Raw genomic sequence first — 57,671 nt, 5'->3', positions numbered from 1 at the left:
GCCCTCGTAGGTCAGGAGCACGCCGCTGCGGCCGAGCTGCCGGGCCACCGAGACCGCCCACGGGTAGCCGGTGGCGGGGTCGTGCAACGCGTTGGACACCAGGATCGGCGGGGCACCGTGTGCGTCCAGGCGCTGCTGCGGGTTGGCGGTCGGCGCGCCCAGACACGCCGCTGTCATGTGGATCGGCAGCAGATAGGGCAGGTCAGGCGCGGTCGTTTTCATCATGGCGACGAGCGAGGCGTACTCCTGGTAGCCGCGCACTGGCAGATGCCAGTCCGAGCAGAAGACCGGGGCAGCCGGAGGCAGCGGCGCTGTCGAGGTGGGCGACGCGGGCACCGGCCTACTCGCGTCCATCCCCGCGATCCCCGTGGCCAGGCCCGCGTAGTCGACCTTGTAGAACTTCCGGAACGCGATGTTGTTGACCAGGTCCGAAGACGCCAGCGAGGTGCCCGGCTTCGCCGGGTCCTCCAGCTCGCCGCGCCCGGCCCGCGCCAACAGGCCCTGCCAGACGGCGCGGATGTCGCGGCCGTGCAGCGCGCAGTCCGCGGCGCCGTCGCACCACTTCACGAACTCCTGGAATGAATCCTCCGCCGTGACCGCTTCGGCCCGCAGGAAGTCACGGGCGGCCGGGACGCTGTGGTCCATGACGCTCTCCAGCACCATCGCGCGCACGCGGCGCGGGTAGGTCTCGGCGTACTGTGCCCCGAGCAGCGTGCCGTACGAGCTGCCGTGGAAGGTCAGCTTCCGCTCGCCGAGGGCGGCCCGGAGGGTATCCAGGTCCCGGACGGTCTGGGCAGTGTCGAGGTGGTCGAACACCGGGCCGGTACGGGCCCGGCAGTCGGCACGGAGCCGCCTGTTGTACGCCATGGTGGCGTCGAAGTCCGCCTGGCTCTTCAGCTCCGGTGACGGCCGCTCGGCAAGCAGGTCGCCGGAGCAGGTCACCGGGTTGCTGCCGCCCACGCCGCGCGGGTCGAAGCTGACGATGTCGAACCTGCGACGGACCTCGGGGCTGAACCGGCTGATACGGCCCACCACCATCTCCACACCCGAGTCGCCCGGCCCGCCGGGGCCGAACACCATCGAGCCGACGCGTGCGCTGGGATCGGTGGCCTTGCGGCGGGCCACAGCCAGGTCGAGTCTCGGCCCGTCCGGATGGGCCCAGTCGACCGGCACCGAAAGGCTGGCGCACTCGGCTCCCGGCTTCTCCGGGTCGTCACACGGTGCCCACCGCAGGGCCCCTGTGGCAGACGGCGACGCGTGGACCGCAGGAGCGGCGGCGAGGCCGGTGACGACGGCCATGGCGGCTCCGACGACGGTGGCCGTGCCCCGTACGCCGATGCGCCGTAGTGCGGATCTGCCCCTTGACGGCATGGATCCTCCTCGTGAAGAGAACGGTTGTGTCAGGCGTGCGGACCCGGCCGGGGCACCGTCGTCACGTTAGGTGCACTGTCGCCCATGTGGGGCCCCTGTCAGGGGCTTTTCCGGGTCGGGTCGGGGACCGGTCAGGGGCGATGTCCGGTAGCGGCCGTTTGCCGCCCGCCGAACACAGGGCGGCCCCGGGCTGCGGAACGCAAGCTGCCCGGGGCCGCCCTGTGCACCTGCTCGCTCAGTACCGCAGCCGGGACAGATAGGTGTAGCTCGCGAGCGCCGAGGCGAACGGATCAGCCGGCGCGTCGTGCTCCACCAACCACTGCTTCACACCGCCCCGCCGCGCCGTGTCGAACATCGCCGGGAAGTCCAGCACCCCCGAACCGACGTCCGCGAAGTCCCCGTTCGGCGCCATGTCCTTCACGTGCAGCGCCGGGAAGCGTCGCGGATGCCGTACGAAGAGCTCCCCGGGTGCCGAGGCGCCTCCGTTGGCCGCCCAGTACAGATCCAGCTCGAAACCGACCAGGTCCGGGTCGGTCTCGGTGAGCAGGATGTCGTACAGGGCGACGCCGTCCACCACCTGATGGTCCGTCCCGTGATTGTGGTACAGCAACTTCAGACCCGACTCGCGCGCGGCGAGCCCGATCCGGTTGAACTCCCTGGCCACTTCCCGGTATCCGGCCGGGCTGTGCAGCGAACCCGGCAGGCTGGGCACGACAATCCACTTGCCGCCCAGGGTGTGGATGTCCTCCAGAGCCTGGGGGAGTCCGGCCCCCTTCAGGATGTCGTAGCCGACATGTTCCAGGACGGCCCGCAGCCGGGTCTCGTCGAGCATCCGCCGGATCTCGGCCGCGCTGTGACCGTGTCGGCCGCTCACCCCGACCGTGGCGTAGCCGATCCGTGCCAGCCGTTCGAGGGTGCCTTTGAAGTCCGTCGCCAGCGGCGTACGCATGGTGTAGAGATGCATGCCGATCGCGGACGGCGGGATGCGGCGGCGGCGGCCGTTCGCGGCGGCGGTGCCGGTGCCGAGCCCTGTGGCCGCGGCGATGCCGACGGCCGAACCGAGGAACGTGCGTCGTGTGCGGTTCATGCGGGTCTCCCCTCTCAGCTCACATCGATGCGTACGGAACCGGTGCTGGTGTCGCCTCTGTCGTCGGTCACCGTCAGATGTGCCGTGTACGCGCCCTTCCGGCCGTAGCTGTGGGTGGTCGTCGGCCCCTCCGCTGTGGAGTTGTCGCCGAAGTCCCAGTGGTAGGAGGCGATCGTGCGCCCGGCCACCGGCTTGACCACGCCGCTCAGTGACACGGAGAGCGGTGCGGAGCCCGTTGCCGTGTCAGCCTTCACCACGACCTTCGTGCCGGGGTGCTTCTCGACCCCGGGACCGTTGAACCGGAGCCAGTCGACGGCGAACAGATCGGCCTGGTCGCTGCTCCACCCAGGATTGCTGAACACCACGTACAGCTTCGTGCTGCCACCCGGATTCACCAGTGCCGTCGTCGGTGAGACGACGTTGCCCCAGCCACCCGTGTTCGGCACGGTCACGCTGCCGAGCAGCGGGCCCGTCGGCGACCCGGCCCGGAATTCGACACTGCCGCCGATCCCGCCGGAGGCCGCACCGACGGTCACCGAGTCGATCCTCTTCAGATTCACCGGATCGAAGCTGACCCAGTCACCGTCCTCGATCTCGGTCAGCCGCTTTCCGCCCGAGGCATCGGCCCTGCTCGCGGCCACCACGCCGCCGTGCGTGCCACCGGTCGCCGTGAAGTGCTCGGCCTCGCGGAAGGAGGTACGCAGCGTGAGCGAGGTGGAACCGGTCAGCGCGGGCGCGCCAGGCGCCCCCTTGTCCTCGTACTGAGCGGTGATCCCGTAGTACAGGTTCTGTCCCGGACCGTGACTGTCCCCGGCATCCGTGACGATCTCACCCGTGCAGCCGGTGTAGTTGTCCAGCGGGTGCAGATGGGTGTCGTGGCCGAGCTGCGACTGCACGACCACCCGTGCGCAGTCGATCGGCCCGGCTCTGCCGTCCTCCTTGTCCTTGACCTTGACGGTGAAGGGGATGGTGTCGCCGAAGCTGAACATCCCGCCGTTCGGCGGTTGTTGGATGGACACCTCGGGACGGGTGTTGCCGACGGTGATGTCCTGCACCGCCTGTGCCGTGAGGCCACCGGGCCCGGTGACCGTGAGCCGTGCGGTGACCAGCCCCTTCGCGCGGTAGGTGTACGAGGGGTTCGCGTCCGTCGAGTCGGTGGTGCCGTCTCCGTCGAAGTCCCAGGCATACGAGACCTGTTGACCGTCGGGAAGTCCGGATCCGGCACTGGAGAAGTCGACGGTCAGCGGCGTGGGGCCGTTGTCACGGCTCGCGGTGATCTTCGCATCCGGCAGCCGTCCGTCACCGACGTAGTCGATCCGGTAGATGCCCGCACCCTCGTTGCTGCCCCCACGGCCCGTACCGCTGCCGAGTCCGAAGTCGATGACGTACAGCGCCCCGTCGGGACCGAAGTCGGCATCGAAGGGCTGGTTCCACTCCATGTCCTGGAAGATGCCGTTGACGGACTGGAGTTCACCGGCCTTGACGGGAGCGAACCGCGGATCGTCGAACGTCTGGTCCTTCTGCTGGAAGGAGAACGTCTTGAACCACCGCCGGGTCAGTTCGTAGGTGAACCACTTCCCCTCGAAGTACTCCGGGAACTTCGTGCGGTAGGTGTTGTCCGGGTCGTAGTCGTAGACGGGACCGCTCATCGGTCCGCCGCCCCCGGTGCCGAGCTCCGGGAATTCGGCGGACGCGGAGTAGGCGTACCAGACGGTGGCGGGCTGGGCGGGCGGCAGTTCCCGCAGCCCGGTGTTGTTCGGCGAGTCATTGACGAGCGCCGCACAGTCGAACTTCGGACCCGACTTCTTCGCCGTGAAGTCGTAGTCGTTGAACGGGGTGTTGTCGCCGATGCAGTACGGCCAGCCGAAGTTCCCCGCCTTGGTGATACGGGTGTACTCGACGGTCCCCTCGGGTCCGCGGTCGGCGACCTCCGCCTTGGCGTCCGGACCGTAGTCGCCGACCAGCAGTGCGCCGCTCAGCGGATCGGTGGTGATCCGGAAGGGATTGCGCATCCCCATCGCGTAGATCTCCGGACGGGTCTTCTCCGTACCGGGCGCGAAGAGATTCCCCTCGGGGACGGTGTACGTACCGTCGTCCTGCGGCGTGATGCGCAGAACCTTGCCGCGCAGATCGTTCGTATTGCCCGCGGTGCCCTGCGCGTCCCAGGCGCGTCGGCCCTCGCCCTCGTCGATCGGTGCGAAGCCGTCCGAGGCGAACGGATCGGTGTTGTCCCCGGTCGCCGCGTACAGATGGCCGGCCTTGTCGAAGGTCAGCGAGCCGGCCATGTGGGAATTGGCCCGGCCCTCGCCGCGCCACGTCGGAATGGTCAGCAGCCGTTTCTCCGACGCGGGATCGATCGTGTTGCCGGTGACCGTGAACCGGGAGAGGTCGAGCTGCTTCTCGGTCTTGTCGGAGTGCAGCAGATACAGCCAGTTGTTGTCCGCGAAGCCGGGGTCGAGTGCGAGGCCGAGCAGTCCGTCGGACTGGCTGGTCATCTCCGGCGTGTACGCGAAGTCCAGCGCGGTCGACACCTTCATCGTCTGCTGGTCGATGACCTTCACCTTCCCGGTGCGCTGGGCGAAGAACACCCTCCGGTCGGGGGCGACGGCCAGTTCGAACGGGTCGGCGAGATCGCTCGTCGCCAGCGCGGTCCGCTGGAACGAACCGGTCCGCGTCGCTGTGCAGTCGCCCGGCTTCGCGCCCGCGGCCCACTCGATGCCGCCGAGGAGGTGCCGGACGAAACCCTCCTCCTGGAAGGCCGAGGACGCGTGGCCGCCCGCGGTGAACCAGGACCGGCCGCCGTCGTAGTTCTGGCACCAGGACCATGGGTGGTCCACGCCTTCGTCGAGCCCCGTGACGCCGTCACGCACCTTGATCTGCGCGAGGGTGTGGACCGCGGAGGTGGGATTGGTGCGCCAGTTGTACCACTCCTCGGTGCGCTCCCAGAGATCGGGGAGGCCCTTGGTGGAGGGGTGCGCGTGGTCCAGGACCTTGATCCGGCCGGTCTGTACGGCCGGGTGCTGGTCGAAGACGGCACCGACGAGCCCCTCGTACCAGTCCCAGTCGCGCTCACTGGCGGACGCGGCGTGCAGACCGACCCAGCCGCCTCCCGCCCGGACATACTTCTGCAGGGCCGCCCGCTCATCGGCGTTCAGCAAGTCACCTTTCTCCGGTGTGGAGTTGGTGTTGTTGAACACGATGGCCTGGAAGCGGGCGAGATCGGAGTCGTTGAAGACGGCGGAGTCGTCGGTCGCCTCGACCTCGAACCCGTTCTCGGCGCCGAGCTTCTTGATCGCTTCGATTCCCGCGGGTATCGAGTCGTGCCTGAAGTTGGTGACCTCGGAGTAGACCAGGACCCGGAAGGAAGCCGCGTGGGCGCGGGGCGGCGAGGCCACCAGGAAGCCGAGGGCCAGCGCCAGGAGTGCGGTGACGGCGATCAGTGGTTGGGGAAAGCGGTGTCTGCGTAAGAGGGTGCCGGACCACGGATGCATGGACGACGGACGATGACTCATGGGCGCTCCCTGTGCGGTAGATGCCGACTGCGGGATTTAGAAAGCGCTTTCTGAAGTGCATCGCTCAGATTAGGTTCAGGACCTGAGGGGGTCAATGGGCGGGGAGCGATGTCTGTGGCTTCGCTGTGGCCGGCCCTCCCGATGCCCGTGCGGGGGCGGTGAGCCTCGGCCGGCGGCCGGTCCTGTGCGGCCTGCCGTGTCACATTCCGGAGGGCTGTGCCGTCGTACTGCTGAAACCGAACACACCGTCCGGCGAGCAGGAGCCCCAGGGACGCCCGCCGATCACGCCGTGCCGGCAGCCGGGCCGCGCGCTGCGGGTCACCGCCGGGGTGGGGAGCCTGCGTCCCGGGCGGGCCCGGTGATGTTCGTGCACCGGGTTACAGGCGACAAGGAGCAGACCGATGAATGACTTGATGAAGGACTTCCAGGCCATCGCAGATCGCGTCGAGATCGAGGCGCTGCGCGGTGAGTTCACCGACGCGGCGATGATGCGCGACTACGATCGTCTCGCTCTGCTGTTCCTGCCGGACGGCGCGCTGCGGATGCCCAACATCCCCGCTGAGCTCGACGGCCGGGAGGCGATCCGTGCCTGGGGCAGGCGGGTGCCGGAGTTCGTGGACTTCCTCGTGCAGAACACACACCCGGGCGTGATCCGGCTCGATGGGGACACCGCGTCCGGCCGTGCGTACATGTCGGAGATCGGGCGTGCCCGCGATGGCCGCGGTGGGCTGAACTACGCGATCTACCACGACCGTTACCAGCGCACCGGCGACGGCTGGAAGTTCGTCGAGCGCGTCTACGAAGTCCGCTACGAGGACTCCTCGCCGCTGGCCGGCTCGCCGCCCCGCCGGGCCGAGGACGCGTGACCGGCCCCCTGTGAAGGCCAGGTCGCCCGAGCACACCGGTCATCGGTCCTCTCGCGCGACCTGGCACCGCGGCAGATCAGGGGAAGCGCATCCTGCCGGATGCGCTTCGCCGGGACAGCGGTGGGCGGCGGCGCCGGGCCCCGCAGGCGGAACCCTCCCGTCATCGTTGGAGGAACCCTCCCGTCATCGTTGGAGGAACGCGCCGATTCGTTCCCGCAGGCCGCGCGCATCCAGACTGTGCGCGGTGAGGTGCTCCTCCATCTCCCCGTACTTGCGCAGCTCGGCCCGCCCCACCCCGAGGCCCAGCACGCGGTGCGGCAGCTCGGCGAGTGCGTCATTGGCCGCGGCCGTGGAGGTGCCCGCCAGGTACGGCTCGACGATCACCACGTCGGCGGCGTTGCGATCGCCCACCGCCCGCCGCAGTCCGGGCCCGTCGAACGGGCGCACCGTCGTCGCGTACAGCACGGTCGCATCGAGGCCGTCGGTCGCCGCGAGGACCTGGTCGAGCATCGGCCCGACCGCGATCACCACCCCGCTCGTCCCTTGCCGTACAGCGGTGAACCCGGTTCCCGCGCCGACCGGTCGTGCCCGCTCGTTCGACTGCAGCGACAGCCGTACGTAGACCCGGCCGTCCCCGGCGGCGGCCTCCCGCAGCAGCTTCTCGGCCTCATCGGGGTGGCCCGGGACATGAACCGTCCAGCCGTCGAGGGTGTCCAGGAGCGCCACATCGCCCGGTGACATATGCGTGAAGCCGCCGGCCGGCCAGTCGTACGACGCTCCGGCGCTCACCAGCACGCCACTCACTCCCTGATGGCCGAAGTCCAGCTTGACCTGCTCGAACGGCCGTTCCACCAGAAAGCTGGCGAAAGTGTGCACGATCGGCCGCAGGCCGGTGAGCGCCATCCCGGCGCCTGCCCCGATCAGCAGCTGCTCCCTGATCCCCACATTGATGACGCGGTCCGGATGGGCCCGCGCGGCCCGGTCGAAGCCGTCGCGGCTGATCTCGGCCAGCACCAGTGCGAGACGGGGGTCCTCGTCCAGCAACTGCGACGTGGTCGCGATGAAGCGGTCACGCATCGTGTCCATGGGAAGTGTTCCTCTCCGGTTCCGTTGCGTCGGCGTCGGCATTGGTGCCGGTGTCGGCGTCCGTGTCGGCCTCCGCTTCCGCATCGGCGTCTGTTTCTTCTTCGCTTCGAGCCGGGGCGTTCAGTTCTTCGGGGCGGTGCGCGCGATCACGGCCCGCGGCTGCCCGGGGTGCGGCGCGGTGAAGGCCGCGTGCAACGCCTCGTGGTCCCGTCCGTCGACGGTGCCGACCGACCAGCCGGCGGCTTCGAACCGGGCCGCGATTCCGCCGGGCCGGGCGTGCGAAGCGGACGCGTTGTCGATCACCACGGTGTGCAACTGCTCCAGTCCGGCCGGGCCCGCGTAGGCGAGGGCCTCGTGGTTGCTGCCCTCGTCCAGCTCGGCGTCCCCGATCAGCACCCATACGCTCGGGCCGGTCAGCCCCTGCGCCCGCAGACCGAGCGCGCTCCCCACGGCCAGGGGCAGCCCGTGGCCCAGCGACCCGCTGCCGATCTCGACACCCGGCACCAGCGTCCGGTCCGGGTGGTGCCCGAGCGGCGAGTCGTAGGCGCCGAATCCGGACAGCAGCTCCTCGCGGATGAAGCCGTGCGCCGCCAGAACCGCGTAGTACGCCATCGGGCCGTGCCCCTTCGACAGCAGGAAGCGGTCGCGGCCGGGTGCGTCGACGGTGTCGGGCGTCACCCGCAGTACCCGGTGGTACAGCACCCACAGGGCGTCCAGCGTGGAGGTGGCGGCGGGGCCGTGCTTCTCGTCCCCCGTCATCAGGCTCATCAGCCTGTTCATGTCGCGGTAGTCAGCGGTAGGCGCAGAGGTCGCGTTCGTCATGTCTTCAGCGTTGAACATCAAGTCCGGTTGAGGTCAAGCGTGAAAGGCGTTCGTGACCACCCGTCGAAGTGCGGTATTGTTCTCATGCGCGTTCGGCCAGGGGGAAACCCCAGGTCAGGCGGGTATCGGGACGTGGCGCAGCTTGGTAGCGCACTTGACTGGGGGTCAAGGGGTCGCAGGTTCAAATCCTGTCGTCCCGACTCGTGAGAGTCGCAGGTCAGGGCCGGTTTCGGAGAGATCCGAAACCGGCCCTTGATCATTCCCGGGGGTCACCCGGGGGCCAGGGCCCCTTGACCGTGTCAGCGGGTGAGGTCGATCGGGCTCGGCAGCGGGCCGACAGACATGGGGATGTCCCGCATCCGGCCCCTGGACCGCACTGTACGGTCGGTCAGTCGCGCATCGCGTCCAGGGCCATCAGGGCCACCGACAAAGAGGTGCACACGTCGTCGGAGTCCAGGTCCACGCCGAGGATGCCGCTGATGCGGGCGAGGCGCTCGTACATCCAGGCTCGGGAGACGTGGGCGGCCTCGGCGGCGGCCGTCTTGTTGCGGCCGGAGTCCAGATAGGTACGAAGCAACCGGACCAGGTTCGTTCCGTGCTTCTCGTCATGCAGGAGCAGCGGGCGTAGTTCGCGCTCCGCGAAGGTCTGGAGCCGGGCGTCGTCGCGCATCAACTGAAGCAGGCCACGCAGGCGAAGGTCGGGGAGCCGGTAGTAGAGGCGGCGCTCGCCCAGCCGGGCAGCGGCGTCGGCCACCTGTATGGTGCCGACCAGCACGCCGCGCACTTCGCTGACCGACGACAGGACGTCGCCGACCGCCATGACGTACCCGCTCTCCGGGGCATCGCGGTGAATGCGGTGGGCCAGGCGCTCCACCGCGGCGTGCGGATCCTCGCCGAGCCCGAAGGACAGCAGGATTCCGATCACCGCGTCCTCGACCGGGCCGACCAGCGCGAGCAGTCCGGTGTCGCGGACCGCGTCGTTGGCCACACCCGCCGCGGCGCGCAGGACCGCCTGCCGGTCCAGGGCGTTGTCCGGCAGTGTCTCGGTCATGGACAGCACCACGGGCACGAGCCGGCGTCCGTCCAGCGGCACGCCGATGGCGCGGGCCTCCGAGGCGATCTCGGCGCTGGTCTGCTTGGGCGACAGCAGTCCGGACAGCAGGGTGCGGTGGGTGTGCAGAGAGAGGGTTTCCTCGTCGCGGGCCAGCAGCCGTCCGAGCGCCAGGGTGGAGGCGGCCCGCTCGACCAGCATCGTCAGCCGCGGCGAGGGAGCGGGCACCGACACCAGGACCAGCCGCCCCCAGTCCTGGCCCCGTGCGCCCACGGTGCTCATCAGCCAGCCGCTGCGTTCGTCGTACGCGGTGCGGGTTGCGGCCTGCACGGAACGGGAACGGGCCTCCCACTGTGCGAGCACCGTGTCGGCTGCCTGTCCGGCCGTGTCGTAGACGAGCACCTGGTGGGCCAGGTTCTCCAGGACGGCGGGCGTCCGTGACATGCGGACGACCTGGTGGAGCACGTCGGTCGGCTCCGCGCCCTCCACGGTCAGCTCGTTGAAGATCTGGTGGATCTCCTCGGAGGCGCGCAGTTCGTCGATGCGGTTCTCCAGGATCCGCCAGTGCACGTCCTCGGTGACCTCGACGAACCGGGTGGTGCGCAACAGCGCGACGAGCGGCAGCCCGTGCCGTTCCGCCGCGGCCCGCATGGCCTGCGGGACCGAGTCGCGAAACCGCGGCCCGAGGCCGACGACGATCCCGGCCGCGCCGACACCGGCGAGTTCGGTGACGAAGCGGACCAGGGAGGCGTCGTCGGAGGGCAGAGCGATGCCGGTGGTGAGGATCAGCTCGCCACCGCTCAGCATCGGCGCGATGGTCGGCAGCTCGCTCACATGCACCCAGCGCACCGGCCCGCCCAGGCCGGCGGCGCCGGCCACGACCTTCGGGCGGCCCTCGCTCAGCGAGGGGAACTTCAGGACCTCGGCGACGGTCGGCAGGCTCTCCACGACGGGGAAGGCCGCGCGGGGACCGGCGGGGCCGGTGCGGCGTGGGGGTCCGTCGAGGCTGCCGTCCATCCGTGTCACGCCTTTCCTGGGCAATTCCTCATATCGCGGTGTCTTGCCAATTGTTCACCAACGTCCAGAGCATCCGGGCACCGAGGTCCAGGTCGGCGAGCGGCACGTACTCGTCAGCGGTGTGCGCCTGGTCGGTCGCGCCGGGGCCGAAGACCGTGCAGGAGGTGCTTCCGGTGAGCGCGGCGACCATCGAGGCGTCGGTGTACGCCTCGTGTCCGTCGGCTCCGCCGACCGGCACGGCGCGCCCCGTGTGCTCCTGGTGGGCGGCGCGCAGGGCCCGGACGATCGGGGAGTCGTCGGCCGCGCGGACCGGGGGCCGCTCCGCGCCGAGCGGTTCGATCAGGTACTCGGCGCCCGGGTGCTCGGCGACCACGGCGGCGGCCACCCGCTCGACCAGCGCCTGGGCGTGTGCGGGGGTCATCGGGGGGACGATCCGCACGTCCAGGCCCGCTTCCGACGAGGGCGGGACGACGTTGGTGGCGACACCGCCGTGGAAGGTGCCGCAGGTGAAGCGTGGCCGGCCGAGCACCTCGTCCTCGTACGGCAGCGCCGCGAACACGGTCTTGAGCCGGTCCACGATCTTGGCCATCAGGTGGTTGGCGTCGATGCCGAGGTGGGCCCGGCCCGCGTGCGCCATGCGGCCACGGACCCGCAGGGTGAGCCAGCGCAGGCCCATCTGGGCGATCCGCAGCCGCATTCCGGTGGGCTCCAGTGCGAGGACCTGGTCGTCGGGGCGCAGCAGTCCGCTGTCGACGAGGCGGTGCGCGCCGGCCATGTCCGGGGCCTCCTCGTCGACCGTGGCGACCAGGAGCACGTCACCGGCGGGCGGGCGCCCGTCGGCGGTGAGCGCGTCGAGCAGGTTGATCGACAGGGCGAGGCCCGCCTTCATGTCGCAGGCGCCGCGTCCGTACAGCCGGCCGTCCGCGATGGCGCCGCCGAACGGCGGGAAGGTCCAGCCCTCGCCGACCGGGACCGTGTCCATGTGGCTGAGCAGCACCAGACGGGGGGCGGTGCCCGCGCCGGGCACCCGGGCCACGATGTTGTCCCGGCCCTCGGCGACCGGCATCCGTTCGACGGCCAGGCCCGCGTCGGTGAGACGGTTGCCGACCCACTCTGCGCACGCGCCCTCCTGCGGGCCGGGATTCTGGCTGTCGATGCCGATCAGGGCGCGGGTGTCGCCGATGACGCGGTCCAGGGAGATCATGCTGTTCCTCGGGTTCGGCGGGCGACGGTCCACCGGAACATGTCCGACGGACCGCCACCCGGTAGGTGGTGGGGCCGGCCGGGCGCGCGGCACCGGCCGGATGGGGAGGACGGGGTCAGCCCGCCGGGGGCGGACCGTCGACGACAAGGTTCTGGCCGCTGATGCCGGAGGACTCGGCCGACACCAGCCAGGCGCAGACGCGGCCCACCTCGCCGGGATCGATCAGCCGTCGGAACGCGGAGGCGTCCGCGAAGCGGGCCAGGACCTCCTCGGCCGGGGCGCTCTCGCGCTCGGCAACCTGGGCGGCCAACCGCCGCAGCATGGGGCTGTCCACGTTGCCGGGGCAGACCGCGTTGGCCCGGCCGCCGTACCCGGCGATCTCCGCGGCGAAGGACTGCACGAAGCCGATCAGTCCGAACTTCGAGGCGCTGTAGGCGGCGCCGCCGGCCTCGCCGCGCAGCCCCGCCGTCGAGGACAGGAACACCGACCCGAAGGGCCGTGCGTCGGTCGCGAGCATCCGCGCCAGGGCCTGCCCGGTACGGAACGCGCCGTTCAGGTTGACGTCCATCAGCCGTTCGTAGCCCGGCCAGTCGAGGTCGGCCACCGGACCGGTCACGTTCACGCCGGGGGCGTACACCAGTCCGTCCAGCCGCGCGTCGGGGCCCTCCCACGCCGTTCGCAGCAGTTCGTCGACGGACGTCTGCTCGGTGACGTCCACCCGGACCGCGTGGTGCCCGCCGCCGGGCAGCCCGGCCAGGGCCGGCGACGGGTCGGCGGCGTCCGCGGCCCACACCGCGTGACCGCGCGCGGCGAGCGCCGCGCAGGCGGCCCGGCCCAGCGCACCCGCCGCGCCGACCACGACCACCCGGGAGCCGTGCCGCGCGCTCATGCCGCACCGCCCATGGCGCGGACGGCCTGCGCGATCGACGCCCGGCGCGGCACGACGGCCTCCTCCAGGCTGCGGGCCGCAGGCACGGGCACGTCGGGTGTGCCGTGCCGCGCGACGTGCCGCAGCGCCTGCGGCCCCAGGCGCTCGATCACCCCTGTGACGATCTCGCCGCTGAGACCGAACCCGAGGTAGTCCTCGTCCACGACCATCAGCCGGCCGGTCCTCGCGACCGAGGCACAGACCGTGTCGAGGTCGAGGGGTACGACGCTGCGCAGGTCGATCACTTCGACGTCGACGCCCTCGGCCGCCAGGTCCTGGGCGGCGAGCAGGCTCTCGCCGACGGTCGCACTCAGGGTCACCAGCGTCAGGTCGGATCCCGGCCGTACGACGGCGGCCTGGCCGAGCGGCACGGTGTAGGCCTCGCGCGGCACCTCGGCGCCGTGGGTGAACGTCCCGGCCTTCTGCAGGAGCAGGCCCTTGTGCTCGATGAACACCACCGGGTCGTCGCTGCGGACCGCCGCCGCCATCAGGCCCTTGCTGTCGTACGGCGAGGACGGCGCGACGACGCGCAGGCCGGGCAGGTGGGCGAAGGTGCCCCACAGGCACTGGGAGTGCTGGGCGGCGGAGCCGATGCAGCCGCCCGCCGTCTTGATCACCATGGGCATGCCGACCCGGCCGCCGGTCATGTAACGGATCTTCGCGGCGGCGTTGTAGACCTGCTCCAGGCACACACCGATGAAGTCGACGAACATCACCTCGACGACCGGCCGGTAGCCCTCCATGGCCAGGCCGACCGCCGCGCCGGTGAAGGCCATCTCGGAGATCGGCGTGTCCCGCACCCGGTCGCGGCCGAACGCCTTCTGCAGACCGCGGGTGCTGCCGAAGACGCCGCCCTGGAGACCGACGTCCTCGCCGAGCACGAGGACGCGCTCGTCACGTTCCATCTCCAGTCGCAGGGACTCCGCGACGCATTGCGAGACGTTGACGTTGCGGACGGCCGTACGGGCTGCGGCCGGGGTGGTGACGCTCATGCGCTGGGGCCTTTCGCGAAGACGTGGTCACGGGCGGTGGCGGGATCGGGCATCGGATCGGCGCGTACCTCGGCCAGGACGGCCGCGATCTCGGCGGCCACCGCGGCCTCCTCCGCGTCGAGCCGGGCCTCGGTCGCGATCCCCCGGGCGAGGATCCGGGCCCGGGTCAGGGGCAGCGGGTCGCGTTCCTGGCGGTGGTGTTCCTTCTCGGCGGCGGGCCGGTAGAGGTCCAGGTCGCCCTCGAAGTGACCGCGGAACCGGTAGCAGGTGGCCTCCAGCACGGCGGGACCGCCACCGCCGCGGGCGTGCGCGACCGCCTCGGCGAACGCCTCGTCGACGGCCTCGACGTCCAGTCCGTCCACCCGCCGGCCCCAGGCGCCGTACGCGGCCGCCCGTTCGGCCAGGGTCGGGGTGGCCGTGGAGTCGGTGAAGGGGACCGAGATGGCCCACTCGTTGTTCTCGATGAGGACCACGAGCGGCAGCTTCCAGGCACCGGCCATGTTGAGGCTCTCGTGGAAGCCGCCGGTGTTCGCGCCGCCGTCGCCGGTGAAGCCGACCGCCACCGAGTCGCGGCCCTCCAGCCGGGCGGCCCAGGCGTGCCCGAGCGCGACCGGCAGGGTGGCGCCGACGATGCCGGTGGTCGAGAACCGTCGCTCCTGGTCGAAGAGGTGCATGTGGCCGCCGAAGCCGCCGCACAGCCCGGTCTCGCGTTCGTAGATCTCCGCGAGCAGCGGCCGGACCTCGACCCCCTTTGCCAGCGCGTGCAGATGGCTGCGATGCGTGCTGACCATGGCGTCGTCCGGACGCAGCGCGCCCATCAGGCCGGCGGCGACGGCCTCCTGGCCGATTCCGGTGTGCAGTTCGCCGTGGATCTCGCGGGTGGGCACGCCTTCCAGGCACGCCTCCTCGAAGCGGCGCATGCGCACCATGTCCAGGTAGCGCTGTACGAGAGTGGGTCCGTCCATGGGTTCTGCTCCTCGCCTCCGGGCTCGTGGCACGGGTGTCGCTCGCTGTCGTGGCTGTGGTCCGTGGTGGTGTCAGTGGTGGTCAGGGCCGGGGCACGGCTGCTCCTCCAGTTCCACGACGGTGCGGGAGGGGGTGAGGCAGTACGCGGCCCTGCCCTCGGCGAACTCGGTGGGCCGGCCGATCAGCGACCCGCCCGCGGCGGTCAGTTCGGCCAGTGCGGCGTCGAGGTCGTCCACCAGGTGGGCGGTGTGGCTGTCGCCCGGCCGGACGGGCAGCCAGGGGGCGGCGTCGTCGGGGACACCCGTGAAGGCGAGCAGTTCCAGCCGCTGCCCGGTCACCGGGGACACGCACTGCACGAGGTCGCAGCCCAGCCCCGGGACACCGAGCAGGTCCGCGACGAGGCCGGTCATGCCGTGCGCCTCGAAGGCCACCTCGAAGCCGAGTACCCGGCGGTGGAAGTCGACCGCCGCGCCCAGGGCGGGGACGACGATCCCGCTGTGGTGCCAGGACCACGTAGCGGCCGTGCCGGCGTGGGCGGGCGCCGGGCGCGCGGCGGTGTAGGCCCGCCAGCCGCCGTAGGCGGAGATGTCGAGGTGCCGGCCCTCGGCCAGGTCTCTCGGGTAGAGGATGCCGTCCAGGGTGCGGCCGTCGGACAGGTCGACCGGCCCTCGGTACAGCCCCGGTGGCTCGCCCTCCTCGACCGCGCGCAGTACGTCGGCCGGCATCCGGTAGATCTCACCCGGCACCGAGATGCCGTGCCGTGCGGCCTCGCCGGGCCCGAGCCGGTACATGCCCGGGTGGACGTCGCCGATCGAGTGGAGCCGGTACTCCGGGACCGTGTGGGCCTCTCCGAGGTACTCGGCGCCCGCCAGGTTGGCGTGCAGCGCCAGTCCGCGCATGAGCGTGCCGTTCACGAACAGGTCGATCGCGGGCGGGGTTTCGGGGGTTTCGGATCGCATGGAACCCATCTCCTCAGGACGGTCGTGTGGGTGAGGCACGGACGCAGGACCTAGCGGGCCATCGCGTAGGCGCTGCGCCGCGGGTCGGCCCCGGCTGTGAGGACGCGTCGGCCGTCCGGGGCCGGTGGGGTCAGATCCCCGACCGTCTGGACGGAGCCCGCGTCGAACTCGTAGGCGGGCCAGGTCCGCACGCGGTGGCCGCGCGCGGCGAGAGCTTCGCGGACGGCGGCCGGCACGCGGTCCTCGACCAGCAGCAGGCCGCCGCCGCTGGGGTGCGGGTGGAAGCCGCCGGGGTAGCTGGAGCCGAAGACCCGGGGCGCCTCGACGGCCTGCTGCGCGGTCATGCCGAAGACGGCATCGTTGAGGAACGACTGGAGCATGGCCTGCACGATGACGTCGCCGCCCGGACAGGCCATGGCGCCGACCGCCGGCCCGCCGCCGTCGGCCGCGTCGCGCAGCGTGATCATCGCGGCCGGTGTGACACACGGCCGTTTGCCCGGCGCCATGACGTTGGGGTGCCCGGCGACCAGCCTGCTCTGTACGCCGCGCGGCGAGCAGAGGATGCCGAGCCCGGGAATGAGCGGGGCGCCGTCGGCGGTGTCGCTGGGCGAGGAGGCGAACGCGTTGCCGTGGGCGTCCATGACGACGATCGCGGTGGTGCTGCCGATCCTGGGCCTGCCGTCGTCCGGAGCCGGCAGCTCGGGCAGCGCCCGGTGCCCGATGCGGGCGCGCAGCGCGTCCAGGCGGGCGCCGGACAGCAGCACGGCCGGATCGGCAAAGGTGTGGGCGGGGTCGCCGTAGTGGCGCTCGCGTTCGGCGAAGGCCAGCTTCAGCGCCTCGGTGACGAGGTGAAGGTACGCCTCGCTGTTGTGGCCGACCGCCGCCAGGTCGTAGCCGTCGAGCACGCCCAGTGCCTGGGCGACGATCAGGCCCTGGCTCCAGGCCGGGGTGACGTGCACCGTGCGGTCCTTGAAGCGTACGGCGGGTGCCTCGGCGACCTCGGCGGCGAAGGACGCGAGGTCGGCGGTTTCCAGGAATCCTCCGGCCTCGGTGACGAACTCGGCGATGCGCCGGGCGGGTTCGCCTCGGTAGAACGCGTCGTGGGCCGCCCGCAGACCGCCCTCGCGGTCCGCGCCCGCGGCCTTGGCGGCGGCCTCGGCGGCGGCCAGGGACTGCAGCAGGGCGCCGAGTTCGGGCTGGACCAGGCGTTCACCGGCCTGTGGTGCCCGGCCCTCGGGCCAGTACACCGCGCGGCTGGACTCCCAGCGCGAGAAGCCGCGGCCCATGACGGCCAGGGTGTTCGCCGTGCGCAGGTCCAGCGGGAAGCCCTGCTCGGCGAGCGCGATGGCGGGCTGTGCCACCTCGGCGAAGCTCAGCGTGCCGAACTCGCGCAGCGCGGTGATCCAGCCGGAGGGGGCGCCGGGGACGATGGACGGGGCCCCGCCCAGCGGCAGCGTGCCGCCGTGGCGGGCGAGCATGGAGTCGAGGGTGGCCGTACGTCCCCATCTGCCGACGCCCGCGACGCTGTGCACGGTGTCCGAACCGGCGGCGCGTACGAGGACGGGGGCGATGCCGCCGAAGTTCGCCATGTCGGCCTGGACGACATTGGAGGCGAGCCCGGCCGCGACCCCGGCGTCCACGGCGTTGCCGCCGCGCCCCAGCACCTCGGCGGCGATCTGGCTGACCAGCGGATGCCCGGCGACGACCGCCCAGCGCTCGCCGAGCAGCGTGGGGCGCATCGACTCGGCCCCCGGGAAGACCCCGGGCACCACGCCGCCGCCCATGCCCGCTCCCTTGCGCGGACCGGGTTCCTCGGCCCGCTCGAATCCCTGCGCGATAGTCATCGCTTCTCCGTCCTCGGTGTATCCGTCAACTCGTCCGGCGGCCCGCCGCCGCCCCGACTCAGCCCGCGTACCGAGGCACGGGGAGGCCGGGCACCCCGACGTCGGCGGCGAACACGGCGCCCGCGTCGGGTTCGGCGGCCAACTGCCGCCCGTGCATCGCGACCCGGCCCGTGGTGGCGTAGAGCCGACTCAGGCCCGGCCCGCCGAAGGCGCAGCTGGTCACCTGGCGAACCGGCAGCGGAAGGGTCGTGTCGTGCCGTCCGTCGGGCGCGTACCGGCGGATCTGGCCGCCGCGCCACAGCGCGACCCACACCCCTCCCTCGGCGTCGACGGCGAGTCCGTCCGGCACCCCTGCCTCGTCCTCGACAGTCGCCCAGGGGCGCCGGCCGGTGGCGGCGCCGGTGGCCGGGTCGTAGTCGAGGACGTCGATCCGCCGGGTGGCGCTGTCGACGAAGTACATGCGGGTGCCGTCCGGGGACCAGCCGATCCCGTTGGCGACGCTGGTGGCCTCCAGCACCCGGCACGGCCGCCGGTCGCCGGGATCGAGCCGGTACAGGGCCCCGCGGCCCGGCAGCATCTCGGTGTCGAGGGTGCCGAACCACAGTCGCCCGGCGGGATCCACCCCGGCGTCGCCGAGACGGTTGCCGGCCGGTTCGCCCGGTACGGCGACGGTCTCCTCCGTCCGGCCCTCCGGGTCGAGGAGCAGGATCCCGTGCCGGGCCGCGACGGCCAGCCCGCCGCCGGTGCGCGGCAGGACCGCGCTCACCTCGTACGCGAACGCGCGGTACGACGTCGCGCCGGTCACCGGGTCGCAGCGGTGCAGCCGGCCCAACGGGATGTCCACCCAGTGCAGTTCGCCGGTGGCATCGTCCCAGGCGGGGCCCTCGCCCAGTTCGCAGCCGGCCGCCAGGACCACCTCGGCGGGTTCGCGCAGCGCCGGCATCATCCCTCCCCTCCGTCCAGCAGGCCGCGCAGCGACGCCTCGCGCGCGGCGACGGCGGTCATCCGTTCCGCCCTGGCATCCCGGTCGGCCGCGAGCGCGGCCCGCAGCCGGCCCCGGGCCGCGTCCGCGTCGGCCCGCCGTGCCGTCACACCGGCGCTCACCAGCGTGCGGCCGCCGCACAGGACGTCGCTGACATCGCGGTACGTCGCCTCCTGCACGACCCGCTCGACGGGGTCGGGGCCGGGAGGTGCCGTGACACACACCAGGTCCGCGCGGTAGCCGGGCGCCAGACGGCCGAGCCGGCCGGTGTGACCGGTCGCGGCGGCCCCGCCCTCGGTGGCCATGGCCAACACCTGTCGCGGGGTCAGCGGGCCGCCGACCCGTTCGGCGGTGGTCAGCGCGGCCCGCATCTCGGCGAACATGTCCGGCGGTCCCTGGTGCTGGCTGTCCATCCCCAGGGCCACGGTCACCCCGGCGTCGAGCCACGAACGCACTCGCGCGTCGCCGGAGCCCAGTCGCAGGTTGGAGGTCGGACAGTGCACCAGAGCCGTTCCGCGGGCCGCCAGCAGGGCGGCTTCGGCCTCGGTCAGCCAGACCCCGTGCGCGGCCGAGGCGTCGGGGCCCAGCAGTCCGTGCCGGTCCAGCCGGGTCACCGGGTCCTCTCCGCCGAGCCAGCCCCGCTGGCGCCGACTCTCCAGAAGATGCGTGTGCAGGCGCACTCCGGCCGCCGTGCACCGCCGCAGCACACTCAGCGCGTCCTCGGAGCACCACTGCGGTGCCACCGGCGCCACCGCGATCCGTACCCCGGCCGGCCGGTCGGCCGACCGGAACAATCCGGCCAGCATCGGCGGCAGTTGGGCGGGGCCGACCCCGCGTCGCGGCGGATCGGTGAGGGCCGGGGCGGCGGGCGGCCGGGTGGCCGGGGCAGGGCTGTCGCGGGGTGGGACGGGCCTCGGTTCGGGCAGGAACTCCGCCTGGTCGGTGAGGCCGACCGCGAGTTCCGCGCGCAGCCCGGCCAGGGCCAGCGCCTCGGCGACCGCCGCCACCGTGGCGGCGTACTCCCGCGGACCGGCGAACGTGTGGTGGATGGCCTGCACGGTGGTCACCCCGGTGGCCGCCAGGCCGTCGGCCGCCGCGAGCGCGTCGTCGCCGGGGTCGAGCGCCGTGGTGCCGGTCAGCCGCACCACCCAGGTCTCCAGGTCGGCGTCCGCGACGCCCTGTTCGGACAACGGCAGCGCCCGCAGGTGGCTGTGCGCGTCGGTGAAGGCCGGCAGGACCACACCGTCGAGTTCGTCGGTACGGGCCCGGGGCACAAGGTCCGCCAGCTCGGTGAAGGGCGCCACCCGCACCACCGTGCCCCCGTCCACCAGCACTCCTGCGTCGGCCAGCGGCCGGGACGCGGCGTCGGCGACCAGAGTGCGGCAGCGCAGCAGCCGGGTGCCCTCGGTCAGCGAACGGTTCACCGTCGCACCGCCCAGGGCAGCAGCCGCCGTTCGGCGAGCGTGACAGCGGCGTACACCACTCCCGCCACCAGGGAGGAGGCGAGGATCGCGCCCCACATGGTGGCGGTGTCCTGGGAGAGTGCCGTGCTGATCACCAGCTTGCCCAGGCCGTCGCCGCCGATCAGCCACTCCGCGGTCATCACGCCGAGCACCGCGGACGGCGCCGCGATCCGCAGCGAGTCGAAGAACGCCGGCAGCGCGGCGGGCAGCCGCACCCGCCAGTAGACCGTCGCCGTACCGCAGTTGAGCACGTGCATCAGTTCCAGTGCCTCGCGCTCCACCGAGCGCAGCCCGAGCAGCACGTTCACCAGGGTCGGGAAGAACACGATCAGGGCCGCGACGACGACGGTGGGTGCGGAACCGCGACCGGCCACGAGGGTGATGAAGGGGGCGAGTGCCACCACCGGGACGGCCCGCACCGTGAGCGCCAGGGGGTAGAGCACGGCGGCCAGCAGGGGGGACGCGGAGATCAGCAGGGCCAGGAGCAGCCCGGCCGCGTTGCCCACGACGAATCCCCACAGCACCGAACCAATGGTGTCCCGGGCCGCGGACAGCACCCCCGTCCAGTCGGCGGTCGAGGCGATCAGGCTGGGCGCGGGCAGCGCGTAGTCGGGCGTGCCGCTGATCCGTACGGCGGCCTCCCACACCAGGATCGCGAGGACGAACACCGATGCGGAGACCAGCGGTTCGCGGAGTCGGCGCAGAGCCCGGGGCAGCCCGCCGCCGGTGGCCGTCGCGCTGCGGGATCCGGAGTTCACGACGGTCACAGTCGCTCTCCCGTCGGGCCCACCGAGGCGTGCCAGGGTGTGGCGATCCTGGCGAGAGCGCCGAACAGCGCGGCCAGCAGACCGGTGACGGCGGTGGACAGCGCCAACGCGGCCCACATCTGGGGAATTTGGTAGCCGAACATCGCGTACAGCAGGGCAAGTCCGAGTCCCTGGTCGGCGCCCACCCACTCGGCGATCATCGCCCCGATGAACGCCGCGGGGGCGGCGATCTTCAACGACGCCACGAACGCGGGCAGCGCGTACGGCAGCCGCAGGTACCGCAGTTCCCTCGGGCTGCCGAGGCCCAGCACCATGCCCAGTTCCCGCACCCGCGGATCGGTGGAGCGCAGCGCGCCGACGAGGTTGACCAGGACGGGGAAGAAGGCGGCGAGCAGGGCCACGACCGCTTTGGAGGTGAATCCCAGCCCGAGCCAGGCGACGAGCGCGGGCGCGAGCCCGATCACCGGGATGCTGTAGAGCATCAGGGCGAGGCGGTGCAGCCCGTCGCCGACCGCCCGGAACCGGTCCATGAAGACCGCCAGCAGCACGGCGAGGAGCACTCCCGCGGCGAAGCCCGCCGCAGCCTCCCCCACAGTGGCCCAGGTGTTGCGGGCATAGGCCGCCCGGTCGTCCCAGAGCACCCCCAGGATCCTGGAGGGCGGCGGCAGTACACCTCCCGGGTGGTACATGCCGCGTCCGTAGATCTCCCAGGCCACCAGCAGTACGGCGTAGACGGCCACCCCGACCAGCGCCGTGGTGCGGCGGCTCAGCGCCGGCCGGCCGAGTGCACCGGATCCGGCGGCACGCCGCGGGCTCACAGTTCGGCTCCGTCGTAGGCGTCGGTCAGCAGGGCGGTCAGCTCACGCTCGTACTCCACGAACCCTGGCAGCACCATGCTCTCGGCGGTGCGCGGGCGCGGCAGGTCTATCTCCAGCTCCGCGATGATCCGCCCCGGGCCACGGCCCATGACGAGCACCTGGTCGGAGAGGAACACCGCCTCGGAGACGTTGTGGGTGACCAGGACCGCGGTGGTGCCGGTCTGTGTCCAGATCCGTTGCAACTCGTCGTTCATCTGACGGCGCCGGATCTCGTCCAGGCCGTTGAACGGCTCGTCGAGGAAGAGCAGCCGGGGGCTGAGGATCAGCGCGCGGGCGATCGCCACCCGGCGGGCCATGCCGCCGGAGAGCTTCGCCGGGAGCGCCTTCTCGAAGCCCTGGAGTCCCACCAGCCGCAGCAGGTCGGCGGCACGTTCACGGCGCTCGGCCTTCGGCACGCCGGCGACCTGCAGGGGCAGTTCCACGTTGGCCAGGGCGCTGCGCCACGGCAGCAGTACCGGGTCCTGGAAGACGAAGCCGAACTCGTTCGCGCGGCGGGCCTCGTCGGGGCTGCGGCCGAATATCCCGACCGTGCCCGAGGTCGGCTGTACGACGTCCGCGAGGATCCGCAGCAGGGTGGACTTGCCGCAGCCGGACGGGCCGATGAGGGTGCAGAAGCTGCCCTCCCGGATGGTGAGGTCGATGCCGTCGAGCGCGGTGAAGGGGGTGCCGCCCACGTCGAACCGTTTGCCGATACCGGAGGCCCGCACCAGGGCGCCTGCGCTGTCGGCCGGGGCCGTGGCTTCGCCGCCGACAGGGGAGTCGGTCGCGGGCGCGGGTACGCCGCGCTCCGTGGCCCTCATGCCCGGCCCGTTTCCGCGGCGGAGGCCGGGGTGATCACGGGCCGCTCGGTCAGGCCCAGTATCCGGGCGAGGTTGCCGCCCTCCACCAGGGCCCGGTCGGCCTCGTCCGGGATGGCCCTGGCGATCTTCGCGCGCTCCAGATCGAAGTGGCTTCCGGGCCAGTCGGTGCCCATGACCAGCCGACCGGCGCCCAGTCGCCGGTAGGCCATCTGCACCTCGATGAGCTGGGTGCCCGAGGTCTCCAGGTAGATGTGCTCGTTGCGTTCGGCCACCAGGATCGCCTCGTTGACGTTCCAGATGGTGCCCATGTGCGCGATCAACAGCGGTACTTCGGGGAACGACCGGGAGATCTCCTCGATCGACAGCGGCGCGCAGAACGGGTCGTCCAGGGCGTTCACCAGGATCATCAGCCCGGTGTCCCGGCACGCCTCGAAGATCGGGTCGAGCAGGCCGTGGTCGGCGAAGTGGTAGCCGTGCATGGTGGGATGAAGTTTCAATCCGCGCAGGCCGTACCGGCTCGCGCAGGCCGTGACCGTCTCGACCGCGTCCGGTCGGCGCGGGTCGACCTGACCGAAACCGATGATCCGGTCCGGGTGCTCCGCGACCGTACGGGAGATGAACTCGTTGTCGATCATCTGGCCGAGCGAGCAGCCCACCGCCATGTCGACCCCGGCCGCGTCCATCGACGCGATCATGTTCTCCGGGGTGTAGGACTCGGCGGTCAGGTAGTCCGAGGTCCCTCCGGCCTGCCAGACGTTGTTGTACGCGTCGATGATCACGGTTGCTCCGCTTCGTTCGGTGGTCGGGCCGGCTCAGGACAACAGCGAGGTGCGCGAGCCGTAGGCGGCGTCCAGGACGGAGGTGGTCACGACATCGGCGGCCTTCAGCCTCTTCGGCAACGTGCCGACCGACACGAGGTCGTCGATGATCGTCTGCATCTTGTCCGGGTCGACCCGGAGCACGCCCTTGGGCGAGGCGATCAGGTCCTTCTGGAACTTGGCGGTGGCCATCTCCTCGGCGGCCTTGAGTCCGCTGGTGTTCCACTCGGTCGCCACGAGCTTCCCGATCTCCTCGGGGTGGGCGTTCATGTACTCGTGGCCCTTGATGGTGGCGCTCAGGAAGCGGACCAGTTCGTCGTGGTGCGCGTCCAGGTGCTCCTTCGTGGTCACCAGGACGTTGCCGTAGCTCTTGACGCCGAGGTCCTCCAGGTAGAGCACGTGCACGGGCACGCCCTGCCTCTCCAGCGCCACCGCCTGCGAGGTCGCGTAGCCGGAGTAGCCCGAGGCCTGCCCGGTGGTGAGCTGGGTCGGATCGGTGCCGGCCGGGATGAAACTGACGTTCTTCACCCCGGCCTTCTTGACCAAGGACTCGAACTGCGCGCGCGACGCCTCCGTGACGGCGATGGTGCGGCCCGCGAAATCCTCGATGCCGGTGATCGGATCGCTCTTCTTGCTGATGATCGCGAACGGCGACGTCTGGAAGATCGCGCCGTAGATCACCAGCGGTCTCCCCTTGGCCGCGGCGACCAGCACGTTGGTGTTGTCGTCGTCACCGGTCATGGCCCGCCCCGAGGCGATCTGCTGCCAGGCAAGGATGTTGGGGCCGCCCGCGGTGAACGTGGTCGAGATCTTCTCCGCGGCGTAGTAGCCCTTCTTCTCGGCGGCGTAGAACCCGCCGTACTGGGTCAGCTTCAGCCAGCCCAGCTGGTCCTTGACGGTGAGCGTGCCGTCCGGGGAGGTTCCCGCCGAGGAGCTGCCTCCGCAGGCCGACAGCAGTCCGCCGGCGGCCATCACCCCCGCGCCCGCTCCGAGCAGCCTGATGACATCGCGCCGCCTGTACATACCGCCGCGAACCTCGTGGGCTGTGTCCATATGAATCCTCCAGCGGCGTGCCCCTGCGGGGAGGGGAAGACGGGATGAGTACAGGCCAGACAGGCTCTGTGAGGTCGTGCCTCAACCCTCGCAACGCGGCGGCACCGCCCGCAATGAGCGATTCATCGGTGGATGAGCCGGAAGCGTTGACAAAGCGTCCACACCGAAACACCCGACGAAACGACCAGAAACAACAGGGCAACACCACTCGGCGCATCGGGGCGGCGCTGAGCCCTCGCCGCGCCGGTCGGTCCTGAGCCGGGCGGCGACCTCCGCGACGGCCCCGCCCGTCGGGCGGGGCCGTCGCCGGTGTCACCGGGCCGGTGTCCCGTGGGGCACCGTGCTCGGCGCCGGGGCGTAGCCGGCGGCCCGGGTGGTGAACGTTCCCCGGCCCTGGGTCCGGCTGCGCAACCGGGTCGCGTAGCCGAACAGCTCCGCGAGCGGCACGGTCGCGGTGATCACCGCCGTGCCGGCCCGCGAGGCCGATCCCGAGACCCGGCCGCGCCGCGCCGCCAGGTCGCCGAGGACCCCGCCCACGGCGTCATCGGGAACGGTGACCGTAACGTCCACCACCGGTTCCAGCAGTGCCATCACGCCGGTGCGCAACGCCTCCCGGAGCGCGAACCGGCCGGCGGTCCGGAACGCCATCTCCGAGGAGTCCTTGGAGTGGGTCGCCCCGTCGGTCAGTGTGACCCGCAGTCCGGTGACCGGATGTCCGCCGAGCGGCCCCTCGGCCAGGGCGTCCCGGCAGCCGGCCTCCACCGCCCGGACGTATTCCTGCGGCACCCGGCCACCGGTCACCGTCGAACGGAACACGAAGTCCACCGGGCCGTCACCGTCGTTGCCATCGGCGGCGTCCAACGGCTCCACATCGATGACGACATGAGCGAACTGTCCGGCGCCTCCGTCCTGCTTGACGTGCCGGTACACCAGCCCGGACACACCGCTGACGACCGTTTCCCGGTAGGCCACCTGCGGTCGGCCCACGCCGATCTCCAGCCCCTGAGCACGACGGATCTTCTCCACCGCGACCTCCAGATGCAGTTCCCCCATTCCCGACAGCACCGTCTGGCCGGTCTCGGGATCGGTCCGGACCACCAGCGAGGGATCCTCCTCGACCAGACGCACCAGTGCCGACACCAACCGATCGCTGTCGGTGTTCCGGCGTGCCTCCACCGCTACGGAGACGACCGGATCGGCAACGGACGGGGGTTCGAGGACCAGGGGCGCCGCGGGCGTGCACAGCGTCGCCCCGGCACGAGCCGCCTTCGGCCCGATCACCGCGACGATGTCCCCGGCCACCGCCCGGTCCACGTCGGCGTGGAGACCTGCCTGCACCCGCAGGATCCGGCCGATCCGCTCGTTGCGCCGCGCGCCGGCGTCCAGCACTGTGTCCCCCTTCCGGATCGTTCCCGCGTAGACCCGCAGGTAGGTCATCCGCCCCGTGGCGGTCGCATTCACCTTGAACACCAGCGCGGCGAACGGCGCCGCCGGGTCGGCGGGCCGCTCCTGCACCGTGCCGTCGAGGGTGCCTCGTACCGCCGGCACATCCAACGGCGAGGGCAGATAGCCCACCACGGCTTCCAGCAGCGGCTCGATCCCCCGGTTGCGGTAGGCCGAACCGCACAGCACCACGACGCCCTCCCCGGTACGGGTCAGGTCGCGCAACGCGGTGGCCAGCGTCCGCGCGGAGAGCGCCGACTCCTTACAGAACTCCTCCAACGCCACCGGATGGAGTTCCGCCACCGTCTCCTCCAGCATCCGGCGACGCCGGTACGCCTCCTCACACAGGTCGTCCGGCACCGGACCCTCCACGAACGTGCCGCCGCCGTCGGCCCAGACCAGCGACCGCATGCGCAGCAGATCCACCACTCCGGTGAACCCGTCCTCCTCGCCGATCGGCAGCTGTACCACCAGGGGGACCGTGTGCAGCCGCTCCCTCATCGACTCGACCGCCGTGTCGAGGTCGGCACCGGCACGGTCCAGCTTGTTGACGAAGGCGATCCGCGGCACCCCGTACCGATCGGCCTGCCGCCACACCGACTCGCTCTGCGGCTCCACCCCGGCGACGGCGTCGAACACCGCGATCGCGCCGTCCAGCACGCGCAGCGAGCGCTCCACCTCGTCGGAGAAGTCGACATGGCCCGGAGTGTCGATGAGATTGATCCGGTGGCCGTCCCACGCACAGCTCACCGCGGCGGCGAAGATGGTGATCCCGCGGTCGCGTTCCTGCGCGTCGAAGTCGGTGACGGTGGTCCCGTCATGGACCTCGCCCCGCTTGTGGATGGTGCCGGTGAGGTAGAGGATCCGTTCGGTGACGGTGGTCTTGCCTGCGTCGACGTGGGCGAGGATGCCCAGGTTGCGAACGCTGCTGAGCTGACCGGTGAGTTGTCGGTCGAGGTCGGTACGCACGGCCCATGGCCTTTCGGAATGATCCGGATCGGGGCGGCGCGATTCCCGGACGAACCGGCCTGTGGTCAGGCCCCGCGGAGACCCCTGATCCGGCGTACCGCGTCGGGTGCGCCGTCCGATCGGCTCAACGCCGTCGAGGCAGGGGTCAGTTGTCCGTCACGGACATCCGGTGCCGGCCGCGCAGCAGGCACCGGACACACGAAGACACCAGGATCACCTCGTACCGTGACGGGGGGACGACAACAGCGGTGCGGTCACGCACGGCCGGGCTCCCCTCACTCATCACGACGCGCGCCGCGATGGTGCGGCGGCGGGCGATTGATGGCGAGTGTAGTGATCCCGGTGCGGGAAGGTCACCGGCTTTTTTGTCGCTCCCGCACTGCCGACGGCAAGGGGACGGATATGCCGGGCCTGTCAGGAGATGGCAAGGATGTGCCGGTTCTGTCTGAAGTTCGGATCCGGCCGCTCGTTCAGCGCTCGCGCGGCGGTGTCCCGGCCCGCCGCGGGCGACGTACTCCGGGGCGCCGCCGCCTCGGAGCGACCCGCCGCCCGCGGGCGTTCAGCGGGTCCTTCCACCTGCGCAACGCGTGGCTGCCGCATCTGCGCCACTGCGTGGGCGAGAGGGGCACAGCCTGACCGCCCCGGGTGACCATCGCGTTGACCGGCGTCATCGGATCCGTCGCCATGGTCCTGGCCAGCAGCACGCCGAGCACCAAGGGGGCCAACGACACCGCCAGAGCCGAACCGGTCGTGGTGATGTGCCGCATACGGGGGCGGAGCGGTGCGTCAGGAGTCATGGTCGTCATTCGACCAGCGACGACCCGACGAGGAATCGGATGATGTACTCAGTCCGGTCGTCCTCCCGTACTCACACCGGGTGCACGACGCCCGCCCCGCCCGCGTGATCGTCCGTCACCCCGCTACGCGGTGGTGCCGGAACCGGCCCCCGTTCCCGACGCGGCCTTGATGCCCTTCGTGATGTCGTCCATGACGGACAGCTCGGGCGCCTTGGCGTTGATGTCGAAACCGGAACGGACGACGATCAGTGTGTCCTTGGAGTGGGGGGACGGGAAGGCCAGCGACTGCACGTACCCGTCGTCGCCGTTCTTCGTCACCACTTTCCAGCGCACCAGGTAGCCCTGCTCACCGGCCACCGTGACCGGACCGGACTTGAGCTCCTGGTGCGAGGTGATGCCTCCGTAGATCTTCTCGCCGTAGGACTCCGTGGCGTTGGCGGAGATGTCCTTCGTCGCCGTGGCCTTCGCCGTGGTGGTGTCGAGCTTCAGCGCCTTCGCGGGCATGGAGAACACCCCGCCGCGCACGCACGCCTGGGACGTGTCGCCGGGACAGGCGTACTCGCCCGTGGTCACACCGGCACCCGCGATCCCCGACTGGCCTGTCCAGCCGTCGGGCACCGGGAGGCTGATCCCGCTGGCCAGGTCCGTGGCATAGCCGTCCTCGGCCTGCGGCAGCTGCCCCTCGGGTGCCTGGCTCTCGCCGCCGCCTCCGGGAGCGCCCTGCCCGCGGCGGGGTTCACCGGACGGTGCGGTGGACGGGGCCGTGGCCGTGGTCCCCTTCGTGTCGCCGGAATGGTCCGACAGCACATAGAGGCCGCCGCCGACGGCGGCGAGGACGACCACACCCGCGGTGATGCCGATGCGTGTCCGGCGGCGCCGGACCGCGGCGGGCGGCACGCGGAGATGGTCGGTCCACTGGTTGCCGTCCCACCAGCGTTCATGAAGGGGGCCGGTTCCTGTATACCCGGGGTCTGGATGCCAGCCGGGCGGGCTCGTCTGGGTCACGTGACCCACCGTAAGCCGATTGCGTGAGAATCAGATGAAACCACGGGATGAGATCGATCGGATGGAATGTCGTGGACACCATCCCGGGCTCCCCGGTCGACAGGATCCTTCGCCGGGCCCTGGGCGACCCCTTGAGGAAGGTGAACGATGAGCGAGAAACCCGCGGTACGGATCGAGCGCGACGGCCCCGTCTTCACGGTGATCCTCAGCAGGCCGGGGGTCCGCAACGCCGTGGACGGCCCGACCGCGAGACAACTGGCTGACGCCTTCCGGGAGTTCGAGGGCGACCCCAATGCGGCGGTCGCTGTGCTGTGGGGTGAGGGCGGTACCTTCTGTGCCGGTGCCGACCTGAAGAGCATCGGTACGGAACGCGGCAACGAGGTCCTGGCCGGGGGCGACGGGCCGATGGGCCCGACCCGGATGCGCCTGACCAAGCCCGTCGTCGCGGCGGTCGCGGGGCATGCGGTGGCCGGAGGGCTGGAGCTGGCGGCCTGGTGCGATCTGCGGGTGGCCGAGGAGGACGCGGTGTTCGGGGTGTTCTGCCGCCGCTGGGGTGTGCCACTGGTGGACGGCGGAACCGTACGACTGCCGCGTCTGATCGGCGAGAGCAGGGCCATGGACATGATTCTCACCGGCCGGCCCGTGCCGGCCCCGGAGGCGTATGCCATGGGGCTCGCCAACCGGATCGTCCCGCCGGGCGAAGCACGCCGTGCGGCGGAGCGGCTCGCCCGGGAGATCGCGGCGTTCCCGCAGTTGTGTCTGCGTCACGACCGCCTTTCGGTGCGCGAACAGCACGGTCTGAGCGAGCCGGACGCCCTGGCCTCGGAGTACCGGCACGGGCTGGTGCCGCTGACCGCGGGGGAGACGCAGGCCGGTGCCGACCGTTTCGGGGACGGTGCGGGCCGGCACGGGTCCTTCACCGACTGAACGGCGGGCCGCCGCGGATCGACTCGCAGAGCCGTGCCGGCTGAGGATCGGCCGGAGCCGGGAGGTGCAGGGCCGGGACGCGGTGCGAGCTGGAGCAGCAGCAGTTCCACGACCTTGCCCCGCCGTCGTCCTCACCGGGACCGTCGCCACCGTGGCCGGACTGATCGTCGCCGTGCTTCCTGCCGGCCGCCCGCGCGAGCGGTGATCCGGCCGCGCTGACGGGCGGAGCGACTGAGTTGTCGGGCAGATCGACTGCGTCAAGACGTTTGGTCCGACCATATGTCATGTGTGACATAGTGGGAGACCGGACGGCAGACGTGACCGGCAACCGGACGGTTCCGGCCGAGGCAAGGGGTGACGGATGCCCGTCGAGTGGCAACCCGTACGGCAGTCCCGTACGCATGAGCTCGTGCTCCAGAGCATCGAGCAGCGGGTGTTCGCCGGAGAGCTCAGGGCCGGCGACCGGCTGCCGCCCGAGCGTGAGCTCGCGCCCGTACTCGGAGTCAGCCGCTCCGCGCTGCGGGAGGCGCTGCGGGTGTTGGAGACCATCGGTGTGCTGGTCGCCCAGCCGGGGCGGGGGCCGGATGCCGGGGCGCGGATCGTGCGCAACCCGGACGACGCCCTCGGGCGGTTGCTGCGTCTGCACTTCGCCCTGGGCAGCTACAGCCTCCATGACGTCCTGGAAGCGCGCGTCGTGCTGGAGAGGTCCAGTTTCGAGGCGGCCGCGCGGCATGCCTCGGCGCAGGATCTCGACGAGGCTGAGGCCCTGGTCGCGAGGATGGGCGAGTCGGATGTCCACGTGCCCGAGTTCAACGACCTGGACACCCGGTTCCACGTACACATCGCGCGCAGTTCGGGCAATGAACTGACCTCCACGCTCACCTCCGCCGTGCGCGAGTCGGTGCGCCCGCTGATCCTGCGGGCCCTGGAGGAGGCCGAGGACTGGTCGGCCACCGCCGCCGCGCTCAACGCCGAACACTCCGAGCTCCTGCGGCTGGTGCGTGCGGGCAAGGGCACGAAGGCCGCCGATCTGGTCGAGCGGCACATCCGCAGTCTCCACGGCACGCTGGTCGACGAGAGTTCGGGTCGGCCGTAGACCCCGCCATCGGGCTGCCCCGCAGGCGCAGGAGAGCGACGCGGCGGCGTGGTGCGAGGGAAAAGATTGTCATGGGCATGATTGAGAGCGTGTCACTCCGGTCGCGCTGCATCCTTCATGTTCCGGACCGAGGGTAGTATGGTCGGACCATAAAAGGAGAAACGATCGGAGAGACCTCATGCGCATCGGACTCTTCGCCACCTGTCTGGGAGACACGCTCTTCCCCGAGGCGGTGAAATCGACCGCGGTCCTGCTCGCTCGCCTCGGCCACGACGTGGTGTTCCCGCCCGGGCAGACCTGCTGCGGCCAGATGCACGTCAACACCGGCTACCAGCGCGAACCCGTGCCTCTGGTGCGCAACTTCGCCGAGCAGTTCGGTGACGCGTCGATCGACGCCGTCGTCATGCCGTCCGGATCGTGCGCCGGCTCGGTACGGCACCAGCACGAGATCGTCGCCGAGCGGTACGGAGACGCGGCGCTGCGCGCGGGCGTCGCCACCGTCAAGGCCAAGACGTACGAACTGTCGGAGTTCCTCGTCGACGTCCTGGACGTCACCCAGGTCGGCGCGTACTTCCCGCACCGGGTGACATACCACCCCACCTGTCACTCCCTGCGCATGCTCAGGGTCGGCGAGAAGCCGCTGAAGCTGCTCCGGGCCGTCGACTCCATCGACCTCGTCGAGCTTCCCGAGGCCGATTCCTGCTGCGGCTTCGGTGGCACCTTCGCCGTCAAGAACGCCGAGACGTCCACGGCGATGCTCCAGGACAAGATGCGCCACATCGCCTCCACCGGAGCCGAGGTCTGTACCGCCGGCGACTCGTCCTGTCTGATGCACATCGGCGGCGGACTCTCCCGTATCTCCTCGGGCACCCGCACCCTGCACCTCGCGCAGATCCTCTCCTCCACCCGCACCTCACCGTACGTACTGACGGAGGCCGTCCGATGAGCAGCACCTTCCTCGGCATGCCCGCGGCCCCGCCCCGGTCCCCGTACGGATCGGGCAATCTCCGCGGCGACCGGAAGTTCCCCGAGGCGGCCCACGACGAACTGCGCAACGAACAACTGCGCCGCAATCTCGGCCGGGCCACCCGCACGATCCGTACCAAGCGCCTCAACGTCACCGGTGAACTGCCCGACTGGGAAGAACTGCGCGACGCCGGATCGGCCATCAAGACCGACACCATGAACCGGCTCCCCGAACTCCTGGAACAACTGGAGCGCAAGGTCACCGAGCGCGGCGGCACCGTCCACTGGGCGCGCGACGGCGCCGAGGCCAACGAGATCGTCGCCCGGCTCGTCAGGGCGACGGGCAGCAGTGACGTCATCAAGGTCAAGTCCATGGCCACCCAGGAGATCGGCCTCAACGAGCACCTCGAATCGGTCGGGATCACTCCGTACGAGACCGACCTGGCCGAACTGATCGTCCAACTCGCCCACGACAAGCCGTCGCACATCCTGGTGCCCGCGATCCACCGCAACCGCGACGAGATCCGGCAGATCTTCCTCAAGGAGATCCCGGGGGTCGACCCGGGTCTCGACAACGTACCCGCGCATCTCGCCGGCGCGGCCCGCGCCTATCTGCGCGAGAAGTTCATGACGACCAAGGTGGCGGTCTCCGGTGCCAACTTCGGCATCGCCGAGACAGGCACCCTCTCGGTCGTCGAGTCCGAGGGCAACGGCCGCATGTGCCTCACACTGCCCGACACCCTGATCACCGTCATGGGCATCGAGAAGGTGCTGCCGCGCCATCAGGACCTCGAAGTCTTCCTGCAGTTGCTGCCGCGCTCCTCCACCGGCGAGCGGATGAACCCCTACACCTCGATGTGGACCGGGGTGACACCCGGCGACGGACCGCAGGACTTCCACCTGGTCCTCCTCGACAACGGACGCACCGCCGCACTCGCCGACCGGATCGGGCGCGAGGCGCTCAACTGCATCCGCTGCTCGGCCTGCCTCAACGTCTGCCCGGTGTACGAACGGGCCGGCGGCCACGCCTACGGATCGACGTACCCCGGCCCGATCGGTGCCGTCCTCACCCCGCAGCTCGCCGGGATGCACGCGGCCAAGAACGACCCCAACAGCTCGCTGCCGTACGCCTCAAGCCTCTGCGGAGCGTGCTTCGACGCCTGCCCGGTCAAGATCGACATTCCGTCGCTGCTGGTGGAGCTGCGCCACCAGCACACCGAGCAGTCCGGCACGACGGCGGAGAAGCTGGCCATGAAGGCGGCGGCCGGAGTGATGAAGAAGCCGAAGCTGTACACCGCCGCGCAGAAGGGCGCGGCGATCGGCCGCCTCGTCGCCGGCCGGGACGGGAAGATCTCGCATCTGCCGCCGCCGTTCGACGGCTGGAGCGACAGCCGCGACACCGCCGCGCCGCCCAAGCAGACCTTCCGGTCCTGGCTGGCATCGGCCGAAGGCGCCGCGACCATGCGCGCCGCCGCGGGTGAGCACGAACAGAACCAGCGGAACCAGCAGAAGGAGCAGCAGAAGGAGGAGGAGAAGTGACGACCGCTCGTGAAACCGTGCTGGGCCGGATCAAGGACGCCCTGGCCCTCGCCCCGGTCGCGGACACCACCGTCCCCCGCGCGTACCGCACCGGCCGCACGCTCCCCGACAGCGAGCGCCTGGCCCTCTTCACCGACCGGCTCGTCGACTACAAGGCGCAGGTGCACACCTGCACCGCCGACGGCACGGCACAGACTGTCGCCGAGGTCCTGCGGGAGCGCGGCGCACAGCGGATCGGAGTACCGGCCGGACTCGACGCCGCGTGGCTCGGCGCGTACGACGGTGAGATCCAGCAGGACTCCGCCGACATTCCTCCGCCCCGGCTCGACGCACTGGACGGGGTCGTCACCGCCTCGGCCGTCAGCTGCGCCGAGACGGGCACGATCTTCCTGGACGGCTCACCCGACCAGGGACGGCGGGCCCTGTCCCTCGTCCCCGATCTGCATGTGTGTGTCGTCGACCTCTCGACGGTCGAGGTCGGGGTGCCGGAGGCGGTGGCCCGCCTGGTGCCGGGGCGGCCGACGACGCTGATCAGCGGCCCCTCGGCCACGTCCGACATCGAACTGGAACGGGTCGAGGGCGTGCACGGTCCGCGCACGCTGGCCGTGGTGATCCGGACGGACGCGTAGAGGCGAGGGGGTGCCCGGCCGCCCGGCCGTGCACCCCCTCGTGGTCGGCCGCCCGGGCGGGAACCCGGGCGACCCAGGTGGTCAGCCGTGCGTGACCGTCATCGGCTCGAAGCCGATACGCGTCGTCGCGTCTTCGGCCCAGCGGACCTCCACCGTGTCCCCGTCCACCCGCACCGCGCTCACCACCGCGTCCAGCGGTGCCCCGCCGGACTCCGCGGTCAGTGAGGCGAGTGCCACCAGGACCACCGTGCCCTCGGCAGCCGCGGACAGCCGGGGCACCTCGGCCCAACGCGTGTACGCCGTGCCCTGCGGGGCCCGTACGGCGTCCCGCGCCTCCCAGCCGTGCAGACCGTGCAGTTCGGACGCCACCGCGTCGTCGCGACCGGTCGCCCAGCCCGTCTGCTCCACCCGGGCTCCGGCCGGTGCGCCGAGCACCCGGTGCACCCGCAGCTCGTACCGGCCACGGACCACGGTGACGCTCTCCACCCGCAGCCCCGGCACCATCGGCGCACCGGACGCGAACACCGGGCGGTGCCAGGAGGCGGCCCAGCCCCAGCCCTCGCCTCCGCCGGCGCCCAGCGGGCGGACGGCGCGCCGAACGCTGCGTGTTCCGGCCACGACCACGGCCAGGTGGTTGTCCGCCACGTTGCCGTTCGCCGTCGGCCCGGTCACCGTGGAGTACGACTGGCGGTTGTACAGCGGATCGGCCTGCGCAGCGAACTCGCCCTCGTGCGGGCGCACATGGTCGCTGCCGTGGTTGTGCAGCCGGACGATCCCGTCCGCCCGGGTGGACTGGACGAGGAGGCCGGGCGCGGGCAGGGCGAGCACCCGGTCGGGGCCCTCGCTCGGCGCGGGCTCCTCGGTCGCGGCCCACAGCGGATGGCCGTCCGGTGCGAGCAGAGAGACGAACGCCTTGGACGCCCAGTACGGCGACGCGGGCGCCGAGTAGTTCTGCAGCGTCGCCTCGTGCGGGCCGTGCCAGCCCAGGCTCAGCAGGCCGTCCGTACCGATCGCGCCCCGGTCCAGGAAGTAGCGCAGCGATCCGTTGATCACCCGGCGCGAGGCGCCCGGTGTGAGCGGGGTGTGCCCGGTGACGGCGCCGAGCGCGACCGACGACGCGGCCGCGAACCGGTAGGTCAGCGAGCGGCCGAAGTGGATCGGCGCACCGTCGCCGCCGAACAGCAGCGAGAAACTCTCCAGGTGCTCGCTGAGCCGGGCGCCGTAGCGCGCGGACAGTTCGGCGTCGCCCGACAGATGCGCGTCCAGGACGGGGTAGAGGTGCAGTGCCCAGCCGTTGTAGTGGTCGAAGGCGCGGCCGTCGCCGTCCGCGTACCAGCCCTGCCCGCGGTACCAGCCCTCCAGCAGGCCGAGGGCGCGTTCCTTCGCACGGGCCGTCTCCGCGTCGCCACGGCCCACGGATTCGAGGAACGCGGCCACGGTGTAGGGGAACAGGTACCAGTTGTTGGGAGCGGGGGTGTGCCGCAGTGCGTCGCGCAGCCATGCCTCGGCACGGTCCCGCACCCCGGAGTCCAGCCGGTCCCAGAGCCACGGCCGGGTCAGCCGCAGCCCGATGGCGACCGAGGCGGACTCGACCATCGGCTGCCCGAAGACGTCGTGGTCGCGGATCAGCGGCCAGGACTCGGCATCGTCCCGGCCGGGAGTGCGGGTACCGGCGGCGAGCCCGTCGGCGTACCGGTCGAGCCAGCCGTGCGGGTCCTTGCCGTCCGCGCCCGCCACGCGGAAGGCGGCGGCGAGGAACGTGCGCGCGTATCCCTCCAGACCGTCGGAGCGCACGCCGGACGCGGACGGCCGGCCCGGCAGGTCCAGCAGTGCGCCGCCCGGAGTGGCCCACTGCCAGGCGGCCTTGAGGAGTCCGTCCGCCGCCGCCTCCCAGTGTGCTCGGGTGTATCCGGTGTGCGGGCTCAATGTCCGGTCGTCGGTGGGGAGTTCGAGGGGTGAGGGGGGATGGGGTGCCGTCATGCGAGGAAGGCCAGCCTTTCGCGTCGTACGGGGTGGGCGAATCCGTCGCCCGCGGCCCAGCGGCCGGTTTCGCTCACCGCCAGATCGACCAGCCGCCGCCACTCGTTGCCCTGCGAGCCGGCGAGGTGGGGGGTGATGGTTGCGTTGGCGCACTCCCACAGGGGGTGCGCGGCGGGCAGTGTGTCGGGGTCCGTGACGTCGAGGATCGCCCGGATCCGGTCCTGCTGGAGTACGTCGACGAGCGCGTCCTGGTCGACGACGGCTCCCCGTGCGGTGTTGATGAGCACACTGTCCGGACGCATCGAGGTGAGCAGCTCATGGCTGACGAGCCCGCGGGTGGCGGGCAGCAGGGGAGTGTGCACGCTCACCACGTCGCTCTGTGCGAACAGTTCACCGAGTCCGACGGACCGCACGCCGAGCGCGGCGGCCTCCGCCTTTGAGACGTACGGGTCGTGGAGCAGCACCGGCAGGTCGTACGGCCGCAGCAGCTCGATGACGCGTCGGCCGACCAGCGAGGCGGACAGGATGCCGATGGTTCGGCCGTAGTTCCCGACCTCGGTCGCCGTGACGAGCCAGTTGTCGCGGCGTCGTTCCTTCCGGTAGTCGCGGGCCCGTTCCAGGGCCCGTTTGCCGGAGAGCAGGATCATCGCGACGGTGTACTCCGCCACCGGCAGTGCGTTGGCGGCGGCCGCCGAAGAGACCTCGATGCCGCGATCCCAGCAGGCATCGGTGATGTGTCCGCGGATGCTGCCCGCGGTGTGGGCGACGGCGCGCAGGTGCGGCGCCGCGTCCAGGACCGCCGCGTCGAGTGGCGGACACCCCCAGCCCGTGACCAGGATCTCCACGTCGGCCAGAGTGGCGCGGGCCCGGTCGGTGGTGAAGTCGTCGAGTACGGGCAACGGAGCGAGCTCGCACACCTCTGCCAGCGCGGCCAGGGACCGGGCGTCGAGGAGGGCGGCCGCGGCGTCCGGCTTCATGGCGACGGCGGCGCGTGGCCGATTCCGGTGGTGGGGGGCGGTTGCGGCGGTGCTGGTCATCTTTCTCCTGGTCCGGGTACGGGGACGGGGTGGCGGTGCGGTTACTTCACCGATCCCGCGGTGAGCCCCGACTTCCAGAACCTCTGGAGCAGGGCGAAGGCGAGGATCAGTGGCAGGACCGCGAGCAGAGAACCCATGATCACGACGGGGTAGTACTCGGGGGAGACAGTGGCCGAACTGTTCCAGGTGTAGAGCCCGAGGCTGACTGGGTAGAGATCCTGGTCGGAGAGCATCACCATGGGCAGGAAGAAGTTGTTCCAGATGGCGGTGAGCTGGAAGAGGAAGACGGTGACCAGCCCGGGCCCCAGCATCCGCAGGGAGACCCGGAAGTACGTGGTCAACTCGCCGGCGCCGTCCACCCGCGCCGCCTCCAGCACCTCGTTCGGTACGTATCCCTGACTGAATATCCGGCCGAGATAGACGCCGAACGGATTGAAGAGGACGGGGATGAAGACGGACCAGAAGGTGTTGACCAGGCCGGTGCGGGACGCCATCAGATACAGCGGCAGCGCGAGTACCGTCTGCGGCACCATCACCGCCGCCAGCACCAGGCCGAACAGCTTCTCCTTGTGTGCGAAGCGGTACTTGTCGAAGGCGTACCCGCAGGCGATGCTCAGCAGCGCGCCGAGTCCGGCGCCGAGGACCGCGTACAGCAGGCTGTTGCCGTACCACCGCCCGTATATTCCGCCGTCCATCGCGAACAGGTCCTTGAGGTTCTGTCCGAACGAGAAGTGGTCCAGCGAGAGTACGTCGCTGCCGAACAGGGCGTCGCGGTCCTTGGAGGCGGCGAGTACCAGCCACAGGACGGGCAGGAGTGTGTACAGCACCGAGATGCCGACGACGAGGTTGACGACGGAGCGGCCGAGCAGCCGGGGCCGCAGAGTGGCGGCGGTGTGGATCGTGCTCGCGCTCATCGGGCGTCCTCCTCGGAGGCGTTGGTGCGGTTGGTCCAGCGGGTGACGCCGTAGGAGAGGGCGATCGTGCAGATGAGCAGAATGACCGAGGCGGCGGCGGCGAGGCCGTAGTTGTTGCGGGTGAACGCCGCGTCGTAGATGTACATGCTGGGCGAGAACCGTGAGTTGATCATCGGTGTGGCCTGGCTGAGCAGCATCGGCTCGGTGAACAACTGCAGGGCGAAGATCAGGGTGAACATCGCGACCGTCACGATCGACGCACGCACCAGAGGGGTCTTGACCTGGAGCGCGGTACGGACCGGACCGGCGCCGTCGACCACGCTCGCTTCGATGACCTCGCGCGGTACTGCCTGCAGGGCGGCGTAGAAGACGACCATGTTGTAGCCGAGGTTGCTCCACAGCGCGATGTTCACGATCGACGGCACGACGGTGTGCACGCCGAGGAAGTCGATGGTGATGTCCGCCTTGGCGAACAGGTCGATGACCGGGCTGAGCCCCGGCGTGTACAGGTACAGCCAGATGACGGCGGCGATGATGCCGGGCACCGCGTGCGGCAGGAACAGTCCGAGCTGGGCCCAGGACCGCAGCCGTACCACTCCGGAGTCCAGCAGGAGGGCCAGCGCGAGCGAGCCGATCACCATCAGCGGGATGTAGACGAGGCAGTACAGGACGACGGTGCCGAGCGCGCCCAGGAACGTCGGGTCGGTCAGTACGGCGGTGTAGCTGCGCAGTCCGACGAAGACCCTGCGTTCCGGGCCGAAGCCGAGGCCGGGCTGGTCGTCGCTGAAGAAGCTGAGCCAGACGGCCGTCCCGACGGGGATCAGGAAGACCGTCACGAGGAGAAGGAAGAACGGAGTCATCAGGACGCCGCACGCGCCGAGTTCACGGCGTCTGGCGGACTTCCGGGGGGCGCGCGTGGACGCGGCGGCCGACGGGATGCGCGACGGGCGCGCGGCAGGACTCGGGGAGGGGGAGGGGGAAGCGGGACTGGTGAGGGGGCTGGTCATGGGTGTCACCTGCCTCTCTGCTGCTGGGAAGGGGGACGGGGGCTCGGGTCAGGTGCTGTGCTCGGTGGTGGCGAGGCCCAGTGCCTTGAGGTCCGGCATCGTGCCCCGCTGGGTCTCTCGCACGGCGTCGATCAGTGAGCCCTGGCCGCCGCCCACCCGGGCGAAGCCGTCCTGCATCACCCGCTGGGAGGCGGACATCCGCGGTCCCCAGGTCCAGCCGTCCCTGATCTTGTGCGCCTCCTGCTCGAAGAGCGCGTAGATGTCCTGGCCGCTGTAGTAGCTGCGGTCGAAGGCCGCGCGGCCCACGGCGACGAGGCCCGGTGCGGCCGGATACTGGCTGCTGGTGCCGCTGGAGAGCCGGGCGCGCAGCGCGTCGGGGTGCGACACCTGCCACTCGATGAATTCCATGGCGGCTTCCGGGTGCTTGCTGGAGGAGGTGACCGCGAAGGTGGATCCGCCGTGAGTGCCGAGCACGGCGTCGGACTCCTTCCACTGGGGCAGGGGCGCGATGGCCCATGTGCCCTTCTGCGCGGGCCGGGCGTTCATCTGCGCGCCGGCGTCCCAGGCGCCGCTGAGCCGGGCGAGGACCAGACCGTTGCCGACCTGGGCGTCGTACTGGCGGCTGTCGACCGCGTTCATGAAGACGAGGTCCTGATCGATGAGCCGCTGCCAGTACGTGGCGACGCGGCGGCTGGGTGCGTCGGCCATCGACACGTTCCAGGCGCCGGAACCGGTGTCGAACCACTGGGCGCCGGCCTGCCAGGCGAACGCGGCGAACTGCGGGAAGCCGTCGGTGGCGAAGGTGACCAATCTGCGTTCGGGGGCCTTGCGCCGCAAGGTGCGGGCCATTTCCTCGAACTCGTCCCAGGTGCGCGGGATGCCGAGCCCGAACTGCTTGAAGAGGTCCGTGCGGTAGTGCAGCACCATCGGTTCGACGTCCAGCGGAACACTGAAGACGCGCTTCTCGAAGGTGGTCAGTCCCAGTGCCTGCGGCAGGATCTTGGCGCGCAGGCTGTCACTGACCATGCCGGTGATGTCACGGGCGACACCGTCGATGGCGAAGCCGGGTATCTGGGGGTATTCGATCGTCGCGACGTCCGGGGCGTTGCCCGCCCGTGCGGCGTTGCTGAGTTTCGCGTAACCCCCCTGACTGCCCGAGGGGATCTGCTGGAAGTCGACCTGGACGGTGTCGTGGGTGCGGTTGAACGCGTCCACGACCTCCTGGCTGCCGCGCAGCGCCGACCAGAAGGTGATGTGCGTGGCCTTCTTCGTGTTCCTGCCGATGGTGCTGCTGGTCTTGCTCGTGCTGCCCGACCCTGATGATCCGCCACTGCCGCTGCAGGCGCTGAGCGCGCCTGTCAGAGGCAGGGCGGCGATCGTGGCGAGCACGGATCGACGACTCTGTCGACCGGGCATATGCGCCTCCCGCGGCTCTTGATTCGAGTCACGGGGAATCCTGATCGGCTGATCGGTAGTGGTCAATAGATCGATCAGGAGAAAATCAAAGCGGTCAAACGATCAGTCGGTGGAGAAGTTGAGTTCCTGTGCGGATCCCCGCACCTTGAGGGCCGGCAGCAGCTCCGTCCGGCGCACCGGGCCGCTGGAGCCCACAGCCCCGGACAGCCGGAGGAGCAGCAGCTCGGCGGCGGCCCGCCCGATCTCCGCCTTCGGCGGCGACACCGCCGTCAGGGGCGTGCTGCCGAGGCCCGCGACCACGTCGTCGTACGCCACCACCGAGCAGTCCCGGGGCACCTCGACTCCGCTCTCCGCCAGTCGTTGGACCAGCATCAGCGCGTCCACGTCGCCGTGCAGCACCGCCGCCGTGGCGCCCCGCTCCCGCAGCAGCGCGGCCAGGTCGAGCGCGGTGCTGCCGTCGGTCGCGTGCGGGACGGCCGCCGCGGCGGGTTCCCCGGCGGGGGAGCCGGGGCCGGGGCGGCGCACCGCCGACGGTGAACTCAGCACCACCGACCAGTCCTCCACCTCCGGACGCGCCGCGGCGATCTCCGTGAACGCGGCACGGATGCTGCGCGCGGTCGGACTGTCGTCGCGGGCGGCCAGCACGATACGGCGGTGCCCCAGCGACACCAGATGCTCCACGGCGAGATGCGTCCCGTACCAGTGATCCGAGCAAACGGAGTCCAGGGCGTGCAGCGCGCTGCCCGGCCGGGGCCGTCGCTCCATCAGCACGGTCGGCACCGCGACGTTCGCGAGCCAGCGGTAGTCCAGCTCCTCGGAGCGTGCGTCGCGCCACCTCGGCGCGATCAGCAGCCCGCGTGCGCCGTCCGCCAGCGCCCGCTCCACCAGCGGACGTTCCGCGCCGGCCGACTGGGGCGCGATGTGCAGGGCGATCCGCATCCCCGACTCCTCCAGTACGGTCCGGGCGCCGTGCAGGGTCTCGTACAGGTACGAATGCCGCTCGGGAACGACCAGGGCGACCGCCCCGCCGTCCCTGCCGGAGTCCTCGCCCCTCGGTGCCGGGACCGGTGCGGGCGGCTGTGTCTCCCGCATCGCCCGGGCCACCCCGTGGCCGCGCCGCAGCTGACCGACCCGGGTCAGCTCCTCGACGTCCCGCCGGATCGTGACCACCGAGACTTCCAGCTCGGCCGCGAGCACGCTGACCTTGACCGCGCCGCGTGACTCCACCACCGCCAGGATCCGCTGCCGCCTGAGTTCAACCGGCTCCCGCATGCTGTTGGCCCCCTCGCCGTACCGCTGCGCGTTGTTCGTTTGAACGCTTCTGGTGAGCGTGTGCGTCGCAGCATAGCGATCACGTGTCCGCCGTCCACGCGCGTGGACCGTCCCGCACGACCCACCCGGACCTGGCGCACCGGTACCGGACCTGGCGCACCCGTACCGGCACGGGGCCGCGTGCACCGGTACGGCACCTTCCGGATCGCGGAGGGGGCTAGCCTGTATTCCTGGCATGGACACTCTTACACTTGGGCAACTGGCCGCGCTCGCCGCGGCATCCGCGCTCGTCGGCTTCTCGAAGTCGGCCGTCAGCGGAGCCAATACGATCAGTCTGGCGATCTTCGCGGCCGTGCTCCCGGCCCGCGAGTCCACCGGAGTACTGCTCCCGATCCTCATCGCAGGCGACGTGCTCGCCGTTCTCCTCTACCGACGGCACGCACACTGGCCGACCCTGCTGCGGCTCTTCCCCGCCGTCGCCGTCGGTGTGGTGGCGGGGACCGTCTTCATGATGTGGGCCGACGACGCCGCCGTACGGACCTCGATCGGCGCGATCCTGCTGTTCATGGCGGGTGTCACCCTCTGGCGACGGCGGTCTGCCGCCCGGGGCGGGGAGACCTCCGAGGAGTCCGGCCCTCCCTCGGCGAGCGGCAGGCTCAAGGCCCGCTCGTACGGCGTGCTCGGCGGCTTCACCACCATGGTCGCCAACGCGGGCGGCCCCGTCATGTCGCTCTATCTGCTCTCCGCCGGCTTCCGGAAGCTCGGCTTCCTGGGGACATCGGCGTGGTTCTTCCTCATCGTCAACACGTCCAAGGTGCCGTTCAGTGTGGGCCTGGGGCTCATCGATGCGCAGTCGCTCCTGCTGGACGCCTGCATGCTGTTGTTCGTCCTTCCCGGCGCATACATCGGCCGCAGGTGTGTGGACCGCATCAACCAGAAGCTCTTCGAGCGGCTGGTGATCGGCGCGACCGTCCTCGGCGGACTCCAACTCCTGCTGCGCTGACCGCAGCCGGCGTCCCGTACCACCACCGCGCCACGCGTCTCAGCCCTCCCGGGCCGCTGTTCGCTGCGACCGGGGAGGGCTGAGGACGAGGGCAGGACCGGGTCAGACGATGCCTTCCTCGATCTCCGCCTGCTCACGGGCGTTCCCGTACGCCGACGGGGTGCTGTACGAACCGCGCGCGACGAACCACCAGACGGTGGCCAGGACCAGTACCGCGATCAGTGCGATCGACGCGTAGTTCATCGAGTCGACCGTCACCGGGGACGACTGCGGGAGCAGGAACAGCACGGTCACGATGGCGACCCACACCACGGCGATCCAGCCGATCGGCTTGCTCCACCGGCCCAGATGCCACGGCCCGCGCTCGAACCGGCTGCCGGAGCGCAGCTTGAGGAAGATGGGGATCGCGTAGGCGGGCGTGATGCCGATGACGTTGATGGCGGTCACCGCTCCGTACGCCGTGGCGGAGTAGAGCGACGGCAGCGCGAGCAGACCGGCGACGACGACCGACAGCCACACCGCGTTGACGGGCGTCTGGGTGCGCGAGCTCACCTTGTGCCACAGCGCGGAGCCGGGCAGCGCGTTGTCGCGACTGAACGCGAACACCATCCGGCTGGCGGCGGCGACCTCGGCGTTACCGCAGAACAACTGCGCCGCGATCACGATCAGGAGCATGGCCGTGGCACCGGAGGTGCCCAGCGCGTCGATCAGGATCTGCGCCGGAGGCACACCGGTCGCGCTGTTCTGGGTGCCCGCGTAGTCCTGGATCGCGAAGGTCAGCCCGGCGAGCAGGACGAAACCGGCGACCCAGGAGACCCAGATCGCGCGGACGATGCCCTTGGCGGCCGTCACCGAGGCGTTCGACGTCTCCTCCGACAGGTGGGCGGAGGCGTCGTAGCCGCAGAAGGTGTACTGGGCGAGGAGCAGACCGATCGCCGCCACGTACAACGGGTTGTGCCAGCCGGTGTCGTTGACGAACTCGGTGAAGACGAACGACGGCGACTGGTGGTGCGAGGGCACGATGGCGAGCACCGCGACGATCACCGCAACACCGATGAGATGCCACCACACGCTGATGGAGTTGAGGACGCTGACGAGACGGACACCGAAGAGGTTCAGCACGGCATGCAGCAGAAGAATGCAGGCAAATATGATCATGGTCTTGCCTGGTGTGGGGGTGAATCCCCACTGCAGGTTCATGAACGCACCGGTGAACAGCGCGGCACCGTAGTCGATGCCGGCGATGGCACCGAGCAGCCCGAGCAGATTCAGCCAGCCGGTGTACCAGCCCCACTTGCGGCCACCGAGTCGGTCGGCCATGTAGTACAACGCACCGGAGGTCGGGTAGGCGCTGGTGACCTCGGCGAGTGCCATGCCGACGCACAGCACGAAGAGGCCGACACCGGCCCAGCCCCAGAGCATCACCGCCGGGCCACCGGTCGACATGCCGAACCCGTACAGGGTCATGCAGCCGGACAGGATCGAGATGACGGAGAAGCTGATGGCGAAGTTGCCGAAGCCTCCCATGCGGCGGGCGAGCACCGGCTGATAACCGAGCTCGCGCAGCCGCTGCTCCTCGTCCTGCGGCGGGGTGGCCTCCGCGCCCGACTGGGTCGAGGTGGATAGGGACATGGGAAGAACCTCCGTGAGCGGTGAGGGAGTAGGGACGGAAAGGTGAATCGGTTCGGAAAGAGGTCGTCCGCGTCGGGGCCTGCCGGAGACGCGGCCCGGGCCGCGCGGCGTCACGGCCCCCGTGACTCAGCCGTGCGACCCCCGCCCGGGAGCTCGGGACACGGCGAGACAGCGGCTGCGGGCGCGCAGGAAGACCTCCTCGGCGCCCCCCGGGGCCTTGGGGTCACGCGTGCGGTACACCCAGGGCACCGAGGTGAAATAGGAGCCCAGCGCCCGGAACACCGGTGCGGCGTCGGCGAACTGGAGGGCTCCCCACAGCGCGTGGGCCAGATAGTTCAGGTCGAGCAGGGACTGAGAGACCGCGTCCGTACGGCGGAACCACAGATCGAGGGCCCGGACCGCGTCCCGTTCGGCGTCCTCGGTGACCCAGTGGAGATCCAGGGCCTTCTCGTGACCGTGCTCGCGACGGTAGCGCTCCACCCGCACATACAACGGCAGCACATGCAAAGCGGAGCCGTCGGGAGCGGAAGAGGCCGCCCACTGGACGAAGTTGACCGCTTCCGAGAGACTTCCGCCGGCCTTGCGCGCGTACACGAACTGGAGCATCCGATGGTACGCCTCGCGATTGCACGGATCGCGCTTGTCGGCCTCCGCCAGCAGCCCCCACGGACCGGGGAAGAGCATCGGCCCCGGCGGATGCAGCCGGTGTTCCTCAAGCTGCTGCCGCTCGTCCAACTGGGACAGGGCCAGCAGACAGACCCACGGCACCGGGTCCGCGGGCGAGGTGTGCGCCGCGGTCCGGCAGGCCGCCCAGGCCTCCTGCCACAGCTCCTGCGCCCGGTGGTGGCCATCGCGGTGCGCCCGCACGGCCCGTTCCACGAGAACTCGTGCGTGCATCACGGCAGCCGCGACGCTCCGCGGCTCCTCGGCGAGCCAGGCCTGCACCGCGTCCGAACCGGCGGCGATGGCGCCGAGCACCTGCGTGCGCTGTGTCCACAGCGTCCAGTCCGGCGTGCCCTCCAGCAGATTGCGCATGGACAACCAGCGTCCGGTGCGCAAGTCCTGTAACGCGACGCGTAATTCGTGGTCATGGCCGGCCGGGTGGTACACCGGCCGGAAGTCACTGTTGGCCATGGACGAGCCCTGCCCCCGTGCGACGGAACGAACGGAAGGGCGCGCGGCGGGTGGGGAATCTCCTCAGCACGTCACGCAACCCGGCGGCATGGAGCCCGTGCGGAGACGGAAGGCCCGGGAGCGGAGATCGGCGTGCTCGGGGCGGTGTTTCGTTCTCATCAATCCTCAAGGACGTGGGGGGCGAAGCAGCTGTTGAAAGACGAACTGCTCGAAAGCGTCCGGTTGTTGCTCGGCGGTGAGTGTAAGGCCAGTTGCGCCGAACTCCGGACCGATTTGCGGATCTTACTCAAGTCATCCGATTTGTAAGGACGTTGATCGTCACCCGGTCGTTCCGGGGGTGAACACGACAAGCCCTTGACGTACGCGGTGGTCTGCACGACTCTGGGCGTCGTAGATCATTGATCACGATTCCGTTCAAGCCGTAGAGCTTTCGCACCACTGGAGTTTCGATGACAGGCCCGGTACTCGCCGTGGACCAGGGCACGTCGGGAACCAAGGCTCTGGTGGTCTGCCCCGAGCGCGGCGTGATCGGTTCCGGTACGGCGCCGGTCCGGCCGCGGCACGGTGCCCAGGGGTCGGTCGAGGTCGACCCCGCCGAACTGCTCGCCTCGGTCGTCGACGCCGGCCGCCGTGCGCTGCACGAAGCCGGTGAGCCGGTGGCCGCCGTCGGCCTCGCCAACCAGGGCGAGACGGTGCTGGCCTGGGATCCCGACACGGGACGGCCGCTCACCGAGGCGATCGTCTGGCAGGACCGGCGATCCGCCCCGCTCTGCGCCGAACTCGCGGAACACGACGAGCGGTTGACACGGCTGACGGGGCTGCCGCTCGATCCGTACTTCGCCGCGCCCAAGATGGCCTGGATCCGGCGTGAGCTGACCCGCGAGGGCGTCGTCACCACCAGCGACTCCTGGCTCGTCCATCAGCTGACCGGCGCGTTCGTCACGGACGCGGCGACCGCCGGGCGCACCCAGCTGCTCGACCTCGACCGGGTCGGCTGGTCGTCCGCCGCACTGGACATCTTCGGCCTCGGCGACGAACGCCTCCCGGCCGTCGTCGACTCCGACGGGACAGTCGGCACGACGACCGCCTTCGGCTCCGAACTCCCCCTGACCGGACTCCTCGTCGACCAGCAGGCCGCCCTGCTCGCACAGAACGCGCTCGACCCGGGCGACGCCAAATGCACCTACGGGACCGGTGCGTTTCTGCTCGCCCAGACCGGACCGGCCCCGCGTCGTGGTTCCACCGGGCTGGTCAGCTGTGTGGCCTGGCGGCTCGGCGGACGTACGAGCTACTGCCTCGACGGACAGGTCTACACCGCCGCATCCGCCGTCAACTGGCTCACCGGTCTCGGGGTGATCTCCGGCGCGGCGGACCTCGACCCGGTCGGCGCGACCGTTCCCGACTCCGGCGGCGTCACGTTCGTACCGGCACTCGCCGGACTCGCGGCTCCGTGGTGGCGCGGCGATCTGCGGGGATCGGTGACCGGTCTCGGCCTCGACACCACGGCGGGCCACCTGGTGCGTGCCCTGTGCGAAGGCATCGCCGCGCAGGTCGTCGAACTCGCCGAAGCGGTCGCGGTCGACCTGGGCTCCCCGCTGACCTCGCTGCGTGTCGACGGCGGCCTGACCCGCTCCGCACTGCTCATGCAGACCCAGGCCGATCTGCTGCAACGCCCCGTCGAGGTGTCGGCGCTGCCCGACGTCACCGCACTCGGCGCCGGAGCCGTCGCCCGCCTCGGCCTCGACCCCCGGCTCCCGCTCCGGGAGGCGTTGCCCGAATGGAGGCCCGCCGCGGTGTACGAGCCCCGGATCGGCGCCGACGAGGCAGCCGAACGCCTCGCCGGATTCCGCGCGGCCGTCCAGACCCTGCTGGACCATGCCTGATCCGCACGCGAGCCCCATGTCGCCGCACGTCCCGTGCAGACGCTGCCGGACCCTGCCTGACACGCATGCGAGCCCCATGTCGCCGCACGTCCCGTGCAGACGCTGCCGGACCGTGCCTGACACGCATGCGAGCCCCATGCCGCCGCACGTCCCGTGCAGACGCTGCCGGACCCTGCCCGACACGCACGCGAGCCCCCCGATCACCACAGCCGGAACAGCCTCCGCTGGACCGTGCCCGATGTGTACGAGAGCCGCACGATGAACCGCACGATCACCACAGCCGGAGACCTGGCTGCCGCCGCCCCCGGAACGCCGGAGGCCGGCCCGCGCGACACCCCGCTCTACGACGTCACCGTGGTCGGGGCGGGCGTCGTCGGCGCCGCCATCGCCCGTGAACTGGCCCGCTACCGGCTGCGGACCGCCCTCGTCGAGGCCTCGGACGACATCGGCAACGGCACGTCGAAGGCCAACACCGCCATCCTGCACACGGGTTTCGACGCCGTACCCGGCTCACTGGAGGGCCGGCTCGTTCGCGAGGGGCAGCACAGACTCCGTGCCTACGCCGCCGAGAGCGGTATCCCCGTCGAACGTGTGGGTGCCCTCCTCGTCGCCTGGGACACACAGCAACTCGACGCGCTCCCCGCCCTGTTGGGGAAGGCGGAACGCAATGACTACCATGCGGCCCGCCTGCTGGACGCCGATGAACTGCGGGTCCGCGAACCCCATCTGGGCCCCGGGGCCCTCGGCGCACTCGAAATCCCCGACGAGAGCATCATCTGCCCGTGGACGACCCCGCTCGCCTACGCCACCCAGGCCGTACGGTCCGGAGTCCATCTGCACCTCAACTGCCGGGTGCGGCACATCGACAGCGGTGACGGCGGCCACACCCTCACCACCACTCGCGGGACACTGCGCACCCGGTATCTGGTCAACGCCGCCGGACTGTACGCCGACGAACTCGACCGGCAGCTCGGCCACGACGTCTTCACCGTCACCCCCCGCCGCGGCCAGCTCATCGTCTTCGACAAGCTCGCCCGCGACCTCGTCAGCCACATCCTGCTCCCCGTGCCCACCGCCGCCGGAAAGGGCGTCCTGGTCGCACCGACCGTCTTCGGCAACGTGCTGCTCGGCCCCACGGCCGAGGAACTCGACGACAAGACCGCCACCGGATCGACCGCGGACGGTCTCGCCCTCCTGCGCGACAAGGGCCGCCGCATCCTGCCCGGACTGCTCGACGAGGAGGTCACGGCCGTCTACGCCGGACTGCGCGCCGCCACCGGCCAGGAGGACTACCGCATCCAGGACTACCCGGACCAGCGCTACATCGCAGTCGGCGGTATCCGCTCCACCGGACTCACCGCCTCCCTGGCCATCGCCGGGTACGTCACCGAACTGCTCGGCGGCGCGGGTCTCGCTCTCGGCGAGCCGTCCGAGCTGCCGCCCGTCACCATGCCCAACCTCGGCGAGGCGCTTCCCCGCCCGTACGAGAACGCCGGACTGATCGCCGGGGATCCGGCCTACGGCACACTCGTCTGCCACTGCGAACGGGTCTCCGCGGGCGAGATCAGAGACGCCCTGTCCAGCACGATCCCGCCGCTCTCCCGGGACGGGCTGCGCCGCAGGACCAGAGCCGGCAACGGGCGCTGCCAGGGGTTCTACTGCGGGGCAGAGGTCCGCGCACTGATCGAGGGGGACCGGCTGTGAACCGGCGTGAGCGGACCGTGGACGTCCTGGTCATCGGAGGCGGGCCGGCCGGCCTCGGCGCCGCCGCCGAACTCGCCGCGTCCGGTGCCGGACGCGTCGAGATCCTGGAGCGCGAACAGACCGCGGGCGGCATCCCGCGCCACTGCTTCCACGGCGGTTTCGGCGGCTCCAACGGATTCGGCGTCCGTACCGCCGGGGGAGGGCTGACCGGACCCGCGTACGCCCGGAAATGCGTCGCCACGGCCGAACGCGCCGGAGCCACCCTGCGTACCGGTGTCACCGCCACCGGCTGGGCCGGACCGCTGACCCTCGACACCACCGCACCGACCGGACTGGAACGGATCACCGCCCGCGCCGTCGTCCTCGCCACCGGCGCCCGCGAACGCCCGCGCAGCGCCCGCCTCGTCCCCGGCACCCGCCCGGCCGGCGTCCACACCACCGGCGAACTGCAGCAGGCCGTCCACCTCCACCGGCAGCGGATCGGCACCCGCGCGGTCGTCATCGGCAACGAACCCGTCAGCCGCGCCGCGGTCGACACCCTGCGCGTCGCCGGACTGGAGGTCGTCGCCCTGGTCACCGACCAGCCTGCCACCCGCCTCACGGCCCCGGCCCTGCGCGGCGACCGCGTCCCGGTCCTCACCCACACCACCGTCACCGCCCTGACCGGGCGCGAGCGGCTCACCGGCGTGACGTTGCGGCACCACGACGGCCGGACCACCACTCTGCGCTGCGACACCGTCGTCTTCACCGCCGACTGGATCCCCGACCACGAACTGGCCCGGCGCGGCGCACTCACCCTGGACCCCGGCACCCGCGGCCCCGCGTACGACGCCTCGTACCGCACGACCGAGACCGGAGTCTTCGCCGTCGGCAATCTGCTGCACGGAGGGGAGAGCGCGGCCACAGCGGCCGCCGAGGGCCGGGCGGTGGCCGCCCCCGTACTGCGTCACCTGGCGGCCGGGGCCTGGCCCTCCGGCCGGCCGGCCGTCGCGGTGGGTTCCCCGTTCCAGTGGATCGCACCGAACCTCATCGGTCCGGGAGGGGACATGCCGCTCCGTGACCGCTTCACCCTGCGCACCGTCCGAAGACTGTCCTCACCACGGCTGGTCGTCCGCCAGGACGACCGCGTGCTCCACCGGCAGCGACTGCTGCTGCCCGCCCTACCGGGACGCCCGATCCATCTGCGCGCCGACTGGCTCGACCGGGTCGATCCGCACGGCTCGGCCGTACGCATCGACCCGCACTGACCGTACGTCAGGGAATCAGCAGCCAGTCCGAGCCGATCGCCGCCAGCAGACCGACGGCCAGCAGCCAACTCCCGAGCCGGGTACGGCCGTTCCTGCTGAGTTCGATCACGATCCCGCAGAGGATCAGCGCGAGGCCGTACACCCCGACGACCAGAACGGAGGACCGGCTGGCGATGCGCAGCGCGAGCACGACCGCCATCGCCACCATGCCGACCGACGAGAGAACGATGCGCAGCCGTCTCGCCTGACGCGGGGTCAATCTGCGGTCTTCGGACTCGGCGGCAGCCCCGGGACCGGAGTGCGGAGCCGTCTGCGCCTCGGCCCCTGGACCGGCCTCGGGATCGGTTTCGTCCTCGGGATCGCGATCGGGATCGGGTTCCGGGGCGGGCGACGCGTCGGCCTCGGACCCGGATTCCGTGCGGGGCCGCGCAACACGCTCGGAACCGCGTCCGGCAGCCGTGTCGGGAACGGCCTCGGAACCGGGTCCGGCTCCTGTGGCCGGGACGGTCTCGGAACCGGGTCCGGCCGCTGTGGCGGGGACGGCTTGGGAATCAGGTTCCGCGACGATCCGCGCAACAGCCCCGGAATCAGGTTCCGTGACGGTCTTGGCAGCGGCTATCGGGGCGTCCACGGCCTGGTCCTGATCAGAAGTGCTCATGGAGGCGGATCGTAATGGCTGCGGACCGCCCTGTTCACCGCTCCGGGCGTCCGGTGGCGAAAGTGACGTAGGTTCGGTGCATGTCCGGCCACATCCTGATCCTCGGTGGTACGACCGAGGCCCGGCAGCTCGCCGCCGAGCTGACCGGGCCCGGCGGCGACGCGACGGTACGCATCACCAGTTCTCTGGCCGGCCGGGTCGCCCGGCCCAGGATGCCCGTCGGCGACGTGCGCGTCGGGGGCTTCGGCGGTTCCCAGGGGCTCGCCGACTGGCTGCGTACCCACGATGTCGACACCGTCGTCGACGCCACCCACCCGTTCGCCGCCACCATCAGCGCCCACGCCGCCGAGGCCGCGAAGGCCACCGGCACCACACTGCTCGCGCTGAGACGGACCGGCTGGACGGCGGGCCCCGACGACCGCTGGTACCCGGCCGACGACCTCGCGCACGCCGCCGCGCGACTGCCCGCCCTGGGCCGAAGGATCTTCCTCACCACCGGCCGCCTGGGCCTGGCGGCCTTCGCCGCCGCCCCCGGCGCGGACGCGCTCCACTTCCTCGTACGTTCCGTCGAGCCCCCCGCACCACCGCTGCCCCGCCACACCGACGTGCTGCTCGACCGCGGCCCGTACACCGTCGACGGCGAGACGGCACTGCTGCGCGAGCGCGCCATCGACGTCCTCGTCACCAAGGACAGCGGCGGCCACGCCACCGCGGCGAAACTCACCGCGGCCCGGAACCTCGGCCTGCCCGTGGTGGTGGTCCGCCGCCCGCCACCGCCCCACGGCGCAACCGTCGTTCACGATGTGCCATCCGCGCTCCGGCTGCTGCGCCAAGAGAGCTGATCGGGAAGGCTGATCAGGATGGCCGGCCAGGAAGGCCGATCGGGACGGCCGGCCAGGAAAGCTGATCAGGATGGCTGGTCAGGGTGGCAGATTCAGCCGCGACGCAGCAGATAGGTGTCCATGATCCAGCCCTTGCGGGCACGTGCCTCGGCGCGCAGTTCCTCGATCCGGTCCGACACCTCGGCGAGGCGCCCCGACACCAGGATCTCGTCCTCGGTCCCCACGTACGCGCCCCAGTAGATGAAGAGGTCCCGGTCGAGATGGCGGGTGAAGGCCTGCCGTGCGTCGAGCATCACCACCACGTCGTCGACCCCTTCGGGCCAGCCCTCGGCCAGCCGCCGCCCCGTCGTGATCTGCACCGGCCCCGCCACCCGGTTCAGGCCCGTGCGGTGCTTGGCCAGCAGCGCGGACACACTGCTGATCCCAGGAATCACCTCGTGGTCGAAGGCGACCGAACCCCGGTCGAGGATCGCTTCGAGGATGCCGAGTGTGGAGTCGTACAGCGCGGGATCGCCCCACACCAGGAACGCCCCGCACTCGTCCTCGCCGACTTCTTCCGCGATGAACCGTTCGTACAGATCCGCGCGGCGCCTGCGCCAGTCGTCCACCGCGGGTGAGTAGTCCGATGCTCCACGGTCCCGCTCCGGATCCCGGGCCTCGACGAGGCGGTAGGAGGCGTTCTCCACATGCACGTCGAGGATGTCCCGCCGCAGCCCGGTCAGATCGGACTTCTCCGCACCCTTGTCGAGGATGAAGAACGCATCCACCCGGTTCAGCGCCTTGACGGCCTGAAGAGTCAGGTGGTCGGGGTCGCCCGCGCCGATACCGATGACATAGATCTTTCTCACCGCACCGAGTCTGCCCCATGCGTAGCCGCCCCGGACGCCCGGGTTGCCGTCCGCCGGGCCGCGGAACCGGCGCCTCCCGCGCAGCCGCCCCGGATGCCGCGGCTACCGTTCGCCGGGCCGCAGGCACGGCGCCTCTCGCGCCGCGTCGACGGGCCGGGCGCGCTCCGTGTCGACGGGCCGGTCACGCGCCGCGTCGCGGGGCTCCTTCGCCTCGACCCGCCCGGCCAGCTCCTCGGCCCAGCCGATCAGGTCGTCGATCCCGACCCCGTACGGCCGGGAGCCGCCGGACTCCGCGAGTGCCGCCGCGCCCCTTCGCAACAGCCGGGCCCCGCCCGACGCATTGCCCCGCGCCGCGTGCGTCAGCCCCACGGCCAGTTGCGCCAGACCGCGCCACAACTCCCTCTCCGCCGACGGCCCCGACTTCCACGCGTCCTCGAACACCTCGTGCGCATGGAACGGCATCCCCGCGTCCAGCAGCCGTTGTGCCTCGGACAAGGTCTGTTCGGGAGTGCGTACCACCCCCTCGGGCTGCCGCTCCACCCCCGCTGCCCCGTACGGCAAAGGGCGTCCCAGCCCGTCACGCGGGCGCGCACTGCGTGCCCGGCCCTCGGCGTCGCGGTCCCTGTGAGTCTCGTCCACTCCTCGATTGTGCCCCGCACCTGCGGCGAACCGGCCGAACCGCTGTCGGTGGACCCCCGATCACGACTAGTGTCGACAGTCATCCGCACCACTTTGGGGAGGGTAGGGATGAAGCAGTCCCGGCCGCTGTACGAGCGCGAACCGGAACTCGCCGCTGCCGCACAAGCCGTGGACGCCCTGTGCGGCGCCCACGCGGCCGGCGGGCTGTTGATCTTCAGCGGCGAAGCAGGCATCGGCAAGACGGCACTGCTCGCCGAGATCCAGGCCATGGCGGTGGACCGCTGCACGGTCTGGTCCGCGCGCGGCGGCGAAACGGTCACGTCCGTGCCGTTCCACGTCGTACGCCAACTGCTGCAGCCCGCGCTCGACCAGTTCGCGCCCGACGAGGTGCGGGCCCTGTTCGGGCCCTGGTACGAGATCGCGGCGCCCGCGCTCGGACTCGCCCGACCGAGCGGCCCGCAGCCCGATCCGCAGGGTGTGCGCGACGGCCTCGACTTCGTCGTGTCCCGTCTCGCGTCCCGGCTGAGCCACCGTCCGCTGCTGCTCATCATCGACGACGCGCACTGGGCGGACGGCGAATCCCTGGCCTGGCTCGCCTCGTTCACCACGCGTCTCGGCGAACTTCCCGTCCTCGTCGTCCAGGCCCACCGGCCGGAGGAACTGGCGGCACGGACGGAGGAGAGCGGCTCGGGCGGTGCCCATCCCGCCCAGGTCCGGGTCGCGCTGCGCGCCCTCACCCCGGACGCCACCGCGGAACTGGTCCGCGCGGCCCTCGGCGAGCACGCCGACGACCCGTTCTGCCGCGAAGTGTGGGCCGTCACCGGAGGCAACCCCTACGAGGCGGTTGAACTCGTCGCCAAGGTCCAGGACCGCGAGCTGGCACCACTGGAGGAGTCGGCGGGGCTGCTGCGCGAACTCGGCGCATCGGCCCGCGGCAGCGGCCTCGTCGCACGGCTCGAACGACTCGGCACCAACGCGAACCGGTTCGCCTGGGCCGCCGCCGTGCTCGGCACGGAAATCGCGCAGGACCTCGCCGCCACACTCGCCGGCATGAGCCCCGCCGAGGCCGCGGACTGCACGGCGCGGCTGCGCGAAGCCCGCATCGTCACCGGCTTCGACCCGCTGGAGTTCGTCCACCCGCTGATCGCCACCGCGGTGTACCGATCCATCCCGCCGGCCACCCGCACCGCCATGCACGGCCGGGCCGCCTGGGCGATCACCCGCGCGGGACTCGGCCCCGCCGCGGCCTCCCGGCACCTCCTCGAAGTCCACCCGGACGACGACCAGGAACTCGTCGAGCAACTCCGCGAAGCAGCCAAACAGCACCTCGCGGTGGGCGCCCCGGAGGCTGCCCGCCGCTGCCTCGAACGCGCCCTGCAGGAACCGCCGCGCCAACGGCTCAAGGCCACCCTGCTGTACGAACTGGGCTGCGCCACGCTGCTCAGCTCCCCGGCCACCACCGTCCAGCATCTGCGGGCCGCCCTCGACACGTCCGGACTCGACGACGACCAGCGGATCGACGCCACGTACCGGCTCGCGGCAGCGCACTCCCACAACAACCAGCTGAAGGAAGCGTCACGCGCCCTCGCCGCCGAGGCCGCGCGTACCGTCCCCGGCCCGGGCCTGATGCGGCTCCAGGCCGGGGCCTTCCTCTGGGAGGGCATGCAGGCCGCCGAGGACGACGGACTCGCCCGTTCAGCCCGGCTCGCCCAGAACGCCGACCATCTCTCCGGCCGCAACAACTCCGAGCGCGCCCTGCTCACCATCCGCGCGTTCGACGCCATGATGCGCGGCGAGAACGCCCAGCTCGTCGTCGACCTCTGCGAACGCGCCCTGGTCGACGGCCACCCCGCCCGCGGGCTCGGCTGGACCGACACCGAATGGGGCTTCGAACTCCCCACGCTGGTCGGTATCACCTACGCCTTCACCGACCAGCTCGACCGCGCCGAGGAGCTGTTCGGCGAGGCCGTCCGGGCCTTCGAGATCTCCGGCTGGAGCGGTGCGCACCTCGCGTTCGCACACACCCTGCTCGGGCTGGTCCACCGCCGTCGCGGCCGATTGGCGGAGGCCGAAGGCTTTCTCCGTGAGGGACTGCGCCTCGCCGACCGTGTCGGCAGCGGACTCCCCGTCCACTGGGACGCGGCCTGCCTGCTCATCGACACCCTGGTCGCCCGCGGCCGTGTCACCGAGGCCCGCAAGATCGCCGACCGCTACGACTTCGGCTCGCCCTACCCGAGCGCCATGGTGCTGCCGGACGCGCCGTGCGTACGCGGCAGGCTGCTGCTGGCCGAAGGCCGTACGAAGGAAGCCATCACCGAACTGGAAACAGCCGGTCAGACCCTCGAACCCCGCGGCAGGTTCAACGGCGTGTGGGCGCCCTGGGCCGGCGATCTCGCCCGCGCCCTGGCCGAGGAGGACCCGGGCCGCGCCGCGCAACTCGCCACCTCGGCCCGGGTGCACGCCGAACGGTTCGGCACGGACACCGCGATCGGTGAGGCGTTGCGTTGTGTCGCTCTCTTCGCCCGCCCCGACGACGCCACGCATCTGCTGGCCGAATCGGTCCGCCACCTGGAGGCGTCCCCGTCCGCGTACGAACACGCCTTGGCCCTCGTCGACCACGGCATAGCGATCCGCTCCCCGCGCGAGCTCGCCAGAGCCCACAAACTGGCCACCGCCTGCGGCGCCGAATCCCTGGCAAACCGCGCCCACCAGGCACGGGCGTCGATCCGGTCCTCGGAGTGAGGTAATGTTTGTCCTGCGCAGCCCCCCGGGAACACCGGGAGGAATCGCATCGGGACGTGGCGCAGCTTGGTAGCGCACTTGACTGGGGGTCAAGGGGTCGCAGGTTCAAATCCTGTCGTCCCGACTGGAGACAGTCGCAGATCAGGGCCGGTTTCGGAGCAATCCGAAACCGGCCCTGATCATTTTTTGGGGACCAGTTGGGGACCAGCTGGAGGTCCGGCATCCTTGACCGGGTCAGCGCGTCATGACGATGGGGCTCGGCAGCGAGCGCGGTGCGCGCAGCACGTTGAAGTGGGCCGAGAGCGCCGCCCCGGCGGCCGTGATCTTGTGGACGTCCGGGTGAAGGTAGCGCTGGGTGGTGGTCAGTGAACCGTGGCCGGCGATTCTACGGAGCACGTGTACTTGGACCCCGGCGTCGGCGAACCAGGTCAGTCCGGTGTGTCGGAGGTCGTGGCGGCGCAGATGCTCGTAGCCTAGCTTGGTGACCACCTCGTCCCAGTGTGTGGCGTCGCGCAGGACGGCAGTGGAGATACGTCCGCCTCGCGGGCCCGTGAACAGGCGGGCGTCCGGATTGGGGCCGGCGGACAGGATGCGCTGGGCGACGAGGGGACGGATCTCCTCGACGATGGGAACCTTGCGGGCCCGCTTGCCCTTGGTGCCCTTGTCGGTCAGCCCGCCGGGCGCAGGTGTGGTCTGACGCCGCACGGTCCAGATCCACTGGGTGGTGTCGATGTCTCCGACGCGGCAGCCTGAGATCTCTCCGATCCGTGCGGCGGTGCACGCGGCGAAGATGACCACGTCTCCCCAGCCGCGGTACTCGTCGTGGGAGGCGGCCACGAGTGCGTCGGCCAGTGCGACGAGTGTTTCCCAGTCGGGCAGGGCGAGTGCGCGTGGGTCGAGCAGTTCGTCCTCGGCCTGCTTGTAGAGCTTTTGCCAGCCGGTGACCCGGGCGGGGTTCACCTTGATGATGCCGTCACGGACAGCCTGCTCCATGACCCGGACCAGGACGGCGATGGTGTTCTTCACTGTTGAGCGGCTGTGCTCGTCGGCGATCCAGTTCTGCACGGTGCGGTCGACAGCACCGTTGGTGATCATGCGGACTGGTAGGTGCCCCAGGGTGGGCACGACTCGCATGCGCCAGCCGGCGAGATACGGGTCGAGTGTTTTCAACTCCAGGCCGCGCAGGGCGAGATCCATGTTCGCGTTGCCGTATTCGGTGAGCTTCATGGTGGCGAGTGACGGGGAAAGCCCTGCCTCCGCAGCTTCGATGATCGACTGGAGCCACTCCTGCGCTTCGTCTTCGTCAGCCTTTCCTTCTGACAGGGACAGGCGGCGCTTCGTAGTCGGATCGAACCAGCGAACGCGTGCGCGGTAGGGGTTGAGGCGATCAGGCCGGTACTCGATGTCGGTGGTGAGCCGGACACCGACCGGCACAACGGCTTTCTCGGCCATCAAACTTCTTGGCGCGGGACGGTCCGGCGGCCGTGCAGCCATTCCTCAACGTCGAGCGCGCTGTACATGACGACGCGTTCCGAAACGGTGACGAACGGCGGGCCCTGGGGAGGCCGGGCAATGCGCCAACGGCGCAATGTGGAGGAATCTACATGCAGGCAGGCGGCTAGGTCGCTCGTCGAGTACCAGCGGTTGGCCAGGAGGGGGAACCGGCTGTCATCTTGAACGTATGGGGCGCAGTCCGCACTGTTCGCGCGCGCATGGTGGTCTGGATGGGTTGATATCGGTTCGATGGGCAAGTGTGCGCAATCTCCGGGAAATTGGAGCACCTAAGAGCTCATAACACGATCTTGCTGAAACGTCCTGGTGGGCCGTAACCGGTGTGATGATTCGGCCGTTCGAGAAGGTGTGGGTACTCGACCGT

46 protein-coding genes and 2 tRNA genes (1 of these 48 running past the window's edge) are annotated in these 57,671 nt (G+C 71.0%); 14 read left to right on the top strand and 34 right to left on the bottom strand.

What is annotated here, in order from left to right; genetic code table 11:
* From ACFVUT_RS32945 to ACFVUT_RS32935, 3 genes are all read right to left on the bottom strand, one after another.
* Positions 1–1,371: the 5' portion of an alpha/beta hydrolase gene (locus ACFVUT_RS32945; RefSeq protein ID WP_389657798.1), read on the bottom strand. Its footprint begins 114 nt before the window's first position; the window shows 1,371 of its 1,485 coding nt (coding positions 1–1,371); its start codon is at positions 1,369–1,371; the stop codon falls past the left edge of the window.
* A gap of 235 nt (positions 1,372–1,606) precedes the next feature.
* Complete coding sequence (locus ACFVUT_RS32940) at positions 1,607–2,458, bottom strand: TIM barrel protein (protein WP_389657801.1); 852 nt, start codon at positions 2,456–2,458, stop codon at positions 1,607–1,609.
* Between the two features lie 14 nt (positions 2,459–2,472).
* A complete protein-coding gene (locus tag ACFVUT_RS32935; protein WP_389657939.1) occupies positions 2,473–5,949 on the bottom strand; it encodes a ThuA domain-containing protein in 3,477 nt (1,158 codons plus the stop codon).
* Positions 5,950–6,371: 422 nt separating this feature from the next.
* Here ACFVUT_RS32935 and ACFVUT_RS32930 point away from each other — a divergent pair, with 422 nt between their 5' ends.
* The gene (locus ACFVUT_RS32930) at positions 6,372–6,836 is read left to right on the top strand and encodes a nuclear transport factor 2 family protein (RefSeq protein ID WP_389657804.1); all 465 of its coding nucleotides are present in this window, start codon (positions 6,372–6,374) and stop codon (positions 6,834–6,836) included.
* 183 nt (positions 6,837–7,019) lie between these two features.
* Here ACFVUT_RS32930 and ACFVUT_RS32925 read toward each other — a convergent pair whose 3' ends face one another.
* Together ACFVUT_RS32925 and ACFVUT_RS32920 are read right to left on the bottom strand one after the other, a co-directional pair.
* Positions 7,020–7,922: a transketolase family protein gene (locus tag ACFVUT_RS32925; RefSeq protein ID WP_389657807.1), complete on the bottom strand. Its 903-nt coding sequence runs from the start codon at positions 7,920–7,922 to the stop codon at positions 7,020–7,022.
* A 120-nt stretch (positions 7,923–8,042) separates the two neighbouring features.
* Positions 8,043–8,744, bottom strand: coding sequence for a transketolase (locus ACFVUT_RS32920; protein WP_389657810.1), 702 nt, complete (start codon positions 8,742–8,744; stop codon positions 8,043–8,045).
* A gap of 126 nt (positions 8,745–8,870) precedes the next feature.
* Here ACFVUT_RS32920 and ACFVUT_RS32915 point away from each other — a divergent pair.
* Positions 8,871–8,944: transfer RNA gene (locus ACFVUT_RS32915), tRNA-Pro, on the top strand.
* Positions 8,945–9,132: 188 nt separating this feature from the next.
* Here the strand turns inward: ACFVUT_RS32915 and ACFVUT_RS32910 are convergent.
* From ACFVUT_RS32910 to ACFVUT_RS32830, 17 genes are all read right to left on the bottom strand, one after another.
* Complete coding sequence (locus ACFVUT_RS32910; RefSeq protein WP_389657942.1) at positions 9,133–10,812, bottom strand: PucR family transcriptional regulator; 1,680 nt, start codon at positions 10,810–10,812, stop codon at positions 9,133–9,135.
* Positions 10,813–10,840: 28 nt separating this feature from the next.
* The gene (locus ACFVUT_RS32905) at positions 10,841–12,016 is read right to left on the bottom strand and encodes a M20 family metallopeptidase (protein ID WP_389657813.1); all 1,176 of its coding nucleotides are present in this window, start codon (positions 12,014–12,016) and stop codon (positions 10,841–10,843) included.
* Positions 12,017–12,131: 115 nt separating this feature from the next.
* Complete coding sequence (locus ACFVUT_RS32900) at positions 12,132–12,905, bottom strand: SDR family NAD(P)-dependent oxidoreductase (protein ID WP_389657816.1); 774 nt, start codon at positions 12,903–12,905, stop codon at positions 12,132–12,134.
* Positions 12,902–13,936, bottom strand: a complete 1,035-nt coding sequence (locus ACFVUT_RS32895) for an alpha-ketoacid dehydrogenase subunit beta (protein ID WP_389657819.1) — start codon at positions 13,934–13,936, stop codon at positions 12,902–12,904. The genes ACFVUT_RS32900 and ACFVUT_RS32895 overlap by 4 nt, the downstream gene beginning before the upstream one ends.
* Entirely contained in the window at positions 13,933–14,901 is a 969-nt protein-coding gene (locus ACFVUT_RS32890; protein ID WP_389657822.1) for a thiamine pyrophosphate-dependent dehydrogenase E1 component subunit alpha, read from the bottom strand. Before ACFVUT_RS32890 ends, ACFVUT_RS32895 begins: the two co-directional genes overlap by 4 nt.
* Positions 14,902–14,973: 72 nt before the next feature.
* A complete protein-coding gene (locus ACFVUT_RS32885) occupies positions 14,974–15,861 on the bottom strand; it encodes a VOC family protein (RefSeq protein WP_389657825.1) in 888 nt (295 codons plus the stop codon).
* A gap of 50 nt (positions 15,862–15,911) precedes the next feature.
* On the bottom strand, positions 15,912–17,705 hold the full coding sequence (locus ACFVUT_RS32880) for a gamma-glutamyltransferase family protein (RefSeq protein WP_389657828.1): 1,794 nt from the start codon (positions 17,703–17,705) through the stop codon (positions 15,912–15,914).
* A 58-nt stretch (positions 17,706–17,763) separates the two neighbouring features.
* Positions 17,764–18,651 (bottom strand): SMP-30/gluconolactonase/LRE family protein, encoded by an 888-nt coding sequence (locus ACFVUT_RS32875; RefSeq protein ID WP_389657831.1) that lies wholly within the window; start codon positions 18,649–18,651, stop codon positions 17,764–17,766.
* Positions 18,648–20,111: an amidohydrolase family protein gene (locus tag ACFVUT_RS32870; protein WP_389657834.1), complete on the bottom strand. Its 1,464-nt coding sequence runs from the start codon at positions 20,109–20,111 to the stop codon at positions 18,648–18,650. The genes ACFVUT_RS32875 and ACFVUT_RS32870 overlap by 4 nt, the downstream gene beginning before the upstream one ends.
* The gene (locus tag ACFVUT_RS32865; protein ID WP_389657837.1) at positions 20,108–20,908 is read right to left on the bottom strand and encodes an ABC transporter permease; all 801 of its coding nucleotides are present in this window, start codon (positions 20,906–20,908) and stop codon (positions 20,108–20,110) included. Before ACFVUT_RS32865 ends, ACFVUT_RS32870 begins: the two co-directional genes overlap by 4 nt.
* 5 nt (positions 20,909–20,913) lie before the next feature.
* Entirely contained in the window at positions 20,914–21,735 is an 822-nt protein-coding gene (locus ACFVUT_RS32860) for an ABC transporter permease (RefSeq protein WP_389657840.1), read from the bottom strand.
* Complete coding sequence (locus tag ACFVUT_RS32855; RefSeq protein ID WP_389657843.1) at positions 21,732–22,595, bottom strand: ABC transporter ATP-binding protein; 864 nt, start codon at positions 22,593–22,595, stop codon at positions 21,732–21,734. The genes ACFVUT_RS32860 and ACFVUT_RS32855 overlap by 4 nt, the downstream gene beginning before the upstream one ends.
* Positions 22,592–23,374 (bottom strand): amidohydrolase family protein, encoded by a 783-nt coding sequence (locus ACFVUT_RS32850; RefSeq protein ID WP_389657845.1) that lies wholly within the window; start codon positions 23,372–23,374, stop codon positions 22,592–22,594. The genes ACFVUT_RS32855 and ACFVUT_RS32850 overlap by 4 nt, the downstream gene beginning before the upstream one ends.
* A 33-nt stretch (positions 23,375–23,407) precedes the next feature.
* Positions 23,408–24,466, bottom strand: coding sequence for an ABC transporter substrate-binding protein (locus ACFVUT_RS32845; protein WP_389657847.1), 1,059 nt, complete (start codon positions 24,464–24,466; stop codon positions 23,408–23,410).
* A 312-nt stretch (positions 24,467–24,778) separates the two neighbouring features.
* A complete protein-coding gene (gene fusA / locus ACFVUT_RS32840; RefSeq protein ID WP_389657850.1) occupies positions 24,779–26,878 on the bottom strand; it encodes an elongation factor G in 2,100 nt (699 codons plus the stop codon).
* 470 nt (positions 26,879–27,348) lie between these two features.
* On the bottom strand, positions 27,349–27,675 hold the full coding sequence (locus ACFVUT_RS32835; RefSeq protein ID WP_389657853.1) for a hypothetical protein: 327 nt from the start codon (positions 27,673–27,675) through the stop codon (positions 27,349–27,351).
* A 123-nt stretch (positions 27,676–27,798) separates the two neighbouring features.
* Positions 27,799–28,680: a DUF2510 domain-containing protein gene (locus ACFVUT_RS32830; RefSeq protein WP_389657856.1), complete on the bottom strand. Its 882-nt coding sequence runs from the start codon at positions 28,678–28,680 to the stop codon at positions 27,799–27,801.
* 147 nt (positions 28,681–28,827) lie between these two features.
* On the opposite strand from ACFVUT_RS32830, the gene ACFVUT_RS32825 reads away from it, so the two are divergent.
* From ACFVUT_RS32825 to ACFVUT_RS32805, 5 genes are all read left to right on the top strand, one after another.
* Entirely contained in the window at positions 28,828–29,607 is a 780-nt protein-coding gene (locus ACFVUT_RS32825) for a crotonase/enoyl-CoA hydratase family protein (RefSeq protein ID WP_389657859.1), read from the top strand.
* 361 nt (positions 29,608–29,968) lie between these two features.
* Entirely contained in the window at positions 29,969–30,703 is a 735-nt protein-coding gene (locus ACFVUT_RS32820; protein WP_389657862.1) for a FadR/GntR family transcriptional regulator, read from the top strand.
* A gap of 178 nt (positions 30,704–30,881) precedes the next feature.
* On the top strand, positions 30,882–31,649 hold the full coding sequence (locus ACFVUT_RS32815) for a (Fe-S)-binding protein (protein ID WP_389657865.1): 768 nt from the start codon (positions 30,882–30,884) through the stop codon (positions 31,647–31,649).
* Positions 31,646–33,208 carry a lactate utilization protein B gene (locus tag ACFVUT_RS32810; protein WP_389657868.1) on the top strand — a complete coding sequence of 521 codons (1,563 nt, stop codon included), beginning with the start codon at positions 31,646–31,648 and terminating at the stop codon, positions 33,206–33,208. The genes ACFVUT_RS32815 and ACFVUT_RS32810 overlap by 4 nt, the downstream gene beginning before the upstream one ends.
* A complete protein-coding gene (locus ACFVUT_RS32805) occupies positions 33,205–33,837 on the top strand; it encodes a lactate utilization protein C (protein WP_389657871.1) in 633 nt (210 codons plus the stop codon). The genes ACFVUT_RS32810 and ACFVUT_RS32805 overlap by 4 nt, the downstream gene beginning before the upstream one ends.
* 81 nt (positions 33,838–33,918) lie before the next feature.
* Here ACFVUT_RS32805 and ACFVUT_RS32800 read toward each other — a convergent pair whose 3' ends face one another.
* The 6 genes from ACFVUT_RS32800 to ACFVUT_RS32775 all read right to left on the bottom strand — a co-directional run bounded on the left by ACFVUT_RS32800 (position 33,919) and on the right by ACFVUT_RS32775 (position 41,463).
* Positions 33,919–35,817, bottom strand: a complete 1,899-nt coding sequence (locus tag ACFVUT_RS32800) for a DUF2264 domain-containing protein (RefSeq protein ID WP_389657874.1) — start codon at positions 35,815–35,817, stop codon at positions 33,919–33,921.
* Complete coding sequence (locus ACFVUT_RS32795) at positions 35,814–36,854, bottom strand: hydroxyacid dehydrogenase (RefSeq protein ID WP_389657877.1); 1,041 nt, start codon at positions 36,852–36,854, stop codon at positions 35,814–35,816. Before ACFVUT_RS32795 ends, ACFVUT_RS32800 begins: the two co-directional genes overlap by 4 nt.
* 41 nt (positions 36,855–36,895) lie before the next feature.
* On the bottom strand, positions 36,896–37,768 hold the full coding sequence (locus ACFVUT_RS32790; protein ID WP_389657880.1) for a carbohydrate ABC transporter permease: 873 nt from the start codon (positions 37,766–37,768) through the stop codon (positions 36,896–36,898).
* Positions 37,765–38,775 carry a carbohydrate ABC transporter permease gene (locus ACFVUT_RS32785; protein WP_389657883.1) on the bottom strand — a complete coding sequence of 337 codons (1,011 nt, stop codon included), beginning with the start codon at positions 38,773–38,775 and terminating at the stop codon, positions 37,765–37,767. Before ACFVUT_RS32785 ends, ACFVUT_RS32790 begins: the two co-directional genes overlap by 4 nt.
* A 48-nt stretch (positions 38,776–38,823) precedes the next feature.
* On the bottom strand, positions 38,824–40,191 hold the full coding sequence (locus ACFVUT_RS32780; RefSeq protein WP_389657886.1) for an ABC transporter substrate-binding protein: 1,368 nt from the start codon (positions 40,189–40,191) through the stop codon (positions 38,824–38,826).
* A 102-nt stretch (positions 40,192–40,293) separates the two neighbouring features.
* On the bottom strand, positions 40,294–41,463 hold the full coding sequence (locus tag ACFVUT_RS32775; protein WP_389657889.1) for a substrate-binding domain-containing protein: 1,170 nt from the start codon (positions 41,461–41,463) through the stop codon (positions 40,294–40,296).
* A gap of 235 nt (positions 41,464–41,698) precedes the next feature.
* Here ACFVUT_RS32775 and ACFVUT_RS32770 point away from each other — a divergent pair, with 235 nt between their 5' ends.
* Complete coding sequence (locus ACFVUT_RS32770) at positions 41,699–42,466, top strand: sulfite exporter TauE/SafE family protein (protein WP_389657891.1); 768 nt, start codon at positions 41,699–41,701, stop codon at positions 42,464–42,466.
* 102 nt (positions 42,467–42,568) lie between these two features.
* On the opposite strand, the gene ACFVUT_RS32765 is transcribed toward ACFVUT_RS32770, so the two are convergent.
* Together ACFVUT_RS32765 and ACFVUT_RS32760 are read right to left on the bottom strand one after the other, a co-directional pair.
* Positions 42,569–44,098, bottom strand: coding sequence for an amino acid permease (locus ACFVUT_RS32765; RefSeq protein WP_389657894.1), 1,530 nt, complete (start codon positions 44,096–44,098; stop codon positions 42,569–42,571).
* Positions 44,099–44,224: 126 nt separating this feature from the next.
* The gene (locus tag ACFVUT_RS32760; protein ID WP_389657897.1) at positions 44,225–45,232 is read right to left on the bottom strand and encodes a hypothetical protein; all 1,008 of its coding nucleotides are present in this window, start codon (positions 45,230–45,232) and stop codon (positions 44,225–44,227) included.
* Between the two features lie 449 nt (positions 45,233–45,681).
* On the opposite strand from ACFVUT_RS32760, the gene ACFVUT_RS32755 reads away from it, so the two are divergent.
* The 3 genes from ACFVUT_RS32755 (at position 45,682) to ACFVUT_RS32745 (ending at position 50,066) form a co-directional block, all read left to right on the top strand.
* Positions 45,682–47,115: an FGGY family carbohydrate kinase gene (locus ACFVUT_RS32755; RefSeq protein ID WP_389657900.1), complete on the top strand. Its 1,434-nt coding sequence runs from the start codon at positions 45,682–45,684 to the stop codon at positions 47,113–47,115.
* 258 nt (positions 47,116–47,373) lie between these two features.
* On the top strand, positions 47,374–48,819 hold the full coding sequence (locus tag ACFVUT_RS32750) for an NAD(P)/FAD-dependent oxidoreductase (protein ID WP_389657945.1): 1,446 nt from the start codon (positions 47,374–47,376) through the stop codon (positions 48,817–48,819).
* Positions 48,816–50,066, top strand: a complete 1,251-nt coding sequence (locus tag ACFVUT_RS32745; protein WP_389657903.1) for an FAD-dependent oxidoreductase — start codon at positions 48,816–48,818, stop codon at positions 50,064–50,066. Before ACFVUT_RS32750 ends, ACFVUT_RS32745 begins: the two co-directional genes overlap by 4 nt.
* A 7-nt stretch (positions 50,067–50,073) precedes the next feature.
* On the opposite strand, the gene ACFVUT_RS32740 is transcribed toward ACFVUT_RS32745, so the two are convergent.
* The gene (locus tag ACFVUT_RS32740; RefSeq protein ID WP_389657906.1) at positions 50,074–50,724 is read right to left on the bottom strand and encodes a hypothetical protein; all 651 of its coding nucleotides are present in this window, start codon (positions 50,722–50,724) and stop codon (positions 50,074–50,076) included.
* An 80-nt stretch (positions 50,725–50,804) separates the two neighbouring features.
* On the opposite strand from ACFVUT_RS32740, the gene ACFVUT_RS32735 reads away from it, so the two are divergent.
* Positions 50,805–51,566, top strand: coding sequence for a cobalt-precorrin-6A reductase (locus ACFVUT_RS32735; RefSeq protein WP_389657909.1), 762 nt, complete (start codon positions 50,805–50,807; stop codon positions 51,564–51,566).
* 92 nt (positions 51,567–51,658) lie between these two features.
* Here ACFVUT_RS32735 and cobF read toward each other — a convergent pair whose 3' ends face one another.
* Positions 51,659–52,414, bottom strand: coding sequence for a precorrin-6A synthase (deacetylating) (gene cobF / locus ACFVUT_RS32730; protein ID WP_389657912.1), 756 nt, complete (start codon positions 52,412–52,414; stop codon positions 51,659–51,661).
* Positions 52,415–52,516: 102 nt separating this feature from the next.
* Positions 52,517–53,053, bottom strand: coding sequence for a DUF309 domain-containing protein (locus ACFVUT_RS32725; protein ID WP_389657915.1), 537 nt, complete (start codon positions 53,051–53,053; stop codon positions 52,517–52,519).
* Positions 53,054–53,161: 108 nt separating this feature from the next.
* Here ACFVUT_RS32725 and ACFVUT_RS32720 point away from each other — a divergent pair, with 108 nt between their 5' ends.
* Positions 53,162–55,795, top strand: coding sequence for an ATP-binding protein (locus ACFVUT_RS32720; RefSeq protein WP_389657918.1), 2,634 nt, complete (start codon positions 53,162–53,164; stop codon positions 55,793–55,795).
* Between the two features lie 50 nt (positions 55,796–55,845).
* Positions 55,846–55,919 (top strand) — tRNA-Pro (locus ACFVUT_RS32715).
* Between the two features lie 110 nt (positions 55,920–56,029).
* On the opposite strand, the gene ACFVUT_RS32710 is transcribed toward ACFVUT_RS32715, so the two are convergent.
* A complete protein-coding gene (locus tag ACFVUT_RS32710; protein ID WP_389657921.1) occupies positions 56,030–57,247 on the bottom strand; it encodes a tyrosine-type recombinase/integrase in 1,218 nt (405 codons plus the stop codon).
* Positions 57,248–57,671 lie beyond the last annotated feature (424 nt).

It is taken from the genome of Streptomyces sp. NPDC058051 (assembly GCF_042885475.1).
GTDB lineage: Bacteria > Actinomycetota > Actinomycetes > Streptomycetales > Streptomycetaceae > Streptomyces.
This window is presented reverse-complemented; position numbering and strand designations above follow the sequence as displayed.

Bases quoted from the DNA above. Each gene is read 5' to 3' on its own strand.
- ACFVUT_RS32905 (WP_389657813.1), bottom strand. From the start codon at position 12,016: ATGATCTCCCTGGACCGCGTCATCGGCGACACCCGCGCCCTGATCGGC.
- ACFVUT_RS32925 (WP_389657807.1), bottom strand. From the start codon at position 7,922: ATGGACACGATGCGTGACCGCTTCATCGCGACCACGTCGCAGTTGCTG.
- ACFVUT_RS32810 (WP_389657868.1), top strand. From the start codon at position 31,646: ATGAGCAGCACCTTCCTCGGCATGCCCGCGGCCCCGCCCCGGTCCCCG.
- ACFVUT_RS32780 (WP_389657886.1), bottom strand. From the start codon at position 40,191: ATGCCCGGTCGACAGAGTCGTCGATCCGTGCTCGCCACGATCGCCGCC.
- ACFVUT_RS32835 (WP_389657853.1), bottom strand. From the start codon at position 27,675: ATGACTCCTGACGCACCGCTCCGCCCCCGTATGCGGCACATCACCACG.
- ACFVUT_RS32855 (WP_389657843.1), bottom strand. From the start codon at position 22,595: ATGAGGGCCACGGAGCGCGGCGTACCCGCGCCCGCGACCGACTCCCCT.
- ACFVUT_RS32920 (WP_389657810.1), bottom strand. From the start codon at position 8,744: ATGACGAACGCGACCTCTGCGCCTACCGCTGACTACCGCGACATGAAC.
- ACFVUT_RS32735 (WP_389657909.1), top strand. From the start codon at position 50,805: ATGTCCGGCCACATCCTGATCCTCGGTGGTACGACCGAGGCCCGGCAG.
- ACFVUT_RS32890 (WP_389657822.1), bottom strand. From the start codon at position 14,901: ATGGACGGACCCACTCTCGTACAGCGCTACCTGGACATGGTGCGCATG.
- ACFVUT_RS32750 (WP_389657945.1), top strand. From the start codon at position 47,374: ATGAACCGCACGATCACCACAGCCGGAGACCTGGCTGCCGCCGCCCCC.
- ACFVUT_RS32740 (WP_389657906.1), bottom strand. From the start codon at position 50,724: ATGAGCACTTCTGATCAGGACCAGGCCGTGGACGCCCCGATAGCCGCT.
- ACFVUT_RS32935 (WP_389657939.1), bottom strand. From the start codon at position 5,949: ATGCATCCGTGGTCCGGCACCCTCTTACGCAGACACCGCTTTCCCCAA.
- ACFVUT_RS32765 (WP_389657894.1), bottom strand. From the start codon at position 44,098: ATGTCCCTATCCACCTCGACCCAGTCGGGCGCGGAGGCCACCCCGCCG.
- ACFVUT_RS32820 (WP_389657862.1), top strand. From the start codon at position 29,969: ATGCCCGTCGAGTGGCAACCCGTACGGCAGTCCCGTACGCATGAGCTC.
- ACFVUT_RS32815 (WP_389657865.1), top strand. From the start codon at position 30,882: ATGCGCATCGGACTCTTCGCCACCTGTCTGGGAGACACGCTCTTCCCC.
- ACFVUT_RS32825 (WP_389657859.1), top strand. From the start codon at position 28,828: ATGAGCGAGAAACCCGCGGTACGGATCGAGCGCGACGGCCCCGTCTTC.
- ACFVUT_RS32755 (WP_389657900.1), top strand. From the start codon at position 45,682: ATGACAGGCCCGGTACTCGCCGTGGACCAGGGCACGTCGGGAACCAAG.
- ACFVUT_RS32775 (WP_389657889.1), bottom strand. From the start codon at position 41,463: ATGCGGGAGCCGGTTGAACTCAGGCGGCAGCGGATCCTGGCGGTGGTG.
- ACFVUT_RS32885 (WP_389657825.1), bottom strand. From the start codon at position 15,861: ATGCGATCCGAAACCCCCGAAACCCCGCCCGCGATCGACCTGTTCGTG.
- ACFVUT_RS32940 (WP_389657801.1), bottom strand. From the start codon at position 2,458: ATGAACCGCACACGACGCACGTTCCTCGGTTCGGCCGTCGGCATCGCC.
- ACFVUT_RS32760 (WP_389657897.1), bottom strand. From the start codon at position 45,232: ATGGCCAACAGTGACTTCCGGCCGGTGTACCACCCGGCCGGCCATGAC.
- ACFVUT_RS32900 (WP_389657816.1), bottom strand. From the start codon at position 12,905: ATGAGCGCGCGGCACGGCTCCCGGGTGGTCGTGGTCGGCGCGGCGGGT.
- ACFVUT_RS32785 (WP_389657883.1), bottom strand. From the start codon at position 38,775: ATGACCAGCCCCCTCACCAGTCCCGCTTCCCCCTCCCCCTCCCCGAGT.
- ACFVUT_RS32795 (WP_389657877.1), bottom strand. From the start codon at position 36,854: ATGACCAGCACCGCCGCAACCGCCCCCCACCACCGGAATCGGCCACGC.
- ACFVUT_RS32910 (WP_389657942.1), bottom strand. From the start codon at position 10,812: ATGGACGGCAGCCTCGACGGACCCCCACGCCGCACCGGCCCCGCCGGT.
- ACFVUT_RS32845 (WP_389657847.1), bottom strand. From the start codon at position 24,466: ATGGACACAGCCCACGAGGTTCGCGGCGGTATGTACAGGCGGCGCGAT.
- ACFVUT_RS32800 (WP_389657874.1), bottom strand. From the start codon at position 35,817: ATGACGGCACCCCATCCCCCCTCACCCCTCGAACTCCCCACCGACGAC.
- ACFVUT_RS32720 (WP_389657918.1), top strand. From the start codon at position 53,162: ATGAAGCAGTCCCGGCCGCTGTACGAGCGCGAACCGGAACTCGCCGCT.
- ACFVUT_RS32895 (WP_389657819.1), bottom strand. From the start codon at position 13,936: ATGAGCGTCACCACCCCGGCCGCAGCCCGTACGGCCGTCCGCAACGTC.
- ACFVUT_RS32930 (WP_389657804.1), top strand. From the start codon at position 6,372: ATGAATGACTTGATGAAGGACTTCCAGGCCATCGCAGATCGCGTCGAG.
- ACFVUT_RS32790 (WP_389657880.1), bottom strand. From the start codon at position 37,768: ATGAGCGCGAGCACGATCCACACCGCCGCCACTCTGCGGCCCCGGCTG.
- ACFVUT_RS32875 (WP_389657831.1), bottom strand. From the start codon at position 18,651: ATGATGCCGGCGCTGCGCGAACCCGCCGAGGTGGTCCTGGCGGCCGGC.
- ACFVUT_RS32880 (WP_389657828.1), bottom strand. From the start codon at position 17,705: ATGACTATCGCGCAGGGATTCGAGCGGGCCGAGGAACCCGGTCCGCGC.
- ACFVUT_RS32770 (WP_389657891.1), top strand. From the start codon at position 41,699: ATGGACACTCTTACACTTGGGCAACTGGCCGCGCTCGCCGCGGCATCC.
- ACFVUT_RS32710 (WP_389657921.1), bottom strand. From the start codon at position 57,247: ATGGCCGAGAAAGCCGTTGTGCCGGTCGGTGTCCGGCTCACCACCGAC.